The 57,671-nt window shown below is 46.7% G+C and carries 50 protein-coding genes, 1 tRNA gene and 1 riboswitch (1 of these 52 cut by a window edge); of the genes, 7 read left to right on the forward strand and 44 right to left on the reverse strand.

Going from position 1 to position 57,671, the window contains the following annotated elements; translation table 11 throughout:
• Nucleotides 1-958: the 5' portion of a PLP-dependent transferase gene (locus AC4G47_RS21435; protein WP_491102565.1), read on the reverse strand. Its footprint begins 230 nt before the window's first position; 958 of the gene's 1,188 nt are visible here — the first part of the coding sequence; it begins with the start codon at nucleotides 956-958; the stop codon falls past the left edge of the window.
• Between the two features lie 24 nt (nucleotides 959-982).
• Nucleotides 983-1,900, reverse strand: coding sequence for a homoserine O-acetyltransferase MetA (metA, locus tag AC4G47_RS21440; protein ID WP_458126072.1), 918 nt, complete (start codon nucleotides 1,898-1,900; stop codon nucleotides 983-985).
• 241 nt (nucleotides 1,901-2,141) lie between these two features.
• A riboswitch (SAM riboswitch) is annotated at nucleotides 2,142-2,266 on the reverse strand.
• 451 nt (nucleotides 2,267-2,717) lie between these two features.
• Between metA and corA the strand changes: the two genes are divergently transcribed.
• Entirely contained in the window at nucleotides 2,718-3,653 is a 936-nt protein-coding gene (corA, locus tag AC4G47_RS21445; protein WP_062833460.1) for a magnesium/cobalt transporter CorA, read from the forward strand.
• 70 nt (nucleotides 3,654-3,723) lie between these two features.
• Here the strand turns inward: corA and AC4G47_RS21450 are convergent, their stop codons facing one another.
• From AC4G47_RS21450 to AC4G47_RS21485, 8 genes are all read right to left on the reverse strand, one after another.
• The gene (locus tag AC4G47_RS21450; RefSeq protein WP_491102566.1) at nucleotides 3,724-4,725 is read right to left on the reverse strand and encodes an HRDC domain-containing protein; all 1,002 of its coding nucleotides are present in this window, start codon (nucleotides 4,723-4,725) and stop codon (nucleotides 3,724-3,726) included.
• Between the two features lie 175 nt (nucleotides 4,726-4,900).
• Nucleotides 4,901-5,779 (reverse strand): ROK family protein, encoded by an 879-nt coding sequence (locus AC4G47_RS21455; RefSeq protein WP_491102567.1) that lies wholly within the window; start codon nucleotides 5,777-5,779, stop codon nucleotides 4,901-4,903.
• Nucleotides 5,780-5,851: 72 nt separating this feature from the next.
• Nucleotides 5,852-6,538, reverse strand: a complete 687-nt coding sequence (locus AC4G47_RS21460; RefSeq protein WP_458126069.1) for an MOSC domain-containing protein — start codon at nucleotides 6,536-6,538, stop codon at nucleotides 5,852-5,854.
• Nucleotides 6,539-6,568: 30 nt separating this feature from the next.
• Nucleotides 6,569-7,675: a phosphodiester glycosidase family protein gene (locus AC4G47_RS21465; RefSeq protein WP_458126068.1), complete on the reverse strand. Its 1,107-nt coding sequence runs from the start codon at nucleotides 7,673-7,675 to the stop codon at nucleotides 6,569-6,571.
• Nucleotides 7,676-7,680: 5 nt separating this feature from the next.
• Nucleotides 7,681-8,574: a 5'-3' exonuclease gene (locus AC4G47_RS21470; RefSeq protein ID WP_458126067.1), complete on the reverse strand. Its 894-nt coding sequence runs from the start codon at nucleotides 8,572-8,574 to the stop codon at nucleotides 7,681-7,683.
• A gap of 140 nt (nucleotides 8,575-8,714) precedes the next feature.
• Nucleotides 8,715-9,080, reverse strand: coding sequence for an arsenate reductase family protein (locus AC4G47_RS21475; RefSeq protein WP_458126066.1), 366 nt, complete (start codon nucleotides 9,078-9,080; stop codon nucleotides 8,715-8,717).
• 400 nt (nucleotides 9,081-9,480) lie between these two features.
• A complete protein-coding gene (locus AC4G47_RS21480) occupies nucleotides 9,481-10,464 on the reverse strand; it encodes an RluA family pseudouridine synthase (protein ID WP_458126065.1) in 984 nt (327 codons plus the stop codon).
• The gene (locus tag AC4G47_RS21485) at nucleotides 10,461-11,036 is read right to left on the reverse strand and encodes a cob(I)yrinic acid a,c-diamide adenosyltransferase (RefSeq protein ID WP_336760669.1); all 576 of its coding nucleotides are present in this window, start codon (nucleotides 11,034-11,036) and stop codon (nucleotides 10,461-10,463) included. The genes AC4G47_RS21480 and AC4G47_RS21485 overlap by 4 nt, the downstream gene beginning before the upstream one ends.
• A 148-nt stretch (nucleotides 11,037-11,184) precedes the next feature.
• On the opposite strand from AC4G47_RS21485, the gene AC4G47_RS21490 reads away from it, so the two are divergent.
• Nucleotides 11,185-11,796: a DedA family protein gene (locus tag AC4G47_RS21490; RefSeq protein WP_458126064.1), complete on the forward strand. Its 612-nt coding sequence runs from the start codon at nucleotides 11,185-11,187 to the stop codon at nucleotides 11,794-11,796.
• 87 nt (nucleotides 11,797-11,883) lie between these two features.
• Here AC4G47_RS21490 and AC4G47_RS21495 read toward each other — a convergent pair whose 3' ends face one another.
• The 7 genes from AC4G47_RS21495 to AC4G47_RS21525 form a co-directional block, all read right to left on the reverse strand.
• Entirely contained in the window at nucleotides 11,884-12,426 is a 543-nt protein-coding gene (locus AC4G47_RS21495; protein WP_145319813.1) for a bifunctional adenosylcobinamide kinase/adenosylcobinamide-phosphate guanylyltransferase, read from the reverse strand.
• A 37-nt stretch (nucleotides 12,427-12,463) separates the two neighbouring features.
• On the reverse strand, nucleotides 12,464-13,015 hold the full coding sequence (locus AC4G47_RS21500) for a hypothetical protein (RefSeq protein WP_458126063.1): 552 nt from the start codon (nucleotides 13,013-13,015) through the stop codon (nucleotides 12,464-12,466).
• Nucleotides 13,016-13,184: 169 nt separating this feature from the next.
• The gene (locus tag AC4G47_RS21505) at nucleotides 13,185-13,406 is read right to left on the reverse strand and encodes an aspartyl-phosphate phosphatase Spo0E family protein (RefSeq protein ID WP_176872852.1); all 222 of its coding nucleotides are present in this window, start codon (nucleotides 13,404-13,406) and stop codon (nucleotides 13,185-13,187) included.
• Between the two features lie 188 nt (nucleotides 13,407-13,594).
• Entirely contained in the window at nucleotides 13,595-14,803 is a 1,209-nt protein-coding gene (locus AC4G47_RS21510) for an aminotransferase class I/II-fold pyridoxal phosphate-dependent enzyme (protein WP_458126062.1), read from the reverse strand.
• A 13-nt stretch (nucleotides 14,804-14,816) separates the two neighbouring features.
• Entirely contained in the window at nucleotides 14,817-15,317 is a 501-nt protein-coding gene (locus AC4G47_RS21515) for an Lrp/AsnC family transcriptional regulator (protein WP_024628343.1), read from the reverse strand.
• A 159-nt stretch (nucleotides 15,318-15,476) separates the two neighbouring features.
• Entirely contained in the window at nucleotides 15,477-15,872 is a 396-nt protein-coding gene (locus tag AC4G47_RS21520; protein WP_491102570.1) for a spore coat protein, read from the reverse strand.
• A 46-nt stretch (nucleotides 15,873-15,918) separates the two neighbouring features.
• Nucleotides 15,919-16,152, reverse strand: a complete 234-nt coding sequence (locus tag AC4G47_RS21525; RefSeq protein ID WP_491102571.1) for a hypothetical protein — start codon at nucleotides 16,150-16,152, stop codon at nucleotides 15,919-15,921.
• A 96-nt stretch (nucleotides 16,153-16,248) separates the two neighbouring features.
• On the opposite strand from AC4G47_RS21525, the gene AC4G47_RS21530 reads away from it, so the two are divergent.
• On the forward strand, nucleotides 16,249-17,469 hold the full coding sequence (locus tag AC4G47_RS21530) for an NAD(P)/FAD-dependent oxidoreductase (protein ID WP_491102572.1): 1,221 nt from the start codon (nucleotides 16,249-16,251) through the stop codon (nucleotides 17,467-17,469).
• Nucleotides 17,470-17,564: 95 nt separating this feature from the next.
• On the opposite strand, the gene AC4G47_RS21535 is transcribed toward AC4G47_RS21530, so the two are convergent.
• The 4 genes from AC4G47_RS21535 to AC4G47_RS21550 all read right to left on the reverse strand — a co-directional run bounded on the left by AC4G47_RS21535 (nucleotide 17,565) and on the right by AC4G47_RS21550 (nucleotide 22,455).
• Nucleotides 17,565-18,779 carry an MFS transporter gene (locus AC4G47_RS21535; protein ID WP_491102573.1) on the reverse strand — a complete coding sequence of 405 codons (1,215 nt, stop codon included), beginning with the start codon at nucleotides 18,777-18,779 and terminating at the stop codon, nucleotides 17,565-17,567.
• Between the two features lie 131 nt (nucleotides 18,780-18,910).
• A complete protein-coding gene (locus tag AC4G47_RS21540) occupies nucleotides 18,911-19,477 on the reverse strand; it encodes a hypothetical protein (protein ID WP_458126057.1) in 567 nt (188 codons plus the stop codon).
• A 120-nt stretch (nucleotides 19,478-19,597) separates the two neighbouring features.
• Nucleotides 19,598-20,017: a DUF350 domain-containing protein gene (locus tag AC4G47_RS21545; protein ID WP_491102574.1), complete on the reverse strand. Its 420-nt coding sequence runs from the start codon at nucleotides 20,015-20,017 to the stop codon at nucleotides 19,598-19,600.
• Between the two features lie 71 nt (nucleotides 20,018-20,088).
• A complete protein-coding gene (locus AC4G47_RS21550) occupies nucleotides 20,089-22,455 on the reverse strand; it encodes an endonuclease MutS2 (protein WP_491102576.1) in 2,367 nt (788 codons plus the stop codon).
• A gap of 186 nt (nucleotides 22,456-22,641) precedes the next feature.
• Here AC4G47_RS21550 and AC4G47_RS21555 point away from each other — a divergent pair, with 186 nt between their 5' ends.
• Both AC4G47_RS21555 and AC4G47_RS21560 read left to right on the forward strand, forming a co-directional pair.
• Nucleotides 22,642-23,001, forward strand: a complete 360-nt coding sequence (locus AC4G47_RS21555; protein WP_036610114.1) for a phage holin family protein — start codon at nucleotides 22,642-22,644, stop codon at nucleotides 22,999-23,001.
• A 217-nt stretch (nucleotides 23,002-23,218) separates the two neighbouring features.
• Nucleotides 23,219-23,605 (forward strand): cupredoxin domain-containing protein, encoded by a 387-nt coding sequence (locus AC4G47_RS21560; RefSeq protein ID WP_491102577.1) that lies wholly within the window; start codon nucleotides 23,219-23,221, stop codon nucleotides 23,603-23,605.
• Nucleotides 23,606-23,709: 104 nt separating this feature from the next.
• On the opposite strand, the gene AC4G47_RS21565 is transcribed toward AC4G47_RS21560, so the two are convergent.
• The 14 genes from AC4G47_RS21565 to leuB form a co-directional block, all read right to left on the reverse strand.
• The gene (locus AC4G47_RS21565) at nucleotides 23,710-26,418 is read right to left on the reverse strand and encodes a hypothetical protein (protein ID WP_491102578.1); all 2,709 of its coding nucleotides are present in this window, start codon (nucleotides 26,416-26,418) and stop codon (nucleotides 23,710-23,712) included.
• A 138-nt stretch (nucleotides 26,419-26,556) separates the two neighbouring features.
• Nucleotides 26,557-29,010, reverse strand: a complete 2,454-nt coding sequence (gene pheT, locus AC4G47_RS21570; protein ID WP_491102579.1) for a phenylalanine--tRNA ligase subunit beta — start codon at nucleotides 29,008-29,010, stop codon at nucleotides 26,557-26,559.
• Between the two features lie 82 nt (nucleotides 29,011-29,092).
• Nucleotides 29,093-30,127 (reverse strand): phenylalanine--tRNA ligase subunit alpha, encoded by a 1,035-nt coding sequence (gene pheS, locus AC4G47_RS21575; RefSeq protein WP_145319840.1) that lies wholly within the window; start codon nucleotides 30,125-30,127, stop codon nucleotides 29,093-29,095.
• Nucleotides 30,128-30,730: 603 nt separating this feature from the next.
• Nucleotides 30,731-32,617 carry a ribosomal protection-like ABC-F family protein gene (gene abc-f, locus AC4G47_RS21580; protein ID WP_491102581.1) on the reverse strand — a complete coding sequence of 629 codons (1,887 nt, stop codon included), beginning with the start codon at nucleotides 32,615-32,617 and terminating at the stop codon, nucleotides 30,731-30,733.
• Nucleotides 32,618-33,130: 513 nt separating this feature from the next.
• Nucleotides 33,131-33,201 (reverse strand) — tRNA-Gly (locus AC4G47_RS21585).
• A gap of 160 nt (nucleotides 33,202-33,361) precedes the next feature.
• Nucleotides 33,362-35,485, reverse strand: a complete 2,124-nt coding sequence (locus tag AC4G47_RS21590; RefSeq protein ID WP_491102582.1) for a bifunctional diguanylate cyclase/phosphodiesterase — start codon at nucleotides 35,483-35,485, stop codon at nucleotides 33,362-33,364.
• Between the two features lie 289 nt (nucleotides 35,486-35,774).
• Nucleotides 35,775-36,731 (reverse strand): aldolase catalytic domain-containing protein, encoded by a 957-nt coding sequence (locus AC4G47_RS21595; protein WP_491102584.1) that lies wholly within the window; start codon nucleotides 36,729-36,731, stop codon nucleotides 35,775-35,777.
• Between the two features lie 83 nt (nucleotides 36,732-36,814).
• Nucleotides 36,815-38,128 (reverse strand): DUF4129 domain-containing protein, encoded by a 1,314-nt coding sequence (locus AC4G47_RS21600; RefSeq protein WP_491102585.1) that lies wholly within the window; start codon nucleotides 38,126-38,128, stop codon nucleotides 36,815-36,817.
• Nucleotides 38,125-39,240, reverse strand: coding sequence for a DUF58 domain-containing protein (locus AC4G47_RS21605; protein WP_458126045.1), 1,116 nt, complete (start codon nucleotides 39,238-39,240; stop codon nucleotides 38,125-38,127). The genes AC4G47_RS21600 and AC4G47_RS21605 overlap by 4 nt, the downstream gene beginning before the upstream one ends.
• Before the next feature lie 4 nt (nucleotides 39,241-39,244).
• Complete coding sequence (locus AC4G47_RS21610) at nucleotides 39,245-40,210, reverse strand: AAA family ATPase (RefSeq protein WP_458126044.1); 966 nt, start codon at nucleotides 40,208-40,210, stop codon at nucleotides 39,245-39,247.
• Nucleotides 40,211-40,332: 122 nt separating this feature from the next.
• Nucleotides 40,333-41,439: an ATP-binding protein gene (locus tag AC4G47_RS21615; RefSeq protein ID WP_458126043.1), complete on the reverse strand. Its 1,107-nt coding sequence runs from the start codon at nucleotides 41,437-41,439 to the stop codon at nucleotides 40,333-40,335.
• A gap of 449 nt (nucleotides 41,440-41,888) precedes the next feature.
• Nucleotides 41,889-42,305: a hypothetical protein gene (locus tag AC4G47_RS21620; protein WP_017689649.1), complete on the reverse strand. Its 417-nt coding sequence runs from the start codon at nucleotides 42,303-42,305 to the stop codon at nucleotides 41,889-41,891.
• Nucleotides 42,306-42,661: 356 nt separating this feature from the next.
• Nucleotides 42,662-43,201 carry a peroxiredoxin gene (locus tag AC4G47_RS21625; protein ID WP_036610146.1) on the reverse strand — a complete coding sequence of 180 codons (540 nt, stop codon included), beginning with the start codon at nucleotides 43,199-43,201 and terminating at the stop codon, nucleotides 42,662-42,664.
• 277 nt (nucleotides 43,202-43,478) lie between these two features.
• Nucleotides 43,479-44,564: a 3-isopropylmalate dehydrogenase gene (gene leuB / locus AC4G47_RS21630; RefSeq protein WP_133384120.1), complete on the reverse strand. Its 1,086-nt coding sequence runs from the start codon at nucleotides 44,562-44,564 to the stop codon at nucleotides 43,479-43,481.
• Between the two features lie 232 nt (nucleotides 44,565-44,796).
• Here leuB and AC4G47_RS21635 point away from each other — a divergent pair, with 232 nt between their 5' ends.
• Nucleotides 44,797-45,777: an aldo/keto reductase gene (locus AC4G47_RS21635; protein ID WP_133384119.1), complete on the forward strand. Its 981-nt coding sequence runs from the start codon at nucleotides 44,797-44,799 to the stop codon at nucleotides 45,775-45,777.
• A 256-nt stretch (nucleotides 45,778-46,033) separates the two neighbouring features.
• Here the strand turns inward: AC4G47_RS21635 and AC4G47_RS21640 are convergent, their stop codons facing one another.
• From AC4G47_RS21640 to ilvB, 4 genes are all read right to left on the reverse strand, one after another.
• Complete coding sequence (locus AC4G47_RS21640; RefSeq protein ID WP_458126040.1) at nucleotides 46,034-47,575, reverse strand: 2-isopropylmalate synthase; 1,542 nt, start codon at nucleotides 47,573-47,575, stop codon at nucleotides 46,034-46,036.
• A 140-nt stretch (nucleotides 47,576-47,715) separates the two neighbouring features.
• On the reverse strand, nucleotides 47,716-48,708 hold the full coding sequence (gene ilvC, locus AC4G47_RS21645) for a ketol-acid reductoisomerase (protein WP_036669754.1): 993 nt from the start codon (nucleotides 48,706-48,708) through the stop codon (nucleotides 47,716-47,718).
• 268 nt (nucleotides 48,709-48,976) lie between these two features.
• On the reverse strand, nucleotides 48,977-49,459 hold the full coding sequence (gene ilvN / locus AC4G47_RS21650; protein ID WP_024628317.1) for an acetolactate synthase small subunit: 483 nt from the start codon (nucleotides 49,457-49,459) through the stop codon (nucleotides 48,977-48,979).
• Nucleotides 49,456-51,207, reverse strand: coding sequence for a biosynthetic-type acetolactate synthase large subunit (gene ilvB / locus AC4G47_RS21655; protein WP_458126039.1), 1,752 nt, complete (start codon nucleotides 51,205-51,207; stop codon nucleotides 49,456-49,458). The genes ilvN and ilvB overlap by 4 nt, the downstream gene beginning before the upstream one ends.
• 602 nt (nucleotides 51,208-51,809) lie before the next feature.
• Here ilvB and AC4G47_RS21660 point away from each other — a divergent pair.
• Complete coding sequence (locus AC4G47_RS21660) at nucleotides 51,810-52,253, forward strand: GNAT family N-acetyltransferase (RefSeq protein ID WP_491106758.1); 444 nt, start codon at nucleotides 51,810-51,812, stop codon at nucleotides 52,251-52,253.
• Between the two features lie 6 nt (nucleotides 52,254-52,259).
• Here AC4G47_RS21660 and AC4G47_RS21665 read toward each other — a convergent pair whose 3' ends face one another.
• From AC4G47_RS21665 to AC4G47_RS21685, 5 genes are all read right to left on the reverse strand, one after another.
• Nucleotides 52,260-52,649 (reverse strand): hypothetical protein, encoded by a 390-nt coding sequence (locus AC4G47_RS21665; protein WP_491102588.1) that lies wholly within the window; start codon nucleotides 52,647-52,649, stop codon nucleotides 52,260-52,262.
• Between the two features lie 216 nt (nucleotides 52,650-52,865).
• Nucleotides 52,866-53,828, reverse strand: coding sequence for an ABC transporter permease (locus AC4G47_RS21670; protein WP_491102589.1), 963 nt, complete (start codon nucleotides 53,826-53,828; stop codon nucleotides 52,866-52,868).
• Nucleotides 53,829-54,908 carry an ABC transporter permease gene (locus tag AC4G47_RS21675; RefSeq protein ID WP_491102591.1) on the reverse strand — a complete coding sequence of 360 codons (1,080 nt, stop codon included), beginning with the start codon at nucleotides 54,906-54,908 and terminating at the stop codon, nucleotides 53,829-53,831. It lies immediately after the preceding gene.
• Nucleotides 54,901-56,439, reverse strand: coding sequence for an ABC transporter ATP-binding protein (locus tag AC4G47_RS21680; RefSeq protein WP_336760611.1), 1,539 nt, complete (start codon nucleotides 56,437-56,439; stop codon nucleotides 54,901-54,903). Before AC4G47_RS21680 ends, AC4G47_RS21675 begins: the two co-directional genes overlap by 8 nt.
• 184 nt (nucleotides 56,440-56,623) lie before the next feature.
• Entirely contained in the window at nucleotides 56,624-57,664 is a 1,041-nt protein-coding gene (locus AC4G47_RS21685; RefSeq protein WP_491102592.1) for a BMP family lipoprotein, read from the reverse strand.
• Nucleotides 57,665-57,671 lie beyond the last annotated feature (7 nt).

Below are 57,671 nucleotides of genomic sequence, written 5' to 3' on the forward strand. Positions count from 1 at the left end.
TATGACGCAGCAAAGGTTCAACATAACGAGCATCCTTCACTTTGAAAGAGAAGATACCTGTGTTACCGGTGGATTGTTTGTTCTGTATTTCATAACCCGGATGATCTGACAGGCCTGGATGATACACTTCAACCACCGCTGGATGCTCAAGCAAGTATTTGGAAATGGTAAGTGCATTGTGCTGATGACGCTCCATGCGAAGAGCTAGCGTTTTCATGCCTTTCATCAACTGATAAGAGTCACTTGGAGACAATACAGCTCCAATGGAATTATGCAGGAAAGCCATTTCCGCGGATAATGCCTCACCCTTGGTTATGATTAATCCGGCCAGTACATCATTGTGTCCGCCCAGATATTTGGTAGCACTATGAATGATGATATCGGCACCCAGTTCAATCGGACGTTGGAAAAATGGAGTGAGCAACGTGTTGTCAACAATGGTCAACAGGTTGTAACTTTTCGCCCAGGAAGCGACGGCTTCTACATCTGTAATCATCATCAGCGGATTCGTTGGTGTCTCAATGAATACAGCTTTGGTATTCGGCTGACGAACATTCTCCAGTGCTGCAAGATCATTCGTGTCCACATAACTTGCGGTTACGCCAAAACGGGACAAGATGCGTTCAAGCAGACGATAGGTTCCGCCATACAGATCCAGCGATACAATCAGATGATCTCCCTGACCAAACATGGCAAAGATGGTTTGCAGCGCGGCCATGCCTGAGCTACAGGCAAATCCTGCGTCACCGGATTCCAGCGCTGCAGCTGCTTCTTCCAACACTTTGCGGGTTGGATTGGTTGTACGAATATAATCAAATCCCGTGCTTTGTCCAAGCTTCGGGTGGCGAAACGCAGTGGATTGATAGATCGGAAAGTTAATGGCGCCTGTTACCGGTTCATTGATGGACCCAATTTGTGCTAAGCGGCTTTCGATTTTCAACTTGTTGTTGTCTTCCATTGCTGTATCCTCCTGTGGTCTCGATTAGATTTGCGGGCCAATATCGTAAGGTGTTTCCTGATACACATAGTAATTAAGCCAATTAGAGAATAATAAGTTGGCATGAGCGCGCCAGGTAGCTGGTGGCACACGGGAAGGATCGTCATTCGGATAATAATGCCTAGGAAGCGCGATATCCAACCCTTTCGCTACATCCCGGTCATACTCCCACTTTAATGAGAAGGGATCATACTCGGCATGCCCTGTGGCAAAAATCTGTTTGCCATCTTTGGTAGCAACCAGGAAGATACCCGCTTCCTCGGATTCAGCCAAGATCTCTAACTTCTCGTTCTTTTCAATATCTTCACGTCGCACTTCCGTATGACGGGAATGCGGAACATTGAATACTTCATCGAATCCACGCAGCAACGGAACATGGGGTTTGTTGATGGTGTGCGGGAAAACGCCAAAACACTTTTCATCAAGTGCAACCTTGGGTACGTCAAAATGGTGGTATAAACCAGCTTGGGAGGCCCAGCATATGTGCAGGGTTGATGTCACATTGGTTTTGGTCCATTCGAAAATCTCCTGGATTTCATTCCAATAGTTCACGTCTTCGAAATCCATCTGCTCCACAGGAGCACCCGTGATAATCATTCCATCAAAGCGGCGGTGCTCAATCTCATCGAACGTTTTATAGAACAAATCCAAATATTCCTGAGACGTATTCTTCGAGGTATGGGATTTGGGATGTACCAGAACGACATCCACCTGAATGGGCGTATTTCCTACCAGACGAAGCAATTGTGTTTCCGTCGTTTCCTTTGTGGGCATCAGGTTTAATATAGCGATACGGAGTGGACGAATATCCTGCTGGTATGCAGAAGTTTCATCCATGACGAAGATATTCTCTCCTTCAAGTACTTCTTTTGCTGGCAGAGTATCAGGTATTTTGATTGGCATGGTAAGTCTAACTCCTCCTTGTGCATTGATAGATGCAGCTACCGCTGGCTTGATGTGTCCACATCAATGCAGTTATAGGCTGCCATGAGTTTGTCTACATATGTTGGATTACAAGTCCATCCAAAGAAAGTTACAGACAACCTCAAGTTCCTTAGCGAAAATCACTGCTGAGAAGTCGGGGCATACGACAAAGACCTTCCTCGGATTTCGAGAAAGGTCATATGTAAATAGATATGCGCCTCTCTCATCTCTCAGTTACAACAGTGCCACTTGGGCACTTGGTCGCTGCAAGAATTAGCACCGTGCGGTATACCGCCGGTTGCCGGGTTTCATCGGGCCAGTCCCTCCACCTACTCTTGATAAGATTTCGCTGTATTTGATTGTAATTTAATATGGTTCACCGTCTACTTTATTACATTAATGCCCTCACGTCAAGTTGCAGTTCAATGTCTGCTTTCCAGATCGGAACCGTTCATCATTCGTTGTCATACACTGCCTCAGAGCGCGAAATAGACACATTTTTGCGCTTGAAAGCACCTTGTACCAGCGGTATACTAAACAAGGTGTTATAAACCCTTATGTGAGAGGTGACATATTAAATGGATGGCGACCCGAGGCCTGACTGGCAGCCGAATTCCGACAAACTGCATAGAGAATTGACATCAGCATGCCGGCAGCGGGACGTAACTTCCGTTTGATTATAAAGTGAACGCAGCCCTGATCTCCAGGCTCCGCTGCCGACCGGCTGATTTGTTCTTTTTGCGCCCATAATGATAATATCCGCCAGGTTGGCGGGTGCAGAAGGAGTAGATTAACGATGAAAATCCGGTTGGTTAACAACGGTGTATTTATTCCGGTGGACGACATTCAGCAGGCGCTGACTCCACCAGCGGAAGGATTTTACTGGATTGATGCGGATGTAGACGATTTGGCGGTACTTCAACCGCTCTTCTTAATGCATGATCTGGCTGTGGAAGACTGTCTCAGTGACGAAGAACAACGTCCGAAAATTGAGATATATGAGAACCATTATTTTATTGTGATTAATAGCATTCGTTTTGATGATGAAGAGATATTTCTACGTGCGGTCAACCTGTTCCTCGGCAGACATTTCATTATAAGTGTTACGAAACAGAAGGTCAGCGAATTGCGCACATTAAAACCCATCCTGTGGGAACAGGAAATCAGTACACCCGATCGTCTGCTGTACCTGCTGGTTGACTTGATTGTTGATAATTATTTCACCGTAGGTGACCGAATTGAAGCTCGGATCGAGAAGCTTGAGGAAGATATTCTGATGCACACCAAAAAGTCTCATCTGAATGAAATCATCGGGCTACGCAGTGAGATTCTGTGGCTGAAAAAAGTGCTCGGACCTCAGAAAGAGGTCATTAACACCCTTAACAAAAAAGATCTGCGTCTCATTGATGATCAACTTCAAAAATATTTCAGTGACATCTATGAGAATGCCGTAAAAATATCTGAAACCTTTGAAACATACCGCGACCTGATGGGTAACTTGCGAGAAGCCTATCAATCCAGTATTGCGAACCGGGCGAATGAGATCATGCGTGTGTTTACCGCCATTACTACGGTCTTCATGCCGCTGACGGTCATTACCGGTATATACGGTATGAACTTTACGAATATGCCAGAACTTAACTGGAAATACAGCTATTTTGTTGTGATTGGCCTGATGGTAACGCTGGGCCTGAGCATGTTCTTTATTTTCCGCAAAAAAGACTGGGTATGAACTCGTATGAAATAACGAAGACGAAGCGCTCCTCCGGGAGAAACGCCTCGTCTTTTTTCATTTCCGATCATTAACCAACATGCTGCTCTGTCTCTGCGTGCCGACGAAAGCGGATTCGAATCATGCGCAGTCTTTCATAGACCTGCTCCAGACTTCCTCCGTCGGGCTTCTCTCCTCCATACACCTTATGTAATACCGGCTTCAAGAACGTATCTCCCAGCTCCTCATACGCACTCCATACGGCCTCTTGTTCGTTCTCTGGCATAACTGCTAGCTCCACATCCAGAAGACAATCGGTGTCATAACCTTCGAGATCCAGTGTCTCCAACAGCTCAATCAATTCGCGTCGAGATAATCCGGATCGATTAACAATCTCTTCTAACGTATGCCCGTCCTTCATGCCCTCAAGCACCTGCTTACGCGTGGTGAACTTGTCGAGTTCCTGCTTGTACTTCTGCTCTCTCTGCTTGTATAACCAGCTTTCATATTCTTCTTCCTTCAGAGCTGTGTATACCCAATCCAGCGGGAACGTTGTTGAACGCTCCAATCCATTCGTAATCTCCATCCACTCCGTACCATACTCGGTCGCTTTGCTCTCCCCTACGCCAGGCAGTTGCATGAGTTCATCCATCGATTGCGGAACAAAGGCACTGATCAAACGCAGCAGACGGTTCGTTGCAATAAAATAGGGTGCCTTCCGGTCAGATACTGCTCTCTTCCTGCGCCACGTGCACAGATCCGTATATAACTGCTCATTGCCGTATAGTTCACTGTAGCAATGGAGTCGCTGACCACCATAACTGCGTGATTTCAGATCATCATTCTCGTGAAATAAACCCTGCAGCTGCGGTCGGTATCCTTCGCTCATCTGTATGGCAAGCTGATGACGGTAGATATGAAGCAGCTCCTCCCAGGAAGTTCCTTGGAACCAGATGCTGTCCTCTCGCTCACCTTCCTCGTAGCGGCTCCATCCCAGTTGCCAGCTATCTTCCTCTTCCCCAATCCATAACTGCGCATACTCTGCGTTCTGATCTGACATTCTGGACAATCTGTTCATAAAAATAACTTCCATTTTCGTTCCCTCCCTTAGAATATTCAGCTTATACGAGTTAGATCTGCTACCTACAGGCAGCACAAAAAACACCTCTCCTGCAAAATCCATGCAAGAGAGGTGCTTCCTCATTAACCGTACTATACTGTTGCCCATATCATACCACAATGGTAAATTTCGTCAATCCCTTATTGATCTAGATATTCAATGCCAACTTGGCAAGCGCCAGCGAACCACACAGCCCTGCATTGTCACCAAGTCCTGGTGAAACAACATACTGGTCAATGTCAGATTGAATTGCTGGATGCTGAACGTATCCAGCAAGCAACTCCTGCAGTTTGCTACGAACCATCGGGAACAGATGCTCCTGCTTCATTACTCCGCCACCCATTACGATTTTCTGCGGAGAGAGAATCAGAACATAATTCATCAGTGCATGTGCCAGGTAATGTGCTTCGATCTCCCATGCTTTATGATCTGCGGGCAGTTCATAAGCCGGTTGCTCCCAACGTTTGTTGATGGCCGGGCCAGCTGCAAGACCTTCGAGGCAGTCCCCATGATACGGACAGAAACCCTCGTATGTATCCTCCGGATGTCTGCGCACAATGATGTGTCCCATCTCTGGATGTGACAATCCATGGACCATTTTACCGCCAACCACAGCGCCTGCACCAATGCCTGTACCCACAGTGATATACAGACAACTCTCAAGACCTTGTGCAGCGCCCCAGGTTGCTTCTCCAAGTGCAGCACCATTCACATCCGTATCAAATGTCATCGGTACATCAAAATGCTCCTTGAGCTTGCCAATCAGGTTGTACTGTCCCCAATGTGGTTTGGGTGTTGTTGTGATATAACCATACGTTGGGCTTCCTTCAATCGGGTCAATCGGGCCAAATGAACCTACGCCCAGCGCTTCAATGCCTTTGCCTTCAAAAAAAGAAATCACTTGAGCCATTGTCTCTTCCGGTGTCGTCGTTGGAAAACTTACGCGTTCAAGAACTTCTCCATTTTCCGTGCCAATACCACATACAAATTTGGTTCCGCCTGCTTCAATCGCGCCTAAGATCGTCATGTTAGTCACACTCCCAAGTTAGTTTAAAAAAGGATTGATCGTTCCTTACTGGATGACACTATAATTACCCTGCTACTCGATATCCAGCTTGGACAGTCGTTTCATTAACGTCTGCCTCCAGCTGTCTGACAGTGCAGAAATGGCCAGCAGTGCCCGGATCCCTTCGGCATCTTCTTTCCCCTGATGCATAATTCGATTGGCTTCAAGAACCGTCATGGATGATGGATCAGTGCTGATTCGTCGAAATATCGACGAAGGCCGTACCTCCCCTTCTTGCAGTACACGAAAGTAAAAGCCGGTATGTCCACTCTCCTGAAAATATACAGGCAGCTCCTTATAATCATACCGTGCACCCAGCTTAAAACATGGTTGTCTGGGCTGACTGACCTGCACTGTAGCCTCGCCCAACTCGTACACGTCACCAATTCGGACATCTTCTTCGGCACAGCCCTCAACCGTCAAATTTTCACCACAAGCTCCCCAGTCCAGCTTGCGATCCATCCGTTGTTCTAACGCCGGATAACGACTGTAATCGTATACACAAACGGCCTTGTCGGGTCCGCCATGATGCACCAGGTCCGCCTGCGCATCCCCTGTCATTCCAGTGAATGACAGGAAAACCGCGCCGGATACAGGATGTTTCACAATGCCGCTCATCACTTCACGCTTTTGCCCAGGGAGCGGCCGCGGCAGTCCTACATTAATAGCCAGAACAGCTGTGTTGCCTTCCCCCAGCTTTTGATCAGATGTGAGTGTCATTTGCATCATACCTCCCATAATCACTTTCTTTTAACGCACAGAGCCACCAAATACCAGCGTATTACTCAAGAGTCGGCCCGGAGAAGTTAGCATTTTACCCCCGGCATACATGCCTGAGGATGCACCTCCGTCCAGATTCATGGCCTGTTTGGCACCAAGTTTCTGCATCACCGCTGCCCACTCCTTAACTGTCGCTCCGGAAACAGTAGCCAGCATTACGGAACCATCCGCCATGATGGCGATACCACTTCTGGCTCCGGACGCGGTAAGAATCTTGGCATCCTTGAAACCTTCACTCGCCGGGTTTACAGCTACCTTACCGTCTTTGACCAGACGTGGTCCTGCTCCAACAGCGGTCACTACATCTTGCCATGGGATCTCTTTGCCTGCTGCATTTGTATACTTATAATTCATTTCTACGGTTGAGCCAACAGTGAAACGGTCCGAAGAAGATTTCTGATTGCCGGTGAAGACCAACACCGAGCCATTCTTAGGAATCGCTACATTGGTGTTTGGCACCTTTTTGGTCACAATCCCCTTCTCCATGACAACCGCAGTACCACCTTTGAATCCGACTGTCGCACCTCGTTCAGGCGTATACAACATTGTAATGCTGGCATTCGCTGAAGGCGTTCGATTAATAAAGGTCGCATACCAACTGCGTGATTTGCCTTTCGTATCTGTCACTTTACCTGTCAGGCTCACCTGAAGTGAATCCATAATCGCTGAGCCATCTTCCTTAAATCCGATAGATGTTCCGTATCTTCCAATATGTATGACCTTGCCATTTGCTATTAACATGCCATATGGATCTGGTGCTCCATTATACGCTTCAAAAAATGCTCCGTTAATGGCTGCTTGTGCGCCATAGGCTTTCACAATCGATGGCAGTGTTGCCGTCTGGCCAACTTGTTTCTTCGCAAGTCCCACAGTAACCGGTGTTCCTTTTGGAATCGTAACCGTCTGCACGGTAAAATTGCGTCCTGCTGCTTTTACTTTCTGTACTTTGGTGCTAATTGCTGCTTTGGCATCCACTGTCTGTGGCGCACTTACTGCTCCCGAAAGAATCACGGGCAAGGCCAGGACGAGGGCCATAGCCCCTGTCCACCACTTTTTGCCTGTTCGTACGTTCTGCATGTTGCTCACCCTATTGCCACTCCCATCCAAGAGCCAAGGCTCTTCATCTCAAGTTGTTCAAACTTGTCCATCACCATATCCGGATCAAGACGCAATTCACAGATATCCAGCGCACAGGCAACCGGAACAGCGCAATGAATCTCTGCCAGTTTGCGGGACAGATGAAGCATGTCCAGATCATTCTCAATCTTGTTACGCACCGAAGGGGTAAGCTTGTCCATGTTGCCCAGAATCCCTTCAATAGAACCGTACTCCTGTACAAGCTTCAACGCTGTTTTCTCACCAATTCCCCGCACTCCGGGATAATTGTCGCTGGCATCTCCCATCAGACCCTTCATGTCAATGACTTGACGAGGGGTAAGTTGTTTCTCTGCCATGAGCGTTTCAGGGTTATACACCATGTAGTTGCCATGGCCTTTTTTCATAATAATGATACTCGTGCGGTCATTAATCAGTTGCAGCATGTCATGGTCACCCGTCAGTACCATTACATTCATATCTGTCTCTTCGGTGTAATACTTCGCAAGTGTTCCGATGCAATCGTCGGCTTCGAATCCTTGTGCACCTATATTCGGAATACCCAAGCTATCCATCACTTCACGGATCAGGGCAAACTGGGGAATCAGGTCATCCGGAGCTTCGGCCCGGTTGCCTTTGTAAGCTGCATATTCTTCACCGCGGAACGTCTTACCGCCCATATCCCAACAACATACAACATGACTTGGCCCAAAAGTCTGAACCGCATCCCAGAAATAACGGATAAATCCGTAGACTGCGTTGGTAGGCAATCCTGCCTTTGTACGTCTGATATATCCGCTCGCAGATGTCGCATAAAAAGCACGGAACAACACCGCCATACCGTCTACCAGCAACAAAGTAGGTTCATTACGTTGATTCACTTGAATTTGTTCTCTCCTATCTAAATCTAGCATATAAATTATCGAAACTAATTCTATCATTATAGCATAGTTCCGCCAACCATCGTTCAGCCAAAAAAGCCCTGAATTTTGAACAATTCAAGGCCGGTAATCACCAAAGCTTATGCGTTATTCCATTCCTGCTCATACGTTTCTTCCTTGAATCCAACGGTCACCTTTTCTCCATTCGTAACGATCGGGCGTTTGATCAGACGACCATTCGAAGCCAGCAAACGAATCTGCTCATCAGAAGACATGCCCGGCAGCTTGTCCTTCAATTGTTGTTCTTTATATACTTCCCCACTCGTATTAAAGAACTTCTTCACTTCGAGTCCGCTCTGTTGGATCAGCTCGGTTAATTCCGCTTCCGATGGCGGTGTATCGAAAATAGGGATTAGCTCCAGCTCATGTCCTTGAGCTTCAAGCCATTTTACAGCTTTGCGGCATGTCCCGCATTTGGCATAATGATATACTTTTAAGTTGCTCATGTTGTGTTCCTCCTTTGCTCCGGTCTCGACTTCTCGCTTCCCTTGGTTTGCTTCGCAAATCCAAAAGTCGCTCCAAATCGATACCATCGCCATGTAATTTTACTGATTTTTGCGAATGAGATCAAAAACACACATTCGCTATATTTTTTGGGATCAAAATCTTACAGCTTTAATATCTTTAAAAGCTTTTAAAGATTTGAGATCTTATAAGATTTAACATGAAAATATAAACATCATCAATACATTAAACCATGAAACCGTAAAGATTAGCCTACGGCATGCTGTTCAGGTGCATTAAGCATCCCTCACATAGGTTAGCAAACAGCGTTGTCCCAAGCAGGACTGGCCATTGCTAGAAAAATGCGACACAAGGTACAGATCTAAGGCCTCGTCGCAGCTTCTACAGTTCTTCTCTGGGAGCTGCCTCATCATTCAAACGCTTCTCAAGCGCGGCCATATCTGCTGGAAAAGGAGCCTGGAACGTCATGCGTTCCTGTAGAATTGGATGGTCAAACGTCAATTCACAGGCATGCAATGCCTGGCGTTCGATCCAGCTTTCTCGTTCCTCCCGAACAGCCAAAGTCTGCTCATCGATCTCGTGCACAGGTAGTGTCTTGTACATTCGATCGCCGATTAATGGACAGCCGATGGACGTCATATGTACCCGGATCTGATGGGTTCTGCCACTTTCCAGCTTGAGGCTTATCGCACTGGCGCTGCCCCCTGACCAACGTGTTAAGGTCGTGTACAGCGTTCTTGCTGCATATCCGTCAGGTGTCACGATTCTGCGGTGTGGCTCTTCAGGATCACGATCAATCGGTCCATCCACTGACCCTTGTTCCGGTACAGGGCTACCATGCACAAGTGCAATATATTTCTTGTCCACTGTTCCAGCGATCATCTGTTCAGACACATGCTGATGCACATAGGGATTCTTGGCTATCGCTAGTACTCCTGACGTTTCTTGATCAAGCCGATGAATCGGTCTGAACCGGAATCGCTCGCCCTTTGATTTCCAGTAATGAACGACGCCATTCGCCAAAGTACCTGTGTAATGCCCATGTGTCGGATGAACAATGATGCCCGCATCCTTGTTTACAACAAGCAAGTGCTCGTCTTCATACAGAATGGTAAAAGGAATAGGTTCAGGCAATATATCATCTGATTCCTCTTGCACCATCCGAACTTCAACGACATCGCCCGCAGCTACCTTGACGCTAATGTATACACGTTCTCCATTAAGCATGACACCTTGCTCGGTCAGCTTGATTTTGGATAGAAGCTTGCGCGACACCAGCAACCGACGCTGAAGCACGGTCTTCAGCAGCCAGCCATCTTCTTGTTCGGTCACCGTGTAGACAATCGGCGAATAGTAGTGGCTCATTCTTTGCGGCGGAACACTTTTTTGCTCCGCACATATTCAATATCAGCCACCTGTTGTCTTGCGTTGGCCGTCCGTGCAACCACGAAGAAATAATCAGACAGTCGGTTTAAATACCGTCGTACAGACGGGTTAATGTCCGTATGTTGTCCCAGTGTTACCGTGCGACGTTCTGCGCGGCGACATACGGTACGGCACACATGAAGGGCGGAAGACAGCGGGCTGCCACCAGGAATAATGAATCGTTCCACTTTTGGATTCTCAGCATCATACTGGTCGATCCATTGTTCCAGACGCGTGACCATTTCATCTCTTACCTTATATTTGGTTTCACTAATCTTCACGAAGGCCAGATCGGACCCACAATCAAACAATTCCTGCTGGACTTCCAGCAGATGTTCGCGCAGATCTTCGAATTGCCCTTGAGCAGAATCAATGAGGCTGATCGCCTGACCGACAAAACAGTTCAGTTCATCAATCGTACCGTAGGCCTCAACTCGATCATCATCCTTGATGACGCGTCCACCGATGACCGAAGTCTGTCCTTCGTCACCTGTTCGTGTATATATCCCCACCGTAATCCCTCCAATTGTTAATTTAATCATGAATACGAGAATGCCATTTTTTCAGAAACCAGTCTATCGCTTTACACGTATATAAGAATTGGTGTGCTCTGCCGAGTATACGACAAATCGAAGGAAACCAAAAGTAAAGGAGACGATTATGCAAAACTGGATAACCGATTTCATGGAACAATACGGCTACATAGGCATTGCACTTATTATTGCTTTAGAGAACGTATTTCCCCCGATTCCATCCGAAATCATCTTGCCGTTTGGCGGATTCATGACCACCTATACCAGTCTCACACTTCCAGGTGTTATTATTGCCGCTACCATCGGCTCCGTCCTTGGTGCTGTGCTCCTGTATGGTATTGGACTACTCATTGACGTCGAACGCCTTGAAAAAATTGTGGAACGCTGGGGACATGTTCTGCGCATCAAAAAAGAGGATATTCACCGTGTCGATGCATGGTTTGACAAATATGGCATGTGGACCGTATTGTTCTGTCGAATGGTTCCCCTTGTCCGTAGTCTCATCTCAATTCCTGCAGGCATGTCCAACATGAAATTTGGTTTATTCCTTCTCTTTACAACCATTGGTACATTGGTATGGAATATTATTCTTGTCTCTGTTGGCGCTGCGCTCGGCGCATCATGGGAGAGCATTTTGCACTTTATGGACGTCTATTCCATTGTCGTGTATGTTATTTTGGCCATCATTGTTATCGGATGTATTATCTGGTGGATCAGACGTAGCCAAAAGCAGAAATAAATAATGACAGACTCAATAAATAAAGCCTCCTTGCCACCATTTCGTGGTCGAGGAGGCTTCTTCATATCACCCGTTTATGTCATCTCGCTACCGTTCATCTTCATCTCGCATTCCCTGACGCTTAAGATCGATAGCCAGACCGGATACCAGCATGTACATCTTTTCAGCACGTGTCTGCAGCATCCGGTTAACCGAAGCCATTCTCGCTGTAAATATTCGTTCTTCCTCTGTGGGATGCAATGTGCCATGCATTTCATTGGTAATCACAAGCAACTTCCCCTGATAAGACAATAATGCATCAAGCAAAAGCTGCGTCTCTGCACGCTGGTGATTCAGATCCTCTGTGGCCCTGAAGCCGGCAGCCATCCAGGAGGTAAGACTGTCTACAATTACAATTCGCTGATCCGCCAAAAACAGATTGGATTCCCGATTAATCTGGGTGATCACCTCTGTCAGATGCTGACCGTTCCCGGCATGAATGGCACGATAATGAGCGGATGGCAATTCGGGAATAACGGGATCATGATCACCAGTGGATAAATATACGCCCTCCCGGCTAATGCCGGCTGCGTACTTGAGGGCAAACCGGGTTTTACCACTACCTATGCCGCCTGTGACCGTAATCAACAATCCGCTTCCCTCCTTCCATAGCCATTCTGTATTTCGTTTACTCTGTTAGCGCCTTCAGCACTTTTTTGGATTCTTCGACATTGGAAGCTGATACCGGAATGGTGGCAAACAGATTACTTGCAGCATATTCTACATCTTTAAACATCTTCATGTCTTCGAGTGGAATGCCGTAAAGATGTGATTCTTGCTTGAGATCTGAACCTGCATCTCCTTCACCTTGTTCCACTAAGACCCCACCGTCAAATACACCACGTTCATACTTCTTGGGATCAAAGGTATCATCAAGCGGAACATTGGAGCCATTACTTCCGTATTGTTTCATGTCGGATTCAGGCAATATGAAGATATCATGTCCTCCAGCCGCATACTCTACCATAATTTTCTGAACATCATACATTGCACTGGTGATCACTTCCACCTGGGGCTCCTCGCCCAGTTTTTGTTGCAGATTGGCCTGCAACTGCTCCGAGATTACAGATGGATTTCCTTGGTTATCAATGATAAAAACGGAAAATCCATCCTTACCCCCACAACCAGCCAACAAAAAAATCACAGAAATGATCGCAGTAAGCCCCCAAAATCTCTTCATTCCAGTTCCCCCTTTAGTCTCCTATGTCCAATATATCACAATTGTTCCACGCAAAAAAATAACCTGGCTTATCGGGGGATATCCCTTGCTCTACACACAAAAAAGAAGACCCTCTCAGGTCTCCTGTTCTAACTCGATTAATGAAACGTTTCAAAATCCAGCGAAAACGTTATTTCCCTTTGATCGGGTTAGCCTTCATGTATTCATTAATCTTTAAATCCAGCAAACTGCTGATTTCAATTACAATATCGGATGTGAATGATTTCTCTTCAAGGAAGATCTGTTCCATCTTGCGACGAAGCATATGAATCTCATCTTCCAAGGAAATGTCATGCAAGGATGCGTTATCAGGTTTCACCGACCATCGGTCGCCATGATCGCCTTCTGCCAGATAGTGCCCACGATTAGTCGGTAAATCATATTCAACACAAAACAAAGCCAACCCCTCCTTGGAAAAATGGTTTCCAAATATATGAAAACTTATTTCAAATTGAAATTATATCACAATATTTTGTAAAAGAAAGTTATTTTTTTACAATGATAAAATGTATATCTGTGTAAAAAGATTCTAATTTAGTATTAACCCTCTTTTTGCAATTTGTAAACGAAGTTTCCGATTCTTTCCAATGCTTCATTCAATTGGGTTACGGAAGTAGCATACGAGCAACGCAAGAAGCCTTCACCCTGAGGACCGAAAACATTCCCAGGAACAGCAGCAACTTTATTCTCCGTTAACAATCGCTCGGCAAACAGGTCTGAACTCATGCCTGTCTTTTGAATACTCGGGAATGCATAGAACGCTCCCTGAGGTTCATGACAGTCAAGTCCAATATCCCGGAACCCCTGCACAATCAAACGTCTGCGCTGATTATATGATTCTACCATCCGGTCTTTCTCACCCAGACCGTTCGTCAAGGCCTCAAGTGCAGCAACCTGGCCCATGGCCGGCGCGCACATTACCGTATACTGGTGGATTTTGAGCATGGCTGCAATAAGTTCAGGGTGACCACACATATATCCAATCCGCCATCCTGTCATTGCAAAAGCTTTGGAAAATCCGCTTACCAGAATGGTCCGCTCCTTCATGTCCGGAATAGCTGCAAAGCTGACATGCTTTTGCGTATAGGTCAATTCAGCATATATTTCATCCGCGATCACGATCAGATCATGCTTTTTAATCACTTCAGCAATGGGCAGCCACTCTTCATAGGTCATGATGGCCCCTGTTGGATTACTTGGATAACACAGAATAACCACTTTCGACTTCGGTGTGATGCCTGCTTCAAGCGCTTCAGCCGTTAGCTTGAACTGATCTTTCGCATAGGTTTCAACACCGACCGGTATACCTCCACCGATCGAAGCGATTGGTGAATAAGCCACGTACGAAGGTTCAGGGATGAGAACCTCGTCGCCAGGTACAATTAATGCGCGCAAAGCCAGATCAATCGCTTCACTGCCACCCACGGTAACAATAATCTCATCCTTGGGATCATATTTGGTATCAAACTGTGTATCCAGATAATCGCTGATGGCTTCTCTCAGCTTAGGCATGCCTGCGTTGGATGTGTAGCTGGTCATACCTCTTTCCAGCGAGTATACACAGGCTTCACGCATATGCCAAGGTGTAACAAAGTCAGGTTCACCCACACCCAATGTGATAATATCCTTGTTGTCTCCAACCAGATCGAAAAATTTGCGAATTCCGGATGGAGGTATCTGCTGCACAAGAGGTGCCAGATATGATGTCATTTTCTTGTTGTTCCCGGTTGTCTGTTCATTCACTATCATGACACATCTTCCTTTACGGCGAGATCATGAGACGGTTGTCTTCCTGATGGTCTTCAAAGATAATCCCGTCCTGCTTATATTTTTTAAGAATAAAATTCGTTTTGGTTGAAAGTACAGAGTCAATCGGAGACAGTTTCTCCGACACAAAATTAGCAACTTCACGCAGGTTGCCACCTTCCACTTCAACGAGCAGATCGTAAGCACCTGACATGAGATATACGGACTTCACTTGCGGGTATAGATAAATGCGTTCAGCAATCCCTTCAAAGCCACGACCACGCTCCGGCGTAATCTGCACCTCAATCAGGGCCGTTACTTTCTCATCATCTATTTTGCTCCAGTTCACGACGGTTGCGTATTTCACGATGACGTGGTCTTGTTCAAGCTGTGCCACGGCGTTTTTGATCTTGTCTTCCGACTCCCCCAGCAGCGTCGACAGCAGTGCGGGAGTCCTTCTCGCGTCTTCCTTAAGAAGATCCAGAACTTTTAATTGCAGATCGTTCAAATCTTTCATGGTTTTCCCTCCAGCGTCATCCAGGTTCCTAAAAATGAATTAATACTTATATTACATGAATTTAACGTTGATGCAAAGACAAAAGACCGCCTGCCCTGAATTCAGGCAAGCGGTGGTATGGGCCTGGATCGTTAGGTGCTCAAACCTCTTATACACAGGTTACATGTAATAAGGGTTACCGTAATTCGGCTGATGCTGAGGCACATTAGGAGCTTGGCTATATGAGCTGTTCTGCATGTTCTTTTCTTGAATGAATTGCTGACACTTCTGTTGGGTCTGTTGTGCAGACTGGATTTGTTTGTCCACATCCTGACGAAGTGCTTTGGATGGAGCGGAATACATGTTGTTTTGTTGCATCAGGTTGAACAATTCACCTTGTAATCTTAATGTATCGTTCGTTAACTCATTGAACATTCTACGAGTTGTGGGGCAGGAAGATTCAGTAGTTGCTGTTGTATATTCACGTGAAGTTCGTCTTAAATCTGCAAGAATCGACTTCAACAAGTCTTGTTCTTGCATAAAATTCCCACCAGATGACAAAGATTGAGTGTACACGTATTTTCCTCCTATGCTTTGGAATGACTTATCATTGTTTTGAGCTTTACTGGGATTGCGCTGGTGCAAGAGATTGATGTTGCTGTAGCGCATTGACAAGAGTGCTCAGATGCTGTTCATGTGAGTGAACATACTGATTCAGTGCCTGTTGAATTTGCGGATTATGTGTGATGGAAGCTGTAGCTGCACATTGTTTGATCAGCATTTCCTCATTGGAAATTGAATCCGCGATATAGTTCAGTTCCTTGGGGCTCAGTGCTTGCATTTGTGAATTTTGCATGTATGTGTGACCTCCTTAACCTAAAGTTATTGCGAATTTATTGTTACCCTAACCTGAAGAAGTATACTTCAACTATATTTTACAGAGGTGATTATTATGGAACTTATTAACGGGGAAACGTTCTGGCCAACCACCTTTGATTCTCATCCCCATTATCCTGTTTTGAAAGAAAATCTGTCCTGTGATTGCCTAGTCATCGGCGGTGGATTGGGAGGCGCACTCTCTGCCAAGCTTCTGATAGATCAGGGGATTGATACTGTTGTTATTGACAAAAGAGATATCGGTCATGGCAGCAGCATGGCAAATTTGGGCCTGCTCCAATATGCGAACGACAAAACGCTCACCTCTTGTATCCAGACATTTGGGGAAGAACGCGGTGTTCGATTCTACGAATTATGCCGTGATGCCATGCAACATCTTAAAAAAATTTCCTCGAAGCTTGAGATTGATCCTTGGTTTGTGCCTCGCACAAGTCTGTATTGCGCCAGTCACGAGCAAGATGTACCGTTGCTGGAGGAAGAATATCGTAACCTGAAACATTATGGATTTGATGTAGAGCTGTGGAATCAGGAAAAAATCAGTTCACTGTTCCCGTTCAGCAGACGCGCTGCACTATACACAAGCGGGGATGCCGAGGTTAATCCGTATCGTTTGGTTCATTCACTATTCCACTCAGCCTCACGTCAAGGAGCTAAAGTCTATGCTCATAGTGAATTCACCCACTGTGATTACGATGGAAATGGTGTCCTATGTTACACACCTCATGGCACTGTACGTGCCAAACATGTTATTTTCTCAACAGGCTATGAAACACAAGAAATCAAAAAGGACAGAGGGGCATACCTGCAAAGCACATATGCTATAGCTACCAAGCCAATACAGGATCTTAGCAGCTGGTATAAGCAGTGCATGATATGGGAGACCGAACGACCTTATCTATATATGCGCACGACTCCAGACGGAAGAATAATGGCTGGTGGACTTGATGAGGATAGTCCTCAAGAAGAACAACGGGCTATCAAGGCGGTTCACAAAGGTGAGATTTTGTTGCAGAAGATTGCCGAGTATTTTCCATTACCTGATCTCGAAGTCGATTACGCTTGGGAAGCTGTATTTGGTAGCACCCATGATGGTCTCCCGTTTATCGGTCCACATCCAGATTATCCGAATTCGTACTTTGTGGAAGGTTATGGAGGCAACGGTACCATATACAGTATGATTGCAGCCTCCCTTGTTGTGGATGCCATTACGGGCAAGCAGAACCCTGATATGGATCTATTCTCACTTACACGCACAAGTAAACCATCTCCTGTATAACCAACTACATAACCAATACAAATACAAACAGGGTACAGTACAAGGAAAGTTCTCTCTTTCCCTGCATTGTACCCTGTTTGTATATTGAAAGACTGCTAACCCGACGACTCTTGACCTTCTGTCCGATTCAATAATTTACGCATAAATAACCAGCCGATCAGCGGGAAAGCACCCAGAACGATAATAAGCCAGGTTAACATGCGCAGGGACGGAGTATTCAAGACCGTTACAATAAATATGGTCAACCCGAATAGACGGCCACCCATCAGACATAACTCTCTCAATACGACAAGTTCAACCCTTTTCTCCACATTTTCGCCACTTGTACCCATCATGTCGAATCCCGCTGATATCATAGGTAAAATATACAATGGCATCGCAACTGCACTTCCAATCCCCACGATTAACAGCGTAATATAGGTCACTTTCCACAGAAGAGGAATCAGTACAACCAGCAGAATCAGAGCTCCGATGAACATGCCTCTCGATCTATACTGTGGTTTAAACCATTTCCCCACTGCCCAATAACTTATTAATGCCACGGCAGAAGTGATGAGTGAGAACTGTCCCAATTTGTACTCCTGTGCAGTGGCCACGTATACAAGCAGCGCAATCAAAAAGGCAAAAACCCCTTCACGCGCACCCTGAGCGAACAAACCCAAAGCCAAGGTCCTCCAGGGACTATCCGGTTTGGATAACTGTATCCAGGGTTCAGACCAGCGGTATGTACCGCTTACCTTTCTCTTTTTGAGAAAAAAACTAAAGACTACCGCGATAACATAAATGACGAGTGATACCGTAAATATGAGCCGATACCCTGTATTGTCCGTCATTCGGGTAATAATTAGACCAGAGAACCATGGACCTATAATTCCTGTCATCGAGCCAAGTAATCCGACCCAGCCATTGAATAGATCTCTGTTTTCCCGATCCGTTATTTCAAAATACACGACATTAAATGCGATCCAAAATAGCCCCAGAGAACAACCCAGGAGTATGCCCAGAGGCCAAATCCAGTCTACAGCTTTGGAACCGGCCCAGAGGACAACCATATAGAAAAGGCCGGACATTGCAGTACCTAGTCGTAAAGCACTCATTTTATTGTGTTCCTTGACCCATTTGCCAGCAAGCCAGAACGTGAGTCCAATGGCCAATTGCTGACTGATTGTGAACCAACCCAACATGGCATAATCCGGACGGCTTTTCCACAGAAACACATTCAAAAAGGTTCCCGATAGCGCTCCGGCTAACGCAAACAATCCATTCACGCCCAAAAGCAGAATGGATTGTCGGCCTAAAGTAATCTTCATCTGCTCCTCCTTCATCCACCTGAAGTGAACTGTATACAGGTAGGTCTCAGGGTTAACGTGCCCCAAGCTAGAGGAAATCATGATAAATCTTCAGGATTGCTATGAAATTGGTATGCATTTCCGAATGCTATCTATTTATGCGCACTCAGGTTCTTAATCAGACGCAGACGGTCATTCTCAGATAGACTATATTGAACTTGGAAACATCCCGAGCACACATAAGTTTGAACCGTAAATGGTGGTGACAGTAGGGAGCCTTCACCCGAAGCTGCGTTAGCAACTGAAGTAAAGTTATCCTGCGTTGCAGCTTGAGTGCCCGCGAGAATCATGAATTCCCGACAATTCGGGCACTCTGGCACTTCTTCCTGATGATCAAGTTGCTTCTGAACACCTTGTTCATATTGAATCAGGTCATTACCTTCATCCGCGTATTTGGTTAATGTTCGCAACTCAGGCAGTTTAAGCTCAACCTCATCCCCCCACAGATCTGAAAGATCCGTAGTCTGTTTCTCATCGTTTGCATGGTCCACATCATAAATGTCGTCTTCAGCTTCATCGTGCTCTTCATCACCGATGTCAATGTTGAGCGTACGATATCCCTTCAATTCATTGTGGCAGTATGGACACTCTTCTTCAGGCCCGAGTTCCTCATCCCATACAATCTCCGTGTGACACCAAGGGCATACTGTTGTTTCCATATTGAATCAACCTTTCTCTTTCAAATAATCATGTATTCATTACATAGATGACACCGATGGCAAAGAACACAATCGAAGCCGCAAACAGAATCCGTATCAATATCTTCATGACCGGTCCTCCTAGATAATACTCGCGCCAATAACAAACGACAATGAGATGGAAATAACCATGGATATCAATCCAACAGCTCGGTTGTCCGCTTCGATCTCCTTATCAATGGAGAACACGGGTGTCAGGAATTCAAACAAAAAATAGGCAACGAGCAGAAGGAAGAACCCAACAATTGACCACGTCATGGCTTCGTACACCGAAGATTTAGCCTGTATGCAGAAACGCAGTACGTTACAGATTCCGAAGATCTTGCCTCCTGTCGCCATGGCAACAGACACATTGCCCTTCTTGATCTCCGACCAGCATTTATATTTGGTCACCAGTTCGAAGCAAGCCAGAAATAAAAGCAGCTCCATAATCGCGACCGAGAAAAAACCGAGTACCATCCCCAAGGGATGAGACAGCAATTGGTCAATGCTTTCTTTCACGCACCGTTCCCCTCTCCCCATCTGCGACCTTCATGAATAAGGCCGCAGAATATCATTGATTCATGGTCCGGCTATTCCAATTCTGCAACGGTTACACCGTTCCCGCCTTCTCCGTAATTGCCCAGCCGGTAACTTTTAATATGTTTATGCTTACGCAGGTAATCCTGAATCCCGGAACGTAAAATCCCTGTACCTTTACCATGAATAATATATACTTGGCCCAGGTTGGCGAGGAAAGCTTCATCAATGAAACGGTCTGTCTCCATCAGGGCTTCTTCCAGGTTGGTACCACGCAGATCCAGTTCACTCTTCACATTGTCATCACGCGTGCGTTTCATACCAGTTACCGGTTTTTGCTTCGGTTTGGCTGCCGGAGCCGATTGCTGCAGTTCCAGGTCATCCAGAGAGACTTTCATTTTCATGATCCCCAGCTGCACCATGGCGTCTTTGCTACCCGACATCTCCACAACATGGCCTTTTTGATTCAAACTATAGACTAACACTTCATCACCAGGACCGATGGCACGAGTCTTCGGTGCTGCCGCCGTCTTCTTGATGGTTTTCCTGCGTTTCTCCGGTTCAGCTTCGTCCAGCTGTTTGCGGGCAGCAATGAGTTTGTGCTCCTTCACGGAAGCACCTTCTTCCATAGCCAGCTGGCGAAGATCTGCTATAATTTTTTCCGCCTCCGCACGAGCCTTGTCCACAATGCCCCGTGCATCTTCTTCTGCTTTCTCAATCCGACGATCACGCTGCTGTTCCAGCTTTTCCAGTTCAGTCTGATGCCGACTGCGTAATTTCTCCATGTCCTGACGCAAGATCTCCGCCTTCTCACGCTCTTGCTCTGCCGTAAGTCGGTTCTCTTCAAGAGAAGCAATCATGTGCTCGATCCGTTGATCCTCTTCCTTCACTTCGCCACGAGCGTAGTCGAGAATGTAACCCGGCAGCCCCAGACGCTCTGCAATGGCAAATGCATTACTTCGTCCTGGTACACCCACCAGAAGGCGATAGGTTGGACTCAGTGTATTGATGTCAAATTCCATACTGGCATTAATGACGCCTTTACGCTCGTATGCGTATGCTTTCAGTTCACTGTAATGGGTAGTTGCAACCATGCGACATCCCGTCCGGTGCATATGCTCCAGCATAGAGATCGCCAGTGCGGAACCTTCAGCCGGATCAGTTCCTGCTCCAAGTTCATCGAGCAATACCAAGCTTTTCGGTGTCATATTTTTCAGAATGCGAATGATGTTTGTCATATGACTGGAAAAGGTACTCAGATTCTGCTCAATACTCTGCTCGTCACCAATATCGGCGTAGATCGCATCAAATACACATAGCTGACTGCCATCCTCTGCCGGAACGAATAAACCGGACATTGCCATCAGGCTCAGCAATCCAATTGTTTTGAGCGTTACCGTCTTACCACCCGTATTCGGACCTGTCACGATGATGGAAGTGTAATCATTGCCCAGCTCAATGTCAATTGGGACTACATTTTCAATCGGAATCAGCGGATGACGCCCTTTCTTGAGCTTAAGGAATCCGCGGTCATTCATGCGTGGCAACGTTGCCTTTAGCTCACGAGCCAGGCGTGCTTTGGCAAAGATAAAATCAAGCGATCCCAGCAAGTCGACATCATACAGCAGCCATTCTCCCTGTTCGCTGACAAGCGCCGTCAATTTCTGCAAAATGATTTCTATTTCGCGTTCTTCCCGAATCCGGGTCTCGCGCAATTTGTTGTTCATTGCAACGATGGATTCCGGCTCAATGAACAATGTTGCACCTGAACCGGATTGATCATGCACAATCCCACCGAAGTACGAACGATATTCCGCTTTCACCGGGATAACAAAACGGTCCCCTCTGATCGTAATGAGCTGATCCTGCAACATCTTGGATACGGTAGAGGATCGAATCATGGAATCCAGTTTCTCGCGAATCCGTGCTTCTCCGCCTCTAAGCTCACGACGAATCTGCGCCAACGTTAAGCTTGCACTGTCGGCAACTTCTGCATTATCGTCGATACAGATTTTGATGGCATCCTCAAGCGTTTTTTGCTCTGACAGTTGATCGCTGATATAAAACAAGGATTCAATCGTCTCATCTTCATGCAGAGTGGCGATCAGGCGTTTCAAACGCCGTGCAGCAAAGGTCGTATTGGATATTCCCAAAAGTTCGTGAGGATTAAGCGTTCCTCCAATTTCAGCACGTTTGATTGAGGCCGTAATATCTACAATCCCTCCAAAAGACGGCGAGCCTTTCAGACGATCAAATGTGAATGCTTCATCGGTTTGCTGCAGCAACCGCTTCACTTCTTCAAGCTCACTGATCGGTTCAAGTTGCTCCGCTTTCTTTTTACCCATCGTAGTTTGGGCAAAGCTAAGCAATGTATTTAAAATCTTGCGATATTCCAGTGTGTGTAAAATTTTCGTGTCCAAGTGTACAACTCCTTCCAAACTATATCTGTATTATAACGAAAGAAACTTTCTTGCGCTATTTAACGAATCCTTCCACACATAACTTCAACCATAGCACCACAAACTACAGGTGTCAGGATTGTGCAACCTCTCCAAACCCTTGGAGAACCCTGCTCAGTTCAATCCGAATAAAAGGAGGTAAACACCATGAATTTTCTGGGACATGTTGTGCGATTTGTTATCGCCGCAATTGTATTAATGGTGGTCAGCTGGATCGTTCCCGGATTCGCCGTTGGAGGCTTCTGGAGCGCTCTGTTGCTTGCTCTCGTTATCGCCCTGCTCGGCTGGATCGTTGAAGGTATCTTCGGCAAAAGGGTCAACCCCTTCGGTCGCGGTATTGTCGGATTTATCGTTAGCGCACTGGTGATTTGGCTAGGTCAATATGTTGTAGATCATGTTGAGGTCAGCCTGCTCGGTGCCATCTTGGCCGCATTGGTTATCGGGATTATCGATCTGTTCATCCCCGTATCCACCCCTTTTGATGCCGGACGAAGCTCCAAAAGCTAATATCAGTTTCTCCTTTTCGTGTGCATGAATACTCCTAAACCTCTGAAGGCCTTTGCCGGAAGAGGTTTATTTCATTCGGGCCGTAACGATAGTGCAACAAACACATACAATTTTCAAAAAAACGACATACGCAGCGTGTACAGGCATCCACATATTGCGGTATGATGACTGGAGCAATCATTCACATTTTCCCCATATTACCCTAAGGAGGCACATGATGAAGAAAGGCATAGCATGGCTTGCTGCCTGTATGTTAATTCTGGTCCTCGCTGCATGCGGTGGAGCAAATCAGTCCGCAGACTCTGACAGCAACGGGTCAGATGCTGGCGTTACAGCCAGTGAAGAATTGGTCATCAAGGCAAGCAACTACGAATTTGATCAACCCGAGTACCATCTTAAAAAAGGTGTCCCGGTTAAGATTGTTTATGAAAATGTAAACGGAAACCACGGTATTCTCGTGCCTGAGCTGAATCTTACGCTCGACACCAGAAATAGTTCCAAAGTGATCACCCCGGACAAAGTCGGTGAGTTTGAAATGTCCTGTTCGGTCTTCTGTGGTTCCGGACACAGCAGCATGATCTCCAAAATTATCGTTGAAGAATAGTATTCAAGACAAGGAGCCCCCGCAGCGACGGGAGCTCCTTCTTTAGTATAACAAATTGTACCAGAGTGCGTTGCACACGAGCCAGTTCCGCTACATTCAATCTGCTAGGTCTGGTCCTGTTCAATCAATTCAATCCATTCGTTATATTCCGTCTGCAATTTCGTATATTCATCATGCAACTGACGATATTCCGTATTCAGCTGCTCTGCCTTTTCCTGCTCCATTTCGCGTTCAACCTGTAACAAACGTAATTGATTGGCCGCTAGTTCGTAACGCTCCCCCATCTCAAGCAGTTCATTTTCCATGATCTGTTTCTCCTGGGTCGCTTCTGCCCGTAACTGGTCCAGCTGCTGTCGTTCTTGCTCCAGTCCCTCCAGCAACTCGCTACTTGCCGCACTTTCTCTCTTCCATACCGTCAGTTCATTCTCAAGCGCAGCCCAGCGTTCCTGCCAGGATTGTTCCTGAGCCGCCCATTCATCTGCACGGCGTTGCCACACCTGGTCGTTCTGCTCTGCTTGTTCAACGCTTGAGCGGAGTTCTTCTTCACGTCTCGTCAACTGCTCTAGGCGGGATGACAACTCGGCCTGTTTGACTGACAACTCTTCGTGTTTGATCTGCCACTCCAACGCTTCTTCTTCGGTCTGGGCTAACCGGCTCTCTTGCTCCGAGTAGCGCTCGGACAGTTTCGCTGAAGACTGTCTTGTTTCTTCAAGCGCACTTACAATCTCTTGTTTCTCCTTACTCAATTCATCAAGCTTGGAACTGTAATTTTCTTCTCGTTGTAATGCATCACTGTAATCATTACGGATTTGTTTATAACTATCCTGAAGTCGGTTCAACTCTTCCCGGACCCCATTTAGCTCAACTTCAAGTTGTTTGCACTTCTCTTCCAAAAGCTCTGCGTCCTTCTGATAATGCACAGCCTCCTCATGATTGAAACGAGATTCTTCCTTCACCACGGACAATTCATCATGAAGAGATTGCACACCAGACTCCAGCGTTTCATTTTGTTCAGCAACTTCGAGAATCTGATTCTCCAGGTCGCCGATCTCAGCCAATCGCTGCTCAGCAAGGTCTTTCCAGGACTGCTCACGTTCCGTGAGTGTGCTGATCTCATGCTGCAATGTACGCACCGCAGCATGAGCCTGTTCAAGCACCTTATGCAACCTACGCTGTTCCTCTTCCGACTTCACTTCAGCCTGACGAAGCTTTTGGGCTTCCTGTTCAAGCTGTGTGTGTTGCTCCTGAAGTTTGCGTAGCTGGGCTGTGAGAGAGGCTTCTCTATCAACAGTTTCATTATACTTCTGCTTCCATTGTTGCTGTGCATCACGAGATTGCTGAGCAGCCTGCTCCGTTTCACGGAGAAGCTCCTGTAACTGGGAACGATCCTCTTTCAACTGTGCCAGTTGCTGCTCCAGTTCCGTGATTCGGCGAGCCTGAACTTCCTGCTCCTGTTTACGACCCTCATACTCATGACGCAACGTTTCCAATTGATCACGCTCGTGCTGAAGCTGCTGTTCTTGCTCTGCAACCATGTCCTGTGCACTGATGAGCTGGGTCATCACTTCTTCCAATTGCTCTTCGACATCTAATAGTCGAGTCTCCGCCTGTTTACGTTGTTCCTCAAGTTGCTGCTTAAGCTTGCCCCGTTCTTCTTGCAGAATGGCCTCTGCAGCCGATGCGGCTTCTGTTGCCTGGGATGCTGCTGCTTCCTTGGCTTGCTGCAATTGTTCCTCGAGGGCTGCTTCTTTCTCCATCCATTCGAGTTCCAACTGCTCGGATAACGCCTTGAACTCCGCATTCAACTGATTTATCTCAGTCAGGCGCTTCTGCTCCGCTTGTTCCTGCAAGTCAGCCCGTTCCTGATTCGCCTGATCCGTGAGCGCTTGCGTCTGTTGCAGCGCTTTTTCTTCAGCCTGTTGAAGACGAAGTTCCATCTGTTGCTGAAGTTCGTTATATCGCAGTGCTGCTTCTTCCTGAGCTTTCTTCAGATTGCTCTCTGCCTGCTCCAACTCGGACAAAATGGCCGACTCGGCTTCTTCCTTGGCTGTCCGAACCTGCTGTGCAGCCTTGGCTTCAATCTGTTGACGTTCTGCAACGGCACGGCTTTCGGCTTCTTTCAATTGAGCTGCAGTCTTGTCCTGCAACTCCTTATATTGCGCCGCAGCTTTTGCCTGCGTCTGCTGCAATTCAGCTACAGAACGGTTCTGAGCTTCTTTTAGCTGGGAAGCAGCCTGTGCCTGTGCATTTTTAAGCTGATTAGCCGCTTTCTCTTCCATTTCCTTCAGCTGTTTCATGCCCTTGGCTTCTGCTTCCTTCAGTTGTGCCGTCGCTTGGGCCTGCAATTTCTGCACTCGCTCCGTTGCTTGAGCACGTTCTTGCTCCAGCAGCGTATTCAACTTGGCTACCTCTGATTTTTTGTCCGTTTCGGCCTTTTGCAGGGCCTGTTCGGCTTCGAGCTTCAGCTTCTGCAATTCAGCAAGAGACTGATCACGACGTTCCAATTCTTCTTGATGTTCATTTTGTATGGCGTTCAACCGATTCAATTCGTTTCTCAGTTCTGTACGTTCTCCAGTAAGCATCTTCAGTTCATTCCGGATTTCATGAGTCTGAAGAGACTGTTCAGCCATATGTACAGCCGCCAGCACCGCAATACGCGGAGTATCCAGACGGGAATTTTGCTTGGAGATCGCGCTCATACGCTCATCTACCAGGTTAGCTACTTGTTTCATATAGTCGGCACTGCTGCCAACCAGTTTATAGGAAGTCCCGTAGATCTCTACGGTGACGCGTGTACGATCAGGTGTAGTCACAGTTGTGCCCTCCTTCAAGTCTGTATGTTGATTCTAAGCTGTAATCACAAAAAAGTCACATCGATCCTCTAATGCTAAGGATTCGATGTGACTTCAAACAATTCCTGCTAATCTTTGTTCAAAAAATCTTCTTCTGTCCTATTTACGCAATTCCGCTCCGAATTGCTCTTCCAGACGAGTCACTACACGGGCGTGAACTTCAGTAACTTCCTCATCGGTCAGTGTACGTTCACGATTCCGGTACACCAGTGCCATCGCCACGCTCTTCTTGTTTTCACCCAGTTTGCTGCCAGTAAACACATCGAATACCTGTACGTTTTGTAACAATTCACCTGCGGATTCACGAATGGCGCGCAGCATATCTCCAGCTTCAATATCCTCATTCACAACAACCGCGATATCACGTTCCATGGCTGGGAAACGCGGAAGTTCACGATAACGAATGTCAGCGTCCGCTTCACTGTAGATCGATTCAAGTGCAATCTCTGCGATGTACACATCATTCAGATCATACTGCTGTTGCAGTTCCGGATGCAGTTGACCCAGCGTACCGATCAATGTGCCTTCCCCGCCATCTTTCCCTTCCAGGTAAACCGATGCGGAACGTCCCGGATGGAATCCTTCAGGGCTGTTCGCTACCAAGCGAATGCGTTGTTCCAGACCCACATAGGCGAACAGATGCTCAAGCGCACCTTTCAGATCGAAGAAGTCTACTTTCTCTGCTCCAACATTCCACTGCTGGGTTGCACGATTCCCAGTGAGCAGTAAGCCCAGTACTGGAATCTCATGCGGTTGCTTGGTCAACTGATCTTCTTCAGTGAAGAACACATTGCCCACTTCAAATACTGCCAGTGAATCCTGTTTACGGTTCATGTTATACACCGCTGCATCCAGCATTTGCGGCAAAATGCTCGTACGAAGCACACTGCGGTCCTCACTCATAGGCATCGCTAGCTTCACGGCTTTACTGCCTTGTGTCAACGCCGGGAACAGTGTCACTTTATCCGGGTGTACAAAGGAGTAACTGATCATCTCCTGCCAGCCACTGCCTGAGAGCAATCCACGAATGGTGCGACGCATCGCTTGTGAGCGTGTATAAGCCCCCGGAGTCGTCGGCCCTTCAATCCATGTGGTTGGAATGTTGTCATATCCGTACAGACGCGCGATCTCTTCAAACAAGTCTACATCGAGCGTAATATCCCCTCTGCGTGTTGGCACTTCCACATCCAGTAATCCTTGATCAGCATCACCACATGCAAAGTGCAAGCGAGCGAAGATGGTTTTCACCTCAAGCAATGAAAGATCTGTTCCCAGATAACGATTCAGTCTGTCCAGCGACAATTGAATTACACGTTTCTCTGCCGCTTCTGCTCCAGCTTCCACGATTCCCTGATGCACTTCACCTTCAGCATAACGCTGAATCAGTTCGGCTGCACGATCCAAAGCCGTAATGACTGCACCCGGATCTACTTCCTTTTCAAAACGCATGCTTGCTTCGGAACGCAGCCCCAGTTGGCGCGACGTTTTCCGAACGGTTCCGCCGTCAAACTTGGCGGACTCCAGCAACAGATTCACTGTGCCTTCCGATACCTCGGAATTCTCGCCACCCATAACCCCAGCGATGGCTACTGGCTTCACGCCATCTGTGATGAGCAACATGTGCGGCTCTAGCTTCCGCTCCTGGCCATCCAGCGTAACAATCGTTTCGCCTTCGTTAGCCATCCGCACTTCAATATGGCCTTTGTCCAGCTTATCCGCATCGAATGCATGCAGCGGTTGACCATATTCCAGCATGACATAGTTCGTGATATCAACGATATTATTGATCGGACGAACACCTGCAGCCATGAGACGGTTTTGCATCCACAGCGGGGAAGCACCAAGCTTAATGCCGGTTACATAACGAGCCGCGTAGTGACTGCATTGCTCCTGCGCCTTAATCTCAACAGAGATATGATTCGCAGCCGCATCACCAACCTCAACCAGTTGGTCTTTGGGACTCGGCAGCTTCACTTCACGACCCAGGATGGCACCCACTTCATAAGCCGCACCACGCATGCTGAGACAGTCGGAACGGTTCGGTGTCAGGTCCAGCTCAAGCACATGATCGTCGAGACCAAGAACCTGGCTGATTGGCGTGCCAATCTCCGTTTGTTCTGGCAGAACGAGAATACCTTCCTGCTGATCTTTAGGCAGCAATTTATCGTTCATGCCCAGTTCTTTGGCGGAACAGATCATGCCAAGGGAGACAACGCCGCGCAGTTTGGCTTTTTTGATATCCAATCCACCTGGGAGCTTCGCTCCAACCAGGGCTACAACTACTTTTTGGCCTGCATCCACATTTTTCGCACCACACACGATTTGCAGATCTTCTTCCTGGCCGGCATCGATGACACATACATTGAGTTTGTCAGCATCTGGGTGTTTCTCTTTGCTCTTCACATAACCCACAACAACTTTATTCACGCCCTTGTTGCGGTTCTCCACTACATCAATCTCGACTCCCGCACGGGTGATTTTCTCTGCCAATTCCTGTGGCGTCACACCTTCAAGGGAAATATAATCAGACAGCCAATCTGTCGATACTCTCATGGACGTTCACTTCCTTCATCTATAAATTGGTGTTGCCGTTCCTAACGCTTGCTCTATGAATGCAGATCTATTTATTGTAAAGTTACAGCCGTCCGAATTGCTTCAGGAAGGTCAGATCACTGTTGTAGAAGTGACGGATGTCATCAACACCATACTTCAGCATGGCGATACGCTCTACGCCCATACCAAATGCGAAACCACTGTATTTCTCCGGATCATATCCGCCCATCTCAAGCACTTTCGGGTGAACCATACCGCCGCCCAGAATTTCAAGCCAGCCTGTTTGTTTACATACCCGACAACCGCTGCCGCCGCATTGTACACAAGTTACATCCACTTCCGCACTTGGCTCCGTGAACGGGAAGAAGCTTGGACGCAGTCGAATTTCCGTGTGGGAACCGAACATTTCGCGCACGAATTGCAGCAGGGTTCCTTTCAGATCGCTCATACGAATGTTTTCGCTGATGACCAATCCTTCCACCTGATTGAACTGGAAAGAGTGCGTCGCATCGTCGTCATCACGGCGGTATACTTTACCTGGGCAGATGACCTTGACAGGCACTTCGCCCTTCATACTCTGCATGGTACGAACTTGAACCGGAGACGTATGGGTACGCATCAACAAGTCTTCTGTAACATAGAAGGAATCCTGCATATCGCGCGCCGGGTGGTTCTTCGGCAGATTCAATGCTTCAAAGTTGTAATAATCCATTTCGACTTCAGGACCTTCCGCAACGCGGTATCCCATACCGATGAAAATATCTTCGATCTCCTGTACCACTTTGGTCAGTGGATGCAGTCCGCCTTGACGTCCACGACGTCCTGGCAGGGTTACATCAATTTTCTCAGATTGAAGACGCTTCGCTGTCTCTTCCTTCTGGAACTGATCTTGCTTGCTATCGATGACTTCCTCAATGGCAGCCCGAACATCATTGGCTACTTGACCAATAACTGGACGTTCCTCCGCACTAAGCGCACCCATACCGCGCAAAATTTCAGTCAATGCACCCTTTTTCCCCAAATACTTCACACGCAGATCACTGAGCGTCTGCGGATCACTCACACCAGACAACTGCTCCAGCGCTTCGATCTTCAATGCCTCTAAACGTTCTTTCATGTGTAATTGCCCCCTTTTTGTGGTGTTTTTGCAACAAAAAAAGGCCTTCTCTCCCCTGAAGGGACGAAAAGACCGTGGTACCACCCTTGTTAGACATCCATTGCTGCACAACCCACTCGGTCTGCAACTGGTTCTGTCTCACTTTGTACGGAATAACGACCGTTAACCGTTTGCCCCTACTGTTGTCTCTGTGTTTACACACAAACAGGTTCAGGGAACCGCTTCGGAGTGAATTTCAGCAGCCTTGTTCTACAGAAACGCTCTCAATCTACGGCGCTTCCTCCCTGTACAGAGGCACTGCTTACTTATCTCCATCATCACGTTTACTTGTTAGTTATACCTACTAGAGGTTGTTCAAAAAGTCCGCTTTTGATTACGAATGATGCCTAGCGGCATCATCAGCTTCGAATATGGCATTCAGCCGAAATGTCCGTGTCTCACGTAGTTCTCCTACGCTCCGCTACTCCATTTCTATCTTCATCCCATCTTCTTGGTACTGAAAACCGATCTTTTTGAACACTTACCTGTATCGATGTAATCATCGATGATCGTTCATAATTATATGCAAAATAGATCGAAATAGCAAGTCGTCCATGTTCTATTTTATGCTTCCACCTTATCTTTCAATTCTCTCAAGCGCCGCTGGATTTCTCGAATCTCCGCTGCCTCGGCTGCTCGTTCATTCGCATGTTCAGGCAGTGTCAGACTGTCTTTTCCAGCAGTACTCACAGGAGATAGCAATTCAGATAATCGCATTTCGAGTCGCAATCGCTCGTCATCGGATTCCCGGGTCTCCAGCGCCATTTCCCGGAGTTTGCTGGACTGCTCCCAATCGGATACACCCCCTTCAAACAGGGTTGCTGTGCCTCCAGCCTCCAGATCGCACAATCGATTCGCGAGTGTCTTCGTTAGCATCCGGTCATGGGATACAAGCACCAAAGCACCTGACGCCTGTTTCAATACATTCTCCATGACTTCCTGGGTATCGATGTCTAGGTAATTGGTTGGTTCATCCAGCACCAGCAGATTGGCTCCGCCAAAGTATAGCCTTAGAAATGCCACTCTGCACTTTTCCCCCATGCTCAAATCCCTGATCCGCTTGAATACATCATCCCTGGAAAAGAGAAAACATCCCAGAATGGTCCGTGCCGCACTTTGTGTCATGGATGGAAGGGTAAGCAAGCTATCCAGAAGCGTCTGATTCTCGGGAAGCCCTTCCAGTTCCTGTGAAAAGTAACCAATTCTCAGCTGTGGATGCCGTGTTACCTTGCCTTGCGAAGGTTCCAGCTCACCAATCATCAACTTCAGCAGTGTCGTCTTGCCCGTTCCATTAGGGCCCCGTACAGCAAGCCGATCTCCGCGTTCCACAGTAATTCGAAGATCACGCAGCAGTGGCTGGTTACGTGTATACGAAAAACTCACCTCTTCCAGCGCAAGCAGCTGACGTGCAGCCAGTGTGCTCATCTGTAGTTCCATGTTCAACTTGGTAGCTTCACGAGGTTTATCCACCCGTTCCTTTTCCAAACGCTCCAACTGTTTTTGTTTTGCATGGTAACGAGAAATATTTTTGTTGGCTTTGGCTTTGTAAAAGCTCTGGGTGATCTTCACCTCTACATCGGTCGCTGAGTTATGCGCTTTATGGAACCATTCCTGATAATTTCGAATCGTCTCTTCCAGCGCCTTACGTTCCAACTCCTGCCTGCGGTAGATCGTTTCCTGTTCCCGTAATTCACGCTCTTTGTGGATCTTGTAGTCGGAGTATCCACCTTTGTATTTGGTCAGAGCCTCTGCACTGAACTCAATGACTCCTGTGGCTACCTGATCAATAAACGTACGATCGTGAGATACAAATAACAGCGTACCTTCATATGAGGACAACCACTCTTCAAGCCAGCGCATGCTTCCCTCATCCAGATGATTCGTCGGTTCATCCAGTATCAGGAATTTGGGCTTGCTGACAAGCAGACCCGCCAAACGGGCCTTTGTTTTTTGCCCACCGCTTAAGGAATGATAGGGTCTGTTCCAATGTTCTGCGGACAATCCAAGGCGTGTCAGCACCTTCTCTACTTCGGTCTCCCACATATAACCGTTCAACTGTTCATATTGCTCCGTCACTTGCGTATAGGCTGCAAGCAGCTCATCATCAGCCTCACTGCTGATGCTCAAGCGTTGTTCCAGTTCCTCCAGTTCCCGTTTCACTTCATAGATCTGACCGCTCTCACGTCGGACCGCATCAAGTACATTCATCCCTATCTCAATCTCCGAGCGCTGACGCATGAACCCCCATTCCTGCTGAGGAATATGACGTTCAATCCGTCCACTACCATGCTCTTCACCCAAAATGATACGTAACAACGTTGTCTTGCCGCATCCGTTGCGACCCAGAATGGCGAGCCGCTCGCCCTCATTAATCTCCAGATTCAATCTTGTAAATAATTCTTTGCCGTTCCACTCTTTTGATACTTCATGTAAGCGTACCAATGTCATCATGAGGCCTCATCCTTCCTGCATCCTTTTTGCTGAACAAAAAAAACCGCTGGCATCAGCCGGCGGTTTGGCAATTCAGGGTTGGATCAAGCATTCAAAGACAGAACTAGGGTAAGCTACGGCATGAACAAAGAAACCCCAAATACAGGGTACACGTAAACCTCAAAGGCTTACTGGTTCCACACCTGATCCCATAGCTGAATTTGGACACACGAATCCCCTCATTGCTCAGCCGCTCTGGCTGACTGCGTTATAAAACCGTCTGCAGTTAACTGGGGTTCAATTCATGTGTTTTACTTCATGGGACGTATGGTTACCTCTCATTCATGTGTAGCATCAATTTCTCCGTTATTGTACCAGATTATTGTAAAAAAGCAAAGGTTATATAATCAGAACTAATAAATCCATACACTGGTCACTCCGATGCCCGACAATCTTCTGATCGCTATTACACCCAGATTCTTTTAGGACAAAAAAAAGCCCCTGCATCGCAAGGGCTTTGGTACTGCTTAATGAAGCGGGTGATGGGAATCGAACCCACGCTATTAGCTTGGAAGGCTAAAGTTCTACCATTGAACTACACCCGCATGAATGACGATTTAATGTTAATTTCCATTAGGAAGTTAACAGTGATTTTACAAAGAATAATATACCATGAACCTCTACAGCATGCAAGTCGTATTTACCATTTTTTTCATTACGCATCCATATTAAAAAGCAGGAGCACTCACGCGCCCCCACTGCTCGCTATCCTGTGGGTTTATCCACATCTCTTAAAAACTGCTTTTCAAAATCAGCCGCCTCAATTGGTTTACTGAAGAAATACCCCTGAGCCTCATGACAATGTTGATTGCGTAGAAAGACCATCTGATCTTCGTTCTCCACGCCCTCAGCCGTCACTTTCAGATGTAAATGATGCGCCATTGAAGTAATGGTAGATACGATCGCAGCGTTATTGCTGTCCTCCATGACTTCATTAACGAACGAACGGTCAATCTTGAGCCGATCAATCGGCAGGTCCTTCAGATAATGCAACGAGCTGTACCCCGTTCCAAAATCATCAATACTGATATGCACACCAATTTCTTTAATTTTACGCAACTGCTCAAATGCCCGATCTTTATCAAATGTCATACTCTCCGTGATCTCCAGTTCTAGCCATACAGGCTCAAGCCCTGTCTCCTTGAGAATGCCATTGATATTGTCCAATAGATGAGAATGCCTGAACTGTCTCATGGACAGATTCACCGAAACACACAGTTTACGATAACCGGCTTCCTGCCATTGCTTGTTCTGCGCACACGCTTCACGAAGTACCCATTCGCCAAGCGGCACAATCAGCCCACTTTCTTCTGCCAGGGGAATGAATTCTGCCGGAGATACCAAGCCCCGCTGCGGGTGCTGCCAGCGTACCAGTGCTTCCATACCAACAATCAACCCACTTTGCAGATTAACCTGCGGCTGATAAACCAAATAGAATTGACCTCGATCCAACGCCTTACGCAGATCGTTCTCGAGCTGCAAACGTTCCTGGGCCTTCATCTGCATCGTATGTGCAAAACGATTCAATTCCATACCCTGTTCCTTGGCACTATGAAGAGCCGTATCTGCATTCTGGATTATCTCCTGTGGAGACTCACCATCATGAGGGAAAATCGCCATGCCGATTCCAAGCGTAAGGTGGTACTCATTGCCGTCAACCAAGATCGGCTTCTCAAAAAGCTGCAGAATCGATCTCGTCCGCCGCAACGCTGTATCGGTTGTACTGAACTCTGTCATCGTTATTGCAAATTCATCTCTTCCCAAGCCGAATACTTCTTCCCCTGGAAGTGATGAATGTTTCAGACGTTGACCTACCTGGTGCAGAACCCGATTGGCCGCTTGCTGTCCGAGCGAATCATTAATGGTCTTGAAGCGATTAATATTCAGGACCAGCATACCGACAAGCTGCTCCTGTACCACGGCATCATCCATCATCATTTTTAAGCGCTGCGAAAGGCGACGACGGTTTGGAAGTCCCGTTACATCATCATGATGAGCAATATAGTTCATCTTGGCTTCTGCAATCTGCTGTTGCAGGAACGGCGTATCCACTACGGACGTGTACAGCCCTTTTTGGATGAAGAAATAGGCCATACAGTTACTGAGCAATCCGAATAGTAGATTGAGATCGTCCAACCCTGTTGCGGAAACAAAATAACATTCCCCAAAGAAGAAACACAGGATGCCACATAGAATCAATGGCAAATCACCATCTCTGGTTTTTTTCCACTGGACAAACAAAATAACGGCAATAATGCCATACAGCAATCCGACCATAAAATGAACCCGGGTGAAAAATCCACCTAACACTTCACCCTCAAGTATGTGGGGCAACATGCTCCATTCCTGAATAGCCAAGGTGTATAAAATAACAAAGGTACCTAATGTCCCACTGAACAGTAAAAATTTGCGTGGTAATGCAATTTCCTTCTCATTTAAGGTATACACGAGCAGCAGACCTACTGAACATACCAAAGATCCCATGGTTGACATCATCAAGGAGAACTCTGATTCCATCATTGCTCCGTTGGGAATCTCTTCTGCAAAAGACACAATATGAACCAGTTCAAATAGACCTATTAATAAAAAGAGCGTTGTCAGCAACACCCTCCGAAGTGTCAATTTCTGTGTCCGAAACAACCAGCATTGGTTATAAATGCCGATACAAGCCGCTACTGCAGCGAATCCACCCAAGAGTGTCAAAACCGGGTAACCCGATATGATCAGATCAGAGCTGGAAGAACGAAACCATTGACTTGCGAGGAAACACAATAAGCCACATACAGCGACCCAACCTATTTTTCTCTGATCTTGCAGATTAACCTTCATGCCGTGTTTTCCTTCCCGGGGTCACCTATCCTGAATTACATAACCAAACTTGTCAAATCTGCTACACAATTCGACAAAAAACATATTTACCAACGTTCAATTCACATGTATACACATGCTATCTGGTACATAATAACATTTAATTCTGTATACGTGAACTAAAAAATAGTTACTCCTAGGAATATTTATTCATAAAAATGGACAAAAACAAGGCATTAAGAACTAAAAAAACATGGATCTCCAGGTGGAGTCCATGTTTCCCTAGTTTGCAACTGTATTTAAGACTATATTACTTATCGAAATTCACTTCAGGTGTTGTTAATTTATCATAGAAATCAACAACCTTGTCCTTGTTTTCCGATGAACGAAGCGCCATGGCCGAACGCGGATGCTCGTCCAATGCCCCTGTAATCATGTAAGGAAGTATGTAGCCCCATTCTTCTTTTTCTCTGAGCGGTACCATCAACTGTTCCAGTACACCGAGTACTGGGCGCAGATTGTATTTCGTACCTTTCAGATGAGCTACGAGCAATTCCGTTGGGCAGTTACCTGCCGCACGTCCCATACCATACACAGAAGCATCAAGCAGTTCAACTCCCAGTTCAGCCGCAACCAAAGTGTTTGAGAACGCCAGTTGCATGTTGTTATGGGTGTGAACGCCAAGACGCTTGTTAGGCAAGTGGGTCTTGAACTTCTCTACCAGGTATTTCACATCATTATGGTCCAGACTTCCGTAGGAATCTACAATGTAGACAACATCCACAGCGCTTTCTTTGATCAATTCAAATGCTTCCAGCAACTCATTCTCCATAACATTGGAGAGCGCCATAATATTAAGTGTTGTTTCATATCCACGATCATGGAATGTTTGAACCAATGCAAGTGCCTTGTCTACATCTTTGCTGTAGCACGCAACCCGGATCAGATCCAGCATACTCTCACTGCGAGGCAAGATATCATTCTCGTCCACACGTCCTACGTCAACCAGTGCAGACAGTTTGGTATTGCCCTTTTGAGGAATAACTTTACGCAGGAAATCATCGTTCAGGAAACGCCATGGTCCTGCTTCCTCGGCACCTTTAAGCAATTTCGGAGAGTTTTTATATCCAATTTCCATATAATCAACGCCAGCTTCATTCAATCCAGCATACAACTGTTGAACAAAGTCCACGCTAAAGTCCCAATTATTCACCAATCCGCCATCACGGATCGTACAATCTACAATTTTGCAATGATTTGTCTTCATTAATGTCTGCTCCTTTTCTGACCAACTTGTGTATTCCTCTCATGATACTTGAACGTGACAAGAAAAGTAAAGGGATTCCGGGCTTATTTACTTCGATAAGATTTCCAGATTCGATCAATCTCAACCATATCGTTGCCGTCAGGAGCTTTCTCTCCATAACGAACGGCATTATACGTATCTGGCAGTCTCTTGGACAGCTCATCTTCTTCCGGCTTCACACCATTCTGAATAATGGTCTGTGCAGCCTCCAGCGGAGTCTGCGTCCCCTGTATTCCCACGCCTCGGTGAGCAGCCCTGTCCATCCATGTCCGGTAGTAATATCGGATACGTTCAGCATCCTGTACTGGTGGCGCTTCTTTCTTCCGAAACCAAGGTTCTCGGACTTTTGCCGGTGCCTCAAGTGTCTCACTGACATCCATATATTCCGTCCGTGGTTCTGCCTTCTTTTCACCGGGTTGTAATATCCCCTTGAATCGATCCATAAGTCTGTTTATCGCCTTCTGTCCCAACCGGAGAAGCAGCCACAGGATTGCTCCTGCTACAGCACACATCACTACCCATCCGAGAATGTTCCAGAAGACCGAGGGCTCGGAAGGTGGCTCTCTCCATTCCTGCGGTATATTTAACGGCTGATTAGGGTCGTCCATGGGTAGTCGTGGCTCCTCACTGGAAATCGGGCCAAACCATCCCCGAATCCATGCGAGCAAACGGTCGCGTAGCGGTCTCAACCACGCAGCCAAACTTGGGAAAGCACCGATGGCGACGATGACAATAAACATCCACATGAAGCGCTGATGATTCGCACGCGCAAAATCGCGCAGTACTAATCTTCGCTTGCCGTCATTGAGTATTGCCCGGTCCAGTTGTAGCATATATCGTCCAACCAGCCAGAAGGCAAAGCTGATCACTCCTGCAATATAGATCCATATCGTGTAGGCTTGCAATGGCTGCATGAATTGCAACTGGTCCGAAGCAACCGTAAGCACGATCGCACTGATTATCCCTATAATCTGCAAGCGCCATAACAAAACAGAATGAAAGGCTGGCTCGAAGGTCAGACCTGCATAAACCGAGATGACTCCACACAGTGCCAGTGTGAGGATATTCGGCAACGGGAGAATGAGGCTCATCCCAATAAAGAGTGCGAAGAGAAGTCCTATGACGAGTGCCGTTACTCCACGAATGAATGTACTTTTCTCACGATAACCCGGAATTTTATGCTGAATGAATTGTCCCAACCAACCCGCGAGAACAACCAGGATGAATAATGTGTACGGCAAATGTTCCATTGTGTAGAATGAAGCGAGCGTAAATATTGGAAAAAGGTATATGCCCGCCACCATGACAGCCAGCATCGCTATGAGCGCCTTGATAGTCGCTGTATGTCTGTCCCTCATGCACTCACCGCCTTCGTATCGCCCTTCATGTCCTCTACGGGCAGAATCGTCACGCGATGTCCTTGTTCGTGCAGACGTGCAATCTCGTGCTCCATAGCGGCAGATACATAGGATGTAATCAACAGATAGCTGCGGATTTGCTGCGCTTCTTCATTCAGACGTACTTCATCATTCAGGAATTGCTCCATCGGCACCATACATTTCAACTCTGTCTCTGCCATAGCCTCCAGTAGCCTCTCCAGATGAGGTGTACCATAATCCGGCTCAATTCGAAGTGCATCCCGACCTCCACCCACATGATAACCATTATGGGCGAAGCCTGCAGGCAACCCTCTTCCGATGGCATCCACTGCAGCCGTGGCCGCGTAACGAAGTGCCCGTTCAATCTTTTCCGGACGAGTGACCACACTCCACATATCTGCCGACTCCTGAATGTTGACTACAATCCAGGATTGCGGATCTGCTGTCCATCCTTGCTTGTAGACTTGTAATTCACCCGTACGTGCGCTCGCCTTCCAGTGAATGCGATTCATGGGGTCACCTGCACCGTAGGGACGAACACCCAGAATCAGGAACGGATCTTCGACGATCCATCGCGACACTTCCACTTCCCCCTGCCACACTTGATAGATCGCCGGAAGATCCTCTGTATTCATTAATGAAGGATACACGACCATGGACATATGCAAAGGAATCGGTTTGGTGGAGCGCCACACGCCAAAGAGATCTCCCCCTGTCATGCTTGCTGTATTGAGTGGATAGATCCCACGCTGGGTACATACAAACGGATGCTTGCGTGTAATACGAGTAAAAGGTTTCAGTGTAAAAATGCTCTTATGATTCTGATAAATCTCGCCTTGGCTAATATCCATACCCGAGCCGGAACGAAATACAAACGACACAGGCATCATCGATTCAAGTCTGAGCCACGGTACGGAGACTCGTTTTTCATTCGATATCGTCTCCACCATCTCAAGTTCATCTCCAGCGTAACAACGCAGCTTGCTGAATTGTCTGCTGTACTTGAGCTTTCGTAGTGCAGGTCGTCCGAACCATACACCGTGTATGCCAACGACAATGCCTCCAACAAGGACAAGCCATAATAATGCCATAAGACTAGCGCCCGCTTGTAGCGAGGTTCTCTGTGGGTACTTCTATCTGATTCAGAAGCTCCTGAATGATACGCTCCGCCAAGCCCTCTTGTTGTCTGACCCGGTTACGGAATACAAGTCGGTGGGCCAGCACAGGTTCCGCCAGAACTTTAATATCATCCGGCAAAACAAAATCTCTGCCATGCAGTGCAGCCCAGGCTTGACTTGCCTTGAGTAATGCCTGAGCTCCTCGTGGACTTACACCAAGCGAGAGCTCCGGATGTTGCCTTGTCGCTTCGGTTAACTGAATGATATATCGTAGCAAATCTTCGTTGATTTGAACTGTTTTATACATATCCTGTGCCTTCAAAAGTTCTTCACGACTGATCACAGCCGACAGATCGTCAACAGAGCGGCTTGCCACCGTGCGTCTCAGAATTTCTACACTCTCTTCACTGCTTGGATAACCCATACGAATTTTCATCATAAAACGATCCATCTGTGCCTCAGGTAGCGGAAAAGTTCCCTGGTTATCTACGGGATTCTGAGTGGCTATAACGATAAATGGCCGTTCCAGCTGTCGCGTTGAACCATCGATACTGATCTGACGCTCTTCCATGCACTCCAGCAAGCTTGATTGCGTACGCGGCGTAGCCCGGTTAATTTCATCGGCCAATACAAGATTGGCGAACAATGGGCCAGGTCGGAATTCAAAATCTCCATCCTTTTGATTAAAGAAATGAATACCTGTCAAATCAGATGGAAGCAAGTCCGGTGTAAACTGTATACGCTGGAATGTACAGTCCAATGAAGAGGCTACCGATTTGGCAAGCATCGTTTTTCCGGTACCTGGCACATCCTCCAGCAGCACATGTCCTGACGCTATGATCGCTGTCATGACCAGCTCTATGGTATGCTCTTTCCCCACAATGACTTTTCCCACATGATTCATCAATTGTTGATTCATTTGTTCCATTCCTTGGATATCCATCGCATTCCCATCCTTCCGTTAATGGAGCTTATGTATTCGCATTCATAACTAACTATAACCTTAATTGCCAACAAAAAACAAAGGAATCGGCCATTTGCCGACTCCTTTACTCATCATTATTCTCAAAAAACCAAGGGTAACATAATCTTAAACCGTGTACCTTCGCTTTTTTTGCTATCTACCGAGATGGTACCTCCGTGGTTCTTAATAATGCGATAACTCACCGAGAGTCCGAGTCCTGTTCCGCTCTCCTTGGTCGTAAAGAATGGATCAAACAGACGCACAAGCGTGTTATGGTCCATCCCATGACCATTATCGGCGATGGAGATCTCCACGAACTTGTTTTCCGTGGAAGTTGATATTCGAATCAGACCGGTATGTTCTTCGCCAACTTCTTCAATAGCATCCATTGCATTTTTCACCATATTCAAAATAACCTGCTTAATCTGTTTGACATCAATGGACACATTCAGTGGGGCATCCCCTTCATCCAGCGTAATCTCGCATCCCTTCATCAACCCTTCGCTCTCTGTTAACAAGACCACTTCTTTGAGCAAAGAGTCAACGGACATGACCGTCTTCTGTGGTGCTGACGGTTTGGAAGAATTCAAAAATTCGTAGATGATATCATTTGCTCGATCAATCTCCGTCAGTATGATGCGTGCGTACTCATCTTTGCCAAGCTGCAGCAGATGGGGCCGCAGCAACTGAATGAACCCGCGGATTGCTGTCAACGGATTACGAATTTCATGAGCAATAGACGCTGAAATGCGCCCCAGCATCGCAAGTTTGTCATTTTGATAAGCGGTCTGCTCAATCTGTTTATAATCAGATACATCCTTGACACTAAACAAGAAGTCACCATCCATCTGATCACCGTACGTCACAGTAACCAGCCAATGCCTTCCATATTCATCAATCAACTCATGATAGCGCTTACGATGAAAGATGGTTTCCCGATAGATACGTAAAATTTTCTTTTTCTTGAATCGGCTCATCTGTGGATGATGTAGCATTTGCATCAGGGTGCAGCCGCTGAGCAAACTTCTCGGAAGCTCCAATAACTTTGCCATCTGAACGTTAATAAACGTCAATACACCGTGACTGTCAAACAACATAATACCGCTATCCAGATGCTCCAGTACATTCTCATACTTGTTGTTATCCAGATGTACAGGCGGGAATCCATCCGTTGATTGAGGCACTGTATCCTGAAATTCACTAATCATGTCAGGTTCCTCCTTTTCACGTAAATGATAAACTTGCCATTCGGACATCATATCATCACAGAAACAGGAAGGGCCGATTTTATTGTTCATTACCGGTGCCCTTTCGTTGGGGGGCTGAGCCGAAAATATGGATGGCATGTCCGGAACTCAAGCTGGTCTATTCCCGGTAACCAACAGTTGATCCGGAAAATCACATACGTTTGTTCCATTCTGACCTTCTCCTATTCCCAAACACGAACATTTATTTGCTCCGCCTCTTTTGCAAGTCTGTTTTTATCATAGACAAGTTTATAGAAGGGAGTCAATCGGAGAAAGTGTCGAATGGACATTATTTTAAAAAAAACCTCGAATTAGTTTCGAAAGAAAGCACAAAAACGAAGCCGATTCACCCGACAGGCAATTTCAGCTTCGTTTATATTATCTTTACTTTTTGATATATCCGAGATCATCTATAGTCCGGTCTTATTATGCTGAATTTTCAGTCTGCGCTGACTCATCACAGCTAATCGACGTTTAAGTTCGCTTTCCCACTTCTCGTCTTTTGTTTCTTTTGCGAGCCTGAGCAAATCCAGAGCCATATCAATCTGGCGCTGCACAATGACCATTGCATCCTCACTCTCACGGTTTACACAGTTTTCGAAGATAGCATCCTCGTCTTCTGTTACATAATCCTGAAAATCGATCTCGGATGCACCGTCTCCATGCGCATATTCAGCGAGAATTTCATATTCATTTTCCACTTTATAATGCACCTCAACCCGGTGACACACCGGGCAAAACAGCAGGGGAACATTATGAACCTGGGTGCGGTAATGCTTCAGCGTGCCCTTCGTTCCAACCATACTTGCCCCACAACAGTAACTCATTTTTGTTCACCCTCCTTATTCGTGCCGGGACTTTTTTGTTAAACATTCAATCCCGTACACTTCCAGCACTTCCGAAAAGGAATAGTTCCATCAGTGTATCACATTCATGTACAGATTATAAATGCAGAGCACCGGAATATTTACCGGGTTTCCATACCCTATTCGCCTTGAAGGCCATCAATTCCTCTTTCAACAGATAAAAAGAAGACTTTCTTTTATTACATCATTAACACGTTCAGCCGCTTGTTCAAACACTTTTGATTAACTTCGTGATAACTTCCGGCAAAAGGGTGCAAAAAGCCCTCAATCCCTAACGGGATGAGGGCTTGAACAAAAACCGTTCAAGTTGACTTGGCTTACAGGTTAGTGTCGCCTGGTTTCCAGTTCATTGCACACAATCCGCCGGATTGCAGTGCTTGCAGTACACGAAGTGTTTCTTCAACACTACGGCCTACATCGTTGTGGTTAACCACTTGATATTTCAGTTCGCCTTCTGGATCGATGATGAACAGACCGCGCAATGCTACGCCTTCTTCTTCGATCAGAACGCCGTAATCTTTAGCCACTTGCTTCGTGATATCGGAAGCCAGTGGGAAGTTCAATTGACCCAGACCATTGCTGTCTACAGGTGTGTTGATCCATGCTTTGTGGCTGTGTACGGAGTCTACACTCACGCCAAGGATTTCCGTATCCAAAGCTTTGAATTGCTCAGAAGCAACGCTCAAAGCTGTAATTTCAGTTGGGCACACAAATGTGAAGTCCAAAGGATAAAAGAAGAATACGAGCCATTTACCACGATAATCGGACAGTTTAACGGAACCAAAGTCTTGTCCGTCTCCCGATACTGTTTCCATTGCGAAATCCGGTGCTGGTCTACCTACCAAACGTTCTGCCATAACTAAAAATTCCTCCTTTGGGATTATGTAAGCATCCATATGGATTGCTCATCATCAAGAAAAACGCGAACGCTTTTCCTGTAATTAAAATGTTTTGATACTTGATAACAAGTACAAGTAAAATGTTATCATCCGGACTTCCCAAAGTCAAGATTATAAACATTATTTTTTTATAATCATTATAAATAAGGATTTTTCGTGCCAAAATCATAAAGGAACAGCCCTCTGTACATTCCATAATTGGAAACAAAGGGCTGCCATGTTGTTGGTAATATAATTACGCCTGTTTCTGAATAGCAGCGACGATCAAATCGCCCATTTCAGTTGTGCTGATCGCTGTGCTCTTGTCTACAGCAATATCACTCGTGCGGTGTCCTGCGTTCAACACATCAGACACAGCTGCTTCAATGGCATCCGCACCTTCTGCATAACCAAAGGTTGTACGGAACATCAGCGCCAGCGAGAGAATCGTTGCAATCGGATTGGCTAATCCTTGACCTGCGATATCCGGTGCAGAACCGTGTACCGGCTCATAGAGTCCGAAGCTGCCCTCTCCCAGTGATGCAGATGCGAGCATGCCGATGGAACCCGTCAGCATTGCAGCTTCATCACTCAAGATATCCCCAAACATGTTTTCCGTTACGATGACATCGAAGCTGGATGGACGACGCAACAATTGCATCGCGCAGTTGTCCACAAGCACATGCTCCAGTTCAACATCCGGATAATCCGGTGCTACCCGGTTTACAACTTCACGCCAGAGACGGGATGTTTCCAATACGTTAGCTTTGTCTACAGAAGCCAGTTTTTTGCGACGTCCTTGCGCAATTTCGAACGCCTGACGAACGATCCGCTCCACTTCTGTAACATTATATGCGCACGTATCTACTGCCTCTTCGCCCTGTGCACTTTCACGTCTGAACTTCTCTCCGAAGTAGATACCACCTGTCAACTCACGTACCACCATCAGATCTGTACCTTCAAGGACTTCAGGCTTCAGAGTTGAAGCATCCTTCAAGCAATCAAATACGACAGCTGGACGAAGGTTGGAGAACAATCCGAGCGCTTTGCGAATACCCAGCAGGCCCGTTTCCGGACGAAGCTCCTTGCTGTTGTTATCCCATTTTGGACCGCCAACCGCTCCAAGCAGGACGGCATCTGCACTTTTACATACTGTCAGCGTTTCTTCAGGAAGAGGTGTACCCTTCTCATCAATCGCGATTCCACCGAACAGCGCATGCTCTGTCTCAAAACGATAACCGAATACTTCCTCTGTACGTTTAAGAACTTTCTCAGCCTCAGCTACGACTTCAGGACCGATTCCGTCACCTGCAATAACTGCAATTTTTTTCACGTCTGCCATGGGTTGTCCACTCCTTATATTTCATTCATTAATTATTCATAAAGTAACGTCTCATATTAACTCTCTCTTTTGTATCATATTCCAAGGTCATTTGACCAAGATATACAATCTATGACTTTAATAGATTTTACCTATAAGCTAATAGAGAATAGCATTGCCAAGTTGTTCTGACCTCCCGACTGGGGTAAAATATAGCTGAATTCAAATCAGGTACGCAGGAGGGATAAGCAACATGCAATATTCGTATTTGGGTAAATCAGGCCTTAAGGTCAGCCGAATCTGTCTCGGTACCATGAATTTTGGGCCTGCTACAGATGAGAAAGAGGCTTTCCGCATTATGGACGCAGCACTCGATGCAGGTGTGAACTTTTTTGATACCGCTAACATCTACGGCTGGGGTGAGAATTCCGGGCTTACCGAAGAAATTATCGGACGCTGGTTCAATCAGGGGGGTGGCAGACGTGAAAAAGTAGTTCTGGCCACCAAAGTCTATGGCTCCATGCACGATGATACAGACGGCCCCAACAACGAAGCCGGCCTTTCTGCATACAAAATCAGACGTCATCTGGAAGGTTCCCTCCGCCGCTTGCAGACGGATCATATCGAGCTGTACCAGATGCACCATGTGGACCCTGCCATATCGTGGAACGAGCTGTGGGGCGCATTCGAGAACGCCGTTCACCAGGGTAAAATCGGTTATGTAGGGTCAAGCAACTTTGCTGCATGGCAGATTGCAATTGCACAAAGCGAAGCCAAGAATCGCCATTTCCTCGGCCTGGTATCCGAACAACATAAATATAGTCTCAACTGCCGTTTACCTGAGCTGGAAGTGCTGCCTGCCGCCAAAGAACTGGGCCTCGGTGTCATTCCATGGAGTCCACTAGATGGTGGGTTACTGGGACGTAATGCGCTTCAGAAGCTGGAAGGAACACGCAGCGGAGGCATCGCTGGGCGGATCGAGCAACAGCAGACTCAACTTGAAGACTTTGCCGCTCTCTGTCGTGATCTCGGCGAACCACAGGATACGGTAGCTTTGGCCTGGGTTGCTGCCAATCCGGCAGTAACTGCCCCGATTATCGGACCGCGTACACTGGAGCAGTTTGAAACCGCACTCAAATGTCTGGATGTGACTCTGGATGAGGCCGTGCTCAAACGTCTGGATGAGATTTTCCCGGGTCCAGGTGGACATGCACCTAATGCTTACGCATGGTAACAGCTTAAATGGCATAAGCCAATGCAATAGAAACCATATACAACATGCACTGTTTTTACTGTCATAATTATATAAATAAAAGCAAAAAGAGTCTGACCCTCACAAGAGAGTCAGACTCTTTACATATCTCACTGAACGGAGTAAAGAAAGCCGAACGACCTTCTATATCCATTCAGATTAAGACAGATCACTCTAACGGCTTAAATGAGTTCCAACTCCCAGTTCAATAAAGAGTTCGTGCTTGCTGCACCGGAATCTACAGGTTCACATTTACACGATTCGTGTATGTTTTACGCTTCTCAATCAATTGATTCAGTCCGTCCACATAGGCACGTGCACTTGCACCCAGTATATCCGTACTCACACCACGTCCTTGTACCGAAACCTGATTTTGAGTCAGCACAACATGTACCTCACCCAATGCATCCTTACCATGCGTTACCGATTTGATGGAATAGTCAGACAACGTTACGTCTTCCCCACTCACCTGGTCAATCGCATTGTAGATTGCATCTACCGATCCATTACCCTCTGCTTGCTTCTCAACCGTATCCCCGTCAAGCATCGCAATGCGGACTTTGGCTGTTGGTACCGCTTCATCACCGTACGTAACAAAGATCGATTCCAGTTTATACACCTCAGGTGCATCCTGCAATTTCTCTTCAATGACTGCGAGCAGATCTTCGTCAGTAACTTCCTTCTTCTTATCAGCCAATTCTTTGAACTGAGCGAAAGCACGATTCAACGCTTCTTCTTCCAGCTCATATCCCAGATCAATCAAACGCTCACGGAAGGCATGACGACCGGAATGTTTACCTAATACGAGCTTACTTTCCTTCAAACCGATGGACTCTGGAGTCATGATCTCGTACGTTGTTTTTTCCTTCAGCATGCCGTCCTGATGAATTCCGGATTCATGTGCGAAGGCGTTCGCTCCAACAATGGCTTTGTTGCCGGGCACAACCATACCTGTCAAACGGCTAACGAGACGACTGGTCCGTGCAATTTCTGACAACTGCAGAGATGTCTTCGCCTGGAAAAATTCCTGACGCGTCTCCAGTGCCATGGCAATCTCCTCGATCGCCGTGTTGCCTGCACGTTCACCGATGCCATTGATCGTTCCTTCGATCTGATCGGCTCCGTTCAGAATCGCTGCAAGTGTATTGGCTGTCGCCATACCTAGGTCATTATGACAGTGGGCACTTAGCTGTACCTTTTCAATACCGTGAACATTCTCCTTGAGATGTTTGAAAATGTTTCCGTATTCATATGGACTCAGGTAGCCAACTGTATCCGGAATATTCACAACGGCTGCACCCTCTTCAACAGCCATATTCACCATTTCCACGAGGAAATCATACTCCGTACGACCTGCATCCTCCAGCGAGAATTCAATCTTTGAAAATGTTTTCTTCGCATAACGAATCGCGGAACGAGCCGTATCCAGTACTTGCCCTTTATCCATACGCAATTTATGTTGGCGGTGAATAGGCGAAGTTGCCAGGAAAACGTGAATGCATGGGTCCTGTGCACCTTTAAGAGCTTCCTTAACCGCATCGATATCTTGCTCTCTGGAACGGGACAAGCCAATTACGGTCACATTTTTGACCGCTTTTGCTACTGCATTGACAGCGGCCAGGTCACCTGGAGATGCCGCCGGGAAACCAGCTTCCATCCGGTCAATGCCAAGCCGCTCGAGCTGATGGGCAATTTCCACCTTTTCACGCGTGTTCAGATTGACTCCCGGGGATTGCTCTCCATCACGCAGCGTTGTGTCAAATACATAGATTTTACGCACGCTTCGCACCTCCTGTACTTGTAATATAATGTTTCTCTGAACCAGCAATAGCGGCTCACGCATAAGCACGGCCGCTATTCCCAGTTAAAGCTCTAAGTTTACTTGAATACCTTATAAGTGCATGTTCTAAAAGTTAATGCTTACTTCTTGATCCAGTGCATCATCTCACGCAATTGTCCGCCAACCACTTCGATTGGGTGTTCAGCTTCGTTACGACGAGTTGCTGTCAAGAATGCACGTCCGGATTGGTTCTCCAGAATGAAGTCGCGTGCGAATTTACCTTGTTGGATATCCGTCAGGACTTCTTTCATTGCTTTCTTCGTATCTTCAGTTACAACGCGAGGTCCAGTTACATAGTCACCGTACTCAGCTGTGTTACTGATGGAATCACGCATACTTGAAAGTCCGCCTTCATACATCATGTCAACGATCAGCTTCAGTTCGTGCAGACATTCGAAGTATGCCATTTCAGGAGCGTAACCCGCTTCTGTCAATGTTTCGAATCCAGCTTTTACCAAAGCACTTACACCACCACACAGAACAGCTTGCTCACCGAACAGATCTGTTTCTGTTTCTTCACGGAAGGAAGTTTCGATAACCCCTGCGCGAGTACAACCGATACCTTTTGCATAAGCCAAACCGATTTCTTTCGCTTTACCTGTTGCATCTTGCTCAATCGCGATCAGGCCCGGTACACCAAAACCTTCTACATAAGTACGACGTACCATGTGACCAGGGGACTTAGGAGCTACCAGCAATACATCGCTGTTTTTTGGAGCAACGATTTGACCGAAATGAACGTTGAAACCGTGTGAGAAGAGCAATGCAGCGCCTTCTTTCAGGTTTGGTTCGATTTCGTTCTTGTATACAGAAGCTTGAGTTTCGTCAGGGAGCAAGATTTGAACTACATCTGCGCGGCTTGTTGCTTCAGCCGGGGACAGAACTTCAAATCCGTCATTTTTTGCAGTGTCGAAGGATTTACCTTCACGAAGTCCGATGACTACGTTCAATCCGCTATCACGAAGGTTTTGAGCTTGGGCGTGGCCCTGGCTACCATAACCGATTACCGCGATCGTTTTTCCTTTCAATACGTTAAGCTCTGCATCCTGTTCATAATAAGTAGTTACTGGCATGTTTATAAGTCCTCCTTTGTATTGTAAAGAACCCTTCATTAATGAGCGGGTGTCTCAATGGACCGGCTCGCTTGAAGTATTGAAAGCGTCTCTGGTCTGATCCGATCCGATCCGTTCAGACACCCGCCCATTAATGCGGGAGTGTGGCTATCTTTTCAAGCGTTACATCACTAAAATGTTACCTTATAACTGTTAAGGGACTGACACTCTCACATAAGATCAACTGTATATGTTAGCTAACCGTCGCCCCTTTTTATTCATTATAGCCTTATACGTTCCCGCGTACCAATGCTGTTATGCCTGTACGGGACAATTCACGAATGCCGTATGGCTTGAGCAATTCAATCATCGCATCAATTTTGTCCGTATCTCCGACCACCTGCACAATCAGGCTGCCTGGACCAACATCTACAACGGATGCGCGGAAAGTTTCCACCACACCCAGAATTTCAGGACGCTCGGAAGGCTCTGCTTTCACTTTGATCAACGCGAGTTCACGGGCTACCATCGGTTTCAGGCTGAAATCAACCACTTTAATGACATCGATGATTTTGTACAATTGTTTCTCAATCTGCTCCAGCGTTTTATCGTCACCAATAGTCACAATAACCATCCGGGAGAGTCCGGGTTCTTCCGATTGACCCACTGTAATACTCTCAATGTTAAATCCGCGTCGACCGAACAACCCTGATACCCGCTGAAGGACGCCTGGCTGATCGTTAACCAATATTGAAATCGTATGTCTAATCATTCCTCAGCATCCCCCATCAGCATTTGATCAATTGTTGCTCCCTGTGGAACCATTGGATACACATTCTCTTCCTTGCGTACCACGAATTCTACAACGACTGGTCCTGGTGTATCCAGAGCTTCCTGCCAAGCCCGCGCCGCTTCTTCTTTATTCGTTGCACGTAATCCTTTCACACCATATGCTTCAGCCAGTTTTACAAAATCCGGACTTCCTGCCAGATCAATGTGACTGTAACGGTTCTCATAGATGAGTTCCTGCCATTGGCGAACCATTCCAAGTACCTGATTGTTTATGATAACAATTTTTACCGGTATATTGTTAATGGCACAGATCGCGAGTTCTTGGGAACACATCTGCATTCCGCCATCACCGTTAATGGAGATAACGAGTCTGTCCGGATTGGCCATCTGAGCACCAATTGCAGAAGGGAATCCAAAGCCCATCGTTCCGAGACCACCCGAAGTTACCCATGAACGTGGTTGATTAAACTTATAATATTGTGCTGCCCACATCTGATGTTGTCCCACATCCGTCGTCACAATCGCTTCACCTTTGGTTGTATCATTCAGCATTTCAACAACCCACTGAGGTTTCAGCACTTCGTCTGAATCCGTATAGCTGTAAGGCTTCTCTTGTTTCCACTGTTTGATCTGGTCTCTCCATGCATCTGCACGCTCTGCACGCTTAACTTCTTTGTTGGCTATCTCCAGCACAGTCTTCACATCACCAACAATTGGAATATCCGTTGCGATGTTTTTACCAATCTCTGCCGGATCAATATCGATATGAACGATTTTGGCATGTGGAGCGAATCCGTCCAGCTTACCTGTTACCCGATCATCGAATCGTGCGCCGATATTAATCAGCAGATCCGACTGTTGGATGGCCAGGTTGGATGTGTATGTTCCGTGCATTCCTGGCATCCCTGTCCATAGTTCATGCCCACTTGGGAATGCACCAAGACCCAGAAGGGTTGTCGTAATTGGAATGCCTGTCTTCTCAACAAACTCAAACAGTTCTTCATGTCCCCCCGAGTATACCACACCGCCACCGGCCAGAATCATTGGACGTTCTGCTTCCTGAATGGCCTGAGCTAAACGGTCAACCTGCAGTTTGTTTGGTACAGTCCGTGGATTGTACCCTCTTAATGTAACAGGTTCAGTACTCGGTTCAAACAAGGTTTTGTTGGCTGATACATCCTTCGGAATGTCGATCAGTACAGGACCTTTACGACCAGTATTCGCAATGTGGAATGCCTCATGAATGATACTCGACAAATCCTTAACATCTTTTACCAGATAGCTGTGTTTGGTGATCGGCATTGTAATACCGGTAATATCAGCTTCCTGGAAAGCATCCGAGCCGATCAGGCTGGAATTAACATTTCCCGTAATAACAACCAGTGGCACAGAATCCATATACGCTGTTGCAATACCGGTAACCAGATTCGTTGCTCCTGGTCCGGAGGTAGCGATACATACACCCACTTTTCCGCTTGCCCGTGCATATCCGTCAGCCGCGTGAATTGCACCTTGTTCGTGACGGGTTAAGACGTGCTTAAAGTCCTCGAAACCATACATTGCATCGTAAATGTACAACACTGCGCCGCCCGGGTAACCAAATACACAATCTACACCTTCAAGCAACAAGCTTCTCAGCAGAATTTCTGATCCGCTAATGACCTCCGGCTTCATCCATTTTTCACGTAATTCATCTGTTGACCGTACTTCTGGAATTTGAGCTCCCATCAGTCATCCTCCTCTCGGAATTTACATCATTCTGACATTTAAAGTTACAAAAAAAACCTTCCATCCCTGCAAACAAGTTCATGCTTGCGAGGGACGAAAGGTTATCGCTTCCGTGGTACCACCCAACTTTGTCCGAAATTTCGCAATAACGGACCTTACCAGGTACAACAAAACGATAGCTCAAACGAACATAGTCGTTTCCCATACCTGTTGTCTGTAACGCAGACATACGATTTTCCCTAATACGCGAAAGGAGTGACATCCAGTGCTTTTCAGGAAAACAGCTCCGAGGTGAGCTCGTATATAAGGGATAATGGTGGTGGTTTCAGCAATTCCAGCCACTCTCTGAGCAAAAGAGCCCTTAAAACTTCGTCCTCTTCATAGCCGATGAAATATTCTCGTTAAATGTTAGGAACATTATATGATTCCTCCAACCGATAAGTCAATACCTGTTTTGCATAAAAATTCAGAGAGCCTTCCATCATGCCTCTTCAGCCTTTAACGTTGCCCTAATCCTTGTGCTTCATTCAGTCACCTTTTATCTTGCTTCGGGCATAGAATATACGAGCAGCACGACTGGTCCTGAAAGGAGGCTCCGCATGGTGATTCGGCAACGCACATCCAAGCTGGATGATGGCGCCATCATGAAGCTGATTGACACTCAACTTGTTCCTTTATCTCATATGAGTGAAAAAGAAATTAATAAAATCCGCAAAGAAATACCCCTGCGAATGAACAGGGGCATGACCTTTGTTGTCTCGCCGGAGCCAGACAAAGCTGCTGTCGCATTCATCCATTTTCTCATGCATGGTGAACTGCTCTATGTCGATATGATGGCCGTTAGTCCGAAAGAGCAACGCAAACGTTACGGGCAGACTTTGCTGCTCAAAGCAGAGAGCTTTGCTGCATCTCGGGGTTGTAGAAGATCGAAAGTGATGGTGGATGAAGGCAATACCAAAGGGCTTCAGTTTTATCAAAAAAATGGGTATAGTGCGATTCGATACATTATGGTAAGTCGCTGCTACGAAATGGAAAAAACATTATAGAATGACCTAGAAAAATCCTGGTGGACGTGGACCCGGACCATATGGGCCGTAACCAGGACCAGGGCCAAAGCCGCCACTAGGTCCTCCAGGTCCATATCCCGGTCCGTAACCTGGACCATATCCAGGGCCTGGCTTCGGTCCAGGTCCATATCCCGGACCGAAGCCAGGGCCAGGACCATAAGCATAAGGCAGTGTGGCAATAGCGAGCAGATCAAACAATACCAGCGGCAGAATCGCTTTTGTACGTACTTTTTTGCCATTCAGACGCTTCAGTACCAGTTTGTTACCCGATACTTTCAACAGCCTTCCCGTAACCCGAGTGCCGTCTTTTTTGATTGCAACAATATTTTTGCCTATTAATTTCATCGCTTCATCACGCGTAACTTGTTGTTTCATACTTTCCCCTCCTCCTCGGATCGTTCAAAACAGTGTATTCGTCCATGACTGGATTCGCCTGTTTCTTTGTCCCTACCTGAAAATATGGGTATCTGAACGAGAACCAGGGAGAGTATGCAAAAGTGGATGGGCATTCAAGTAAACAAAAAAGGCCCGCACAAGGCGGACCCTTTTAAAACAAAGCATTGGATAGCTAACTTGATATGCTGAAGGTTGTTACCTTTTACCCGGATCGTACGCTTCACCGAGGGCAGACGGAGCCGAAGAACGACCAACCGCTGCAACGAGAACGATGATGGTAAGCAGGTAAGGCAGCATATAAATAATTTCCTGGGGAATACTCTGTGACCATTCGAACAACTGTACATAGTTTCGGATCGCTTGAGAGAATCCGAAGAACACAGCCGCACCAAAGGCACCGATCGGATTCCACTTACCAAAGATCATCGCTGCAATGGCAATATAACCTTGGCCGGAAACCGTATTGTGTGAGAATGTACCTGTAGTCGTCAATGTAATCGCAGCTCCACCAATGGCCGCAAGCGCACCACTGATCATAACAGCAACATAGCGATACCGACGCACTTTAATACCAACCGTATCTGCCGCACTTGGATGTTCACCTACAGAGCGCAGGCGCAGACCAAATGGCGTTTTGAACATGATGTAATACGTCAGGAATACGAACAGAATGGCCAGATATGTCGTTGGATATACATTCTTGAAGAGGGCTTCTCCAAGCAAAGGAATCTCTTTCAAGATCGGCACATCAAACTTGCTGAACCCTGATACCAACGGTGAATCACCAGAACCTTCAAACAACAGTTTAACCAGGTACAACGTACTTCCTGCTGCCAAAAAGTTAATGACGATACCACTGATAATCTGATCTGCCTTAAATGTAATAGACGCAACGGCATGAATCAGCGACACCAGTACGCCCAATACAATCGCAAGCAAAATACCCATCCAGGCCGATGTGGTTCCACCCATGCCCGCTTCTTGCGCGTAATGCGCCCCGATTCCAGCTGCAAAGGCACCAAAGACCATGAAGCCTTCAAGTCCGAGGTTAGTCACACCTGATTTTTCTGAAAAAATTCCGCCGAGGGATGCAAAAATCAATGCCGTAGCAAAGACAAGCGTCGTATTGATAATTTGCCCAATTGTCAACAAGTCCATCTACAACACCTTCTCTTTCTTGCGCTTCGAATAGAACGGTTTAAGTATCCAGCGCACGATGCCCTGTGCCGCAATGAAGAAGATAATCGAACCGATCACAATCCGAATAATCTCAGGCGGAACATCCGCAGCAAAGCTCATACCTGCAGATCCGTACGTGAGGGTACCGAACAGCACTGCTCCCAACAACACCCCAAACGGGTGATTCAGGCCAATCAGAGCAACTGCTATGCCGTCAAAACCAGTACCTGGTGACCCCGACATGACCGTTTGGTATTGGAACACACCTAGCACCTGGAATGCACCACCAAGACCAGCAAGCATACCACTGATGAACATTGCTTTTACGATATTCCGATTAACATGCATACCTGCATATTCAGCCGCATTCGGGTTGTAGCCTACCGCGCGGATTTCATAACCCTGTTTTGTTTTCCACATATAGATATAAAAGAGTACAGCCATCACAATGGCAATCAACGTCCCCATGTGCACACGAGAGTTGCCCATCAGTTCAGAGAGCCATGTCAGACTAATCGAAGCTGATTCGCTGATATCCACGGAACGATTCTCGCCCTTCAACAACAAGAATTGGCGCACGATAAGGTTGGCCAGATACAGACCAATCCAGTTCAGCATAATACTGCTGATAACTTCATTGACCCCACGTGCCGCTTTCAGATAACCAGCAATAGCTGCCCAGAGACCACCAAACAGTGCACCAGCAATCAAAGCCAGTGGCGCATGAAGGTAGATTGGCAAACCAGCGAATTTAACACCCACAAACGTTGCAGCTGTCATTCCAACGAGAAATTGACCTTCTCCCCCGATGTTAAACAAGCCTGCACGTGATGCAAATGCAAATGCAAGTCCAGTCATGATCAGTGGTGTCATTTCCCGTACCGCTTCACCAAAGTTGTACATGTCTCCAAATACCTTGGTGAACAATGCGCCATAGGCTTCAATCGGATTGTATCCACCGATCAGCATGACAACTCCACCGAGAATCAGACCCATAACAATGGCTACTACAGGCAAAATAAATGAATCTCGGGTAAACCATTTCAATACGTTACTCATGCGCAGTACCTCTCTTTTGGGTGCTGCCCGCCATCATCAAGCCGAGCTCCCTGTCATTGGTTTCTTCCGGCAGCACCTCGCCTACGATCTGGCCTTCATAGATGACAGCAATTCGGTCAGACACATTGATAATCTCATCAAGCTCAAATGAAATCAACAGAACAGCCTTACCTTGATCCCTTTGTGCAATCAGTTGCTTTTGCACGAACTCAATCGCCCCTACGTCCAGACCACGAGTTGGCTGGGCAGCGATAAGCAGTTCAGGGTTTTTATCCACCTCACGGGCGATAATGGCCTTCTGCTGGTTTCCTCCGGATAAGGAACGAGCTTTGGTCTCGATGCTTGGTGTACGCACGTCAAATGCCTCCACAAGCCGCTTCGCCTGCTTTTTGATCGCATCGAAGTTAAGGAACCCTTTACGGGTGTATGGTGCTTTATAGTACGATTCCAGAACGATATTTTCACTCACTGAAAAATCAAGAACAAGTCCATGTTTGTGTCGATCTTCCGGGATATGGGCTACGCCCGATTCCGAAATATGGCGCGGGGAATGATTGGACAGCTCCTTGCCCTCCAAACGAATCGAACCGCTCTCGACTTTACGAAGTCCGGTAAGGGCTTCAATGAGTTCACTTTGACCGTTACCATCCACGCCTGCGATTCCGACAATCTCTCCTGCACGAACATTCAGGTTAAGTTGGTTCAGAACCGAAATACCTTCTTTATTCTTCGCAGTCAATTTACTAACTTCAAGCACATTAGCTCCAGGTGTAGCCGGTTTTTTGTCCACTTTGAATGTGACATTCCGACCTACCATTTTCTCTGCTAGTTCATTCGGATTGGTTTCCGATGTTTTGACCGAATCAATGACTTTACCCCGACGGATAATCGTTACCGTGTCGGAGATCTCCATGATCTCTTTTAGTTTGTGCGTGATCAAAATAATCGACTTGCCTTCTGCTACGAGCTTCTTCATGATGATCATCAGTTCTTTGATCTCTTGAGGAGTCAATACGGCTGTAGGCTCGTCAAAAATCAAAATGTCTGCACCGCGATACAACGTTTTAACAATCTCTACACGTTGCTGCATTCCAACAGAGATATCATGAATTTTGGCATGAGGATTCACCTTAAGTCCATACTGTTCAGACAGACGCTGCACTTCAGCGGCTGCTTTTTTATAGTTAATATTGAGACCCTTCGTTGGTTCAGATCCCAAAATAATGTTCTCTGTTACCGTGAACGGCTGTACAAGCTTAAAGTGCTGATGCACCATGCCGATGCCAAGATCGATCGCTCGGTTAGGGCTGTCGATGATGACAGGCTTGCCATTCACTTCAATGGAACCTTCATCCGGCTGATAGAGACCAAATACAATATTCATCAACGTTGACTTACCAGCGCCGTTTTCGCCCAGTAGCGCATGGATCTCGCCTTTACGAAGCTGAAGGCTGATGGCGTCGTTGGCAACAATGCCTGGGAAACGCTTCGTAATTTGTTTTAACTCAACGACGGGGGTTGCTGCACCCATGTAATCACCCTTATAACTGATATAGTGTGGTTCCGCAAACGAAAGAAAAGCTCCTACCGGAGCGTTGATGCACAATGACCTTGTACAATTGTTATGATGACTTGATCAAATGTTCCTGTTCTTGCAATCATAAGGCCGGTCAAGACCGGCCCAGATGATTTATTCTTATGCGACTAGGATCAAATTACTCAGTAGGTACTTTGATTTCGCCGCTGATGATTTTTTCTTTGTACTCATCTACTTTTGCAAGTGTATCAGCAGATACATTGGCAGTAGAAGTATCAGCAATACCTACGCCATTTTCTTTCAAAGTCAGGTTCTCGGAACCGCCAGCAAATGTACCGTCGATTACTTCTTGGTTGACGCGTTTAACAGCTTCGTCAACTTTTTTGATCATGGAAGTCAGTGTTACTTCATCACCAAACTCAAGAGATTGGTCTTTATCAACACCGATAACCCATACTTCTTGTCCTTGTTTCTTACGAGCGATTGCTTCGTTGAACACGCCGTTACCTGTAGCACCTGAAGCGTGGAAAATAATATCTACGCCTTGGTTGTACATTGTAGCAGCTGCTGCTTTACCAAGGTCAGGTTTATCAAAAGCACCTGTATAGTTGGAGATGAACTCAGCATTAGGATTTACAGCTTTAACGCCTTCTCTGAAACCTACTTCAAACTTTTTGATCAGTGGGCTGTCCATACCGCCAACAAAACCAATTTTGTTGGATTTCGTAGTCAGACCAGCTACAACACCAACCAGGTAAGATCCTTCTTCTTCAGCAAATGTTACGGATTTAACGTTAGGAACATCAACTACACTGTCAATGATCGCCAGTTTAGCTTCCGTGTTTTGCTCGGCAACAGTCTTGATTGCATCAGCCAATTGGAAACCGATACCCCAAGTCAGGTCATATCCGCCTTTAACGAATTCGTTCAAGTTAGGAATGTACTCTTCATCGGATTTACTTTGCAGGTATTTAACTGCAGTACCTGTTTCTGTTTCAGTCGCTTGCAAAGCTTCCCAAGCGGATTGGTTAAAGGATTTGTCATTAACTCCACCTACGTCAGTAACCATACCGATTTTAAGATCGGATTTTGCTTCAGTGGATGTGCCACCTGTATCTCCTCCGGCATTTGTTTCTTCTTTCGGTTTGCTACCGCAACCTGCGAGCATAACCGATACCGCCAGCAACATTACCAAAGACAAGCTAAGCATCTTTTTCATTTCTCTT

It is taken from the genome of Paenibacillus sp. Negev47, assembly GCF_058313655.1.

Bases quoted from the DNA above. Each gene is read 5' to 3' on its own strand.
- AC4G47_RS21460 (WP_458126069.1), bottom strand. From the start codon at position 6,538: ATGACACTCACATCTGATCAAAAGCTGGGGGAAGGCAACACAGCTGTT.
- ilvN (WP_024628317.1), bottom strand. From the start codon at position 49,459: ATGATTAGACATACGATTTCAATATTGGTTAACGATCAGCCAGGCGTC.
- AC4G47_RS21500 (WP_458126063.1), bottom strand. From the start codon at position 13,015: ATGAAGAGATTTTGGGGGCTTACTGCGATCATTTCTGTGATTTTTTTG.
- AC4G47_RS21590 (WP_491102582.1), bottom strand. From the start codon at position 35,485: ATGAAGGTTAATCTGCAAGATCAGAGAAAAATAGGTTGGGTCGCTGTA.
- AC4G47_RS21560 (WP_491102577.1), top strand. From the start codon at position 23,219: ATGAAGAAAGGCATAGCATGGCTTGCTGCCTGTATGTTAATTCTGGTC.
- AC4G47_RS21515 (WP_024628343.1), bottom strand. From the start codon at position 15,317: ATGAAAGATTTGAACGATCTGCAATTAAAAGTTCTGGATCTTCTTAAG.
- AC4G47_RS21535 (WP_491102573.1), bottom strand. From the start codon at position 18,779: ATGAAGATTACTTTAGGCCGACAATCCATTCTGCTTTTGGGCGTGAAT.
- ilvB (WP_458126039.1), bottom strand. From the start codon at position 51,207: ATGGGAGCTCAAATTCCAGAAGTACGGTCAACAGATGAATTACGTGAA.
- abc-f (WP_491102581.1), bottom strand. From the start codon at position 32,617: ATGATGACATTGGTACGCTTACATGAAGTATCAAAAGAGTGGAACGGC.
- corA (WP_062833460.1), top strand. From the start codon at position 2,718: ATGAAAATCCGGTTGGTTAACAACGGTGTATTTATTCCGGTGGACGAC.
- AC4G47_RS21530 (WP_491102572.1), top strand. From the start codon at position 16,249: ATGGAACTTATTAACGGGGAAACGTTCTGGCCAACCACCTTTGATTCT.
- AC4G47_RS21600 (WP_491102585.1), bottom strand. From the start codon at position 38,128: ATGAGGGACAGACATACAGCGACTATCAAGGCGCTCATAGCGATGCTG.
- AC4G47_RS21465 (WP_458126068.1), bottom strand. From the start codon at position 7,675: ATGCAGAACGTACGAACAGGCAAAAAGTGGTGGACAGGGGCTATGGCC.
- pheS (WP_145319840.1), bottom strand. From the start codon at position 30,127: ATGAAAGAACGTTTAGAGGCATTGAAGATCGAAGCGCTGGAGCAGTTG.
- metA (WP_458126072.1), bottom strand. From the start codon at position 1,900: ATGCCAATCAAAATACCTGATACTCTGCCAGCAAAAGAAGTACTTGAA.
- AC4G47_RS21475 (WP_458126066.1), bottom strand. From the start codon at position 9,080: ATGAGCAACTTAAAAGTATATCATTATGCCAAATGCGGGACATGCCGC.
- AC4G47_RS21455 (WP_491102567.1), bottom strand. From the start codon at position 5,779: ATGACGATCTTAGGCGCGATTGAAGCAGGCGGAACCAAATTTGTATGT.
- pheT (WP_491102579.1), bottom strand. From the start codon at position 29,010: ATGAGAGTATCGACAGATTGGCTGTCTGATTATATTTCCCTTGAAGGT.
- ilvC (WP_036669754.1), bottom strand. From the start codon at position 48,708: ATGCCAGTAACTACTTATTATGAACAGGATGCAGAGCTTAACGTATTG.
- AC4G47_RS21540 (WP_458126057.1), bottom strand. From the start codon at position 19,477: ATGGAAACAACAGTATGCCCTTGGTGTCACACGGAGATTGTATGGGAT.
- AC4G47_RS21490 (WP_458126064.1), top strand. From the start codon at position 11,185: ATGCAAAACTGGATAACCGATTTCATGGAACAATACGGCTACATAGGC.
- AC4G47_RS21525 (WP_491102571.1), bottom strand. From the start codon at position 16,152: ATGCAAAATTCACAAATGCAAGCACTGAGCCCCAAGGAACTGAACTAT.
- AC4G47_RS21670 (WP_491102589.1), bottom strand. From the start codon at position 53,828: ATGGACTTGTTGACAATTGGGCAAATTATCAATACGACGCTTGTCTTT.
- AC4G47_RS21605 (WP_458126045.1), bottom strand. From the start codon at position 39,240: ATGGCATTATTATGGCTTGTCCTTGTTGGAGGCATTGTCGTTGGCATA.
- AC4G47_RS21510 (WP_458126062.1), bottom strand. From the start codon at position 14,803: ATGATAGTGAATGAACAGACAACCGGGAACAACAAGAAAATGACATCA.
- AC4G47_RS21675 (WP_491102591.1), bottom strand. From the start codon at position 54,908: ATGAGTAACGTATTGAAATGGTTTACCCGAGATTCATTTATTTTGCCT.
- AC4G47_RS21480 (WP_458126065.1), bottom strand. From the start codon at position 10,464: ATGAGCCACTACTATTCGCCGATTGTCTACACGGTGACCGAACAAGAA.
- AC4G47_RS21685 (WP_491102592.1), bottom strand. From the start codon at position 57,664: ATGAAAAAGATGCTTAGCTTGTCTTTGGTAATGTTGCTGGCGGTATCG.
- AC4G47_RS21680 (WP_336760611.1), bottom strand. From the start codon at position 56,439: ATGGGTGCAGCAACCCCCGTCGTTGAGTTAAAACAAATTACGAAGCGT.
- AC4G47_RS21615 (WP_458126043.1), bottom strand. From the start codon at position 41,439: ATGATTAGTGAATTTCAGGATACAGTGCCTCAATCAACGGATGGATTC.
- AC4G47_RS21450 (WP_491102566.1), bottom strand. From the start codon at position 4,725: ATGGAAGTTATTTTTATGAACAGATTGTCCAGAATGTCAGATCAGAAC.
- leuB (WP_133384120.1), bottom strand. From the start codon at position 44,564: ATGGCAGACGTGAAAAAAATTGCAGTTATTGCAGGTGACGGAATCGGT.
- AC4G47_RS21620 (WP_017689649.1), bottom strand. From the start codon at position 42,305: ATGAGTTACTGTTGTGGGGCAAGTATGGTTGGAACGAAGGGCACGCTG.
- AC4G47_RS21555 (WP_036610114.1), top strand. From the start codon at position 22,642: ATGAATTTTCTGGGACATGTTGTGCGATTTGTTATCGCCGCAATTGTA.
- AC4G47_RS21610 (WP_458126044.1), bottom strand. From the start codon at position 40,210: ATGGATATCCAAGGAATGGAACAAATGAATCAACAATTGATGAATCAT.
- AC4G47_RS21635 (WP_133384119.1), top strand. From the start codon at position 44,797: ATGCAATATTCGTATTTGGGTAAATCAGGCCTTAAGGTCAGCCGAATC.
- AC4G47_RS21625 (WP_036610146.1), bottom strand. From the start codon at position 43,201: ATGGCAGAACGTTTGGTAGGTAGACCAGCACCGGATTTCGCAATGGAA.
- AC4G47_RS21595 (WP_491102584.1), bottom strand. From the start codon at position 36,731: ATGAAGACAAATCATTGCAAAATTGTAGATTGTACGATCCGTGATGGC.
- AC4G47_RS21665 (WP_491102588.1), bottom strand. From the start codon at position 52,649: ATGAAACAACAAGTTACGCGTGATGAAGCGATGAAATTAATAGGCAAA.